We start from the raw sequence: 48,420 nt of genomic DNA, 5'->3' as shown, positions 1-48,420 counted from the left end.
TAGAAGCCGACTCACTTACTGAGGTACTTTCTGATTCTGAGGTACTTTCACTTGCTGAGGCGCTCTTAGAAGCCGACTCACTTACTGAGGTACTTTCTGATTCTGAGGTACTTTCACTTGCTGAGGCTTCCTCCTCTGGAGTTGAGCGGAATCCTACTCCCGTCGGCATTAGTTTACCACGAAATGGACTTTGTGCACCATTGTTAGCACGGTTTATAACAATCCGAATTGAGTTTCGTGCAGCTTCCGCCTGTTTGATAACATCTGTCAAATCAGCATCTGGATTTTTAAGAGCTTCTTCGATAGCTAATACAGCCGCATTCACCTTAGCAACTGCTACATCAGTACCAGATAGACCCGCAGACTGAGCTAGGAGTTTCTCCATTTCAGCCGAGATTTCGGATAAACGTTTGCGATCTTCAGCAACTTTTGTGTTAGTTACATTTCCCTGACGAACAGCTGTCTCTTTATTTGATGCTGTTGCCGATGTTAGTGACTGCAAAAGCTCAGAAGTCGATCCAACTTGAGATTGAGAATCACTTGTTAGGACTGACTCTGATGCACTAGCAGTTCCAGAAGCTGATATTGATTCACTTGTGGAAAGATTTACTGATTGACTTTCACTTTCTGAAAGATGTTTACTTGCATTCTTGGAAGCCTCCTCAGACATGGATTGGCTTTGGTTAACAGAAACTGATAAGCTGTCGGCTTGAGCCCTCTCCTGATCTTTCACTGTTCCCAAAGTTACTGTGTCTGTATTTGCAAGTGTTTCCTTGGCCTCTACTGTCTTTTCGAGGGCATCATTGGCATAAACAGTTGTTTGTGTCGCAACTGCTCCTCCAAACACCGTCCCAACTGCAGCTATCCCCTTCAAAATATCCAGTCCAGTCAGTGTAGTGGATGCTTGCTCTTCAATAACTTCAGTTGTTACCTGGGCAGTATCTACACCACCACGCAAGACTTTAAAAAGGCCAAATTGAGAAATCGCAGCTCGCAACCAATGCTTACCCGACTTAATCAATTTGAAACGAGTCACACGATCTGTTTCTCTATATTTACCTTCTTGTCGTCTAAAAAACATTGTAAAGCTTCCTTTCAAGTATTGTTTTCATTTATAAATATAAATAAGATACCATACTATATTATAGAACAAGAAACCCAAAATAGCAAGAAACTTGAACGTATTTTTACCTAAAAAAAAAAAGCATTTTACTATTTTATATATATTATAAGATAAGTTTTTTACACAGACACGTAAATGAGTGTAAATCAGCTCATTCTTGGTTTATATTCCTGTTTTTATGCATGATTATTCTATGGTTTTTCTCAAGACAAACCAAAAATTTTTTCAAGTGCTTAGATTAAAAAACAAAACCCTTATACAAAGGAATTTTGCTTATCAGGATATTCTTTTTAATTTATAAATACAGCTTATATATTAATTTATTTCTTCATGATATAAAAGCGTAACAGTGTGCTCATCACCCATGATGCAGCTTGAATTGAGCAATCAAAATCCAACTGGTGCATTCATATGTATAATTAGAAATCTAAAATTGAGTGTTCACCCTACCTCATTCGTGAGCTCAAGGTTTTATGAATCGCGTTGTACTATTGTAGATTCAATTCACTATAATAGCTAAAAGTAGCCCGAATGGTCTAATCACCTTGTTCTCTTCCTATGAGGTCGAAATAGAATATGAATAAATTGATTAGGGAATTCAAATCAAATTTCTAACAAGAATTTAGAAGTTGTGTTGTACTATTCCAGTTTCAAGTTACTGCAATCTAACTTTGACCTGCTCTTTAATTTTCATCGAACATAAAAACAAAGGATAGCCCCCTCTTGTTTCAAGTGATTTGCTATCCTTTTTAGTTCTTTTCCGATTGTGTAAAGTTTACAAACTTCTCACTTATGTTCTTCCAGCAGTGCCTCAAACTCAGCGACAGTCATGCCTAATTGCTGACTGGCAACCTCAGATGTCAGAAAACCTTGGTGGACTAAATCTAAGAAAGCAAAGACTTTTCCTTCTTCCCTTCCTTCAACTTTCCCACGTTCAAGACCACGTTCTAAACCTTTCTCCTCAGCTTGTTCCAAGGCATAGTCGTGTGCTAATAATGCTTGTTCTTCGCGTCTGCGTTGTTCACTAAACATTTTCCTGTCCTCCTCGGACCAGCTCTTATAGTCTAGCAGTTGGTCCGCCTGACTGATAGCTCGCTCAGGTTGTTGGGTAAAGGGCTTGTTGCTGAAAAACTCCAACCACGGCTTGCGAACCTCGTCTTTGCTGGTTTCTCTGTATTTTTTTAATTCCAAGAACGCCATCTTAACCAGATGGTTTTCTTGTCCATTATTGGTTATGGTTAAAACCTCACCTGTCGTATCTTCGCGCATGCTAAAGCTATGAAAAGCCAAATCATCTGAGAAGTAATTGCTATCCACAATTGCGATAGCATAAACTGGTGCGATGTGTTTGTAACTCTGGTGGGTATCACCTTCTCGTTGGCGAATTTTTTCTAGGTTTTGATTGACCTGACTGCACAGGTAAGCCCACAGGCGATTGATGAAAAAATTCTGATGATGGACTTGGATTTCGATGATAACCTGTGTGCCATTGTCCAACTCCGCCAAGACGTCTATACTGGTATAGAAATCCTGCGCTAAATAAGGCAGGGAAGGCAAGACGTGAATATTGCTTCCCTCCAAAATCGTCACATTTTTAGCTGGTAAATCCAACATATCGCGAATAAATTGACAAGTGATTTCTGGATTGCTAAAGATTTTCTTAGCAACCAAATCATTGGTTGGGCTGATGCCCGGATGACGTACAGTCATACTTCCTCCTTTCATTATAGCACATTTTTAAATCTAGGTTTACTAGATTTGATGCTTCTATCTATTTATTCGGAAAAGAAATTAAAAAGCCAAACTAAAAATCAATTTATTTTAACATCTCTGAACTTGCTCTCAAAAAATGTCATCTACAAGGATGACGACTCCCAAAACTCTAACAAGTTACATCCTGCAAAAATCAACACAACGAACAAATCGTATCCGGTCTTACATAAGCCTTGGAGCATACGTTTCAACATGGAACTTTTTACTACAACTTGTCCTAAAATAACGGTTTACACAAGTATTTTTCCTAATGGATTGTCTAGGTAAAGAACCATAGTAACTATTAACCTCCATCCAGGACAAAACAAGCACTTTTCTACAGCAACTCAGGAAATCACCTAGCTAGGCTTACTTTCTAACCGTTACAACAAAAACTCCACGAATCGATAATATTCGTGGATTTTTCCTAGTGAAGCGATTAGGTAAACTGATTGTTACACTACGACACGGAGTTTTGCAAATCAATTCTATTTGCCAAACGTAGTTAGTAAGGCAGTTAGCTAGACCACTCACTACCAGTTACGACGGAAAGTTTTATGAATCGATATTATTCGTAAAACTTTACTAGTGGAGCGCCTAGCCAAGTTCCATAGAAACTTGGCGTTAGTTACTTAGATTGTTACACAATCAAGTAACTTTGGCGATCTACATCTTCTCCTCCAACTCTACGTCTGGATACTTATCCGCAAACCAACGGAGGGCAAAGTCATTTTCGAAAAGGAAGACTGGTTGGTCAAAACGGTCTTTAGCCAAGATATTTCGGCTTGATGACATGCGTTCATCCAAGTCCTCAGGCTTGATCCAACGAACGGTCTTTTTACCCATTGGGCTCATAACCACTTCAGCATTGTACTCTCCTTCCATACGGTGTTTGAAGACTTCAAACTGAAGTTGACCAACAGCTCCCAGCATATACTCGCCTGTTTGGTAATTCTTATAAAGCTGAATGGCACCTTCTTGCACCAATTGCTCGATTCCCTTGTGGAAGGATTTTTGCTTCATGACATTCTTAGCAGAAACTTTCATGAAAATCTCAGGAGTAAAGGTTGGCAGTGGTTCAAATTCAAACTTATTTTTCCCAACTGTCAAGGTATCCCCAACCTGATAAGTCCCTGTATCGTAAACACCGATAATATCACCTGCTACAGCGTTGGTCACATTCTCACGACTTTCCGCCATAAACTGAGTGACATTCGACAGTTTAGCACCCTTACCAGTACGAGGCAGGTTAACACTCATACCACGCTCAAATTCGCCTGACACGATACGAACAAAGGCGATACGGTCACGGTGACGAGGATCCATGTTGGCTTGGATTTTAAAGACAAATCCTGAGAAATCCTTGTCGTAAGGATCTACAATTTCACCGTCTGTTTTCTTGTGTCCATGTGGTTCTGGAGCAAACTTAAGGAAGGTTTCAAGGAAGGTCTGCACACCAAAGTTTGTCAAAGCTGAACCGAAGAAGACAGGTGTCAATTCTCCAGCCAGAATAGCTTCCTCTGAAAACTCATTCCCAGCTTCATTTAAAAGCTCAATGTCATCCTTGACTTGCTCGTAGAAAGGATTGCTACCAAAAAGCTTGTCCCCATCTTCTAAACTGGCAAAACGCTCATCCCCCTTGTAGAGCTCCAAGCGTTGATTATAAAGGTCATATAAGCCTTCAAAGGCTTTCCCCATCCCGATTGGCCAGTTCATCGGGTAGCTAGCAATGCCCAAGACTTCTTCCAACTCTTGCAAGAGGTCCAGTGGCTCACGTCCGTCACGGTCTAGCTTGTTCATAAAGGTAAAGACTGGAATGCCACGGTGTTTGACAACCTCAAATAATTTCTTAGTTTGGGCCTCGATCCCCTTGGCAGAGTCCACGACCATGACCGCAGCATCCACCGCCATCAAGGTACGATAGGTATCTTCTGAAAAGTCCTCGTGCCCTGGGGTGTCGAGGATGTTGACGCGCTTGCCATCGTAGTCAAATTGCATCACAGATGAAGTCACCGAAATCCCACGTTGTTTCTCGATATCCATCCAGTCAGACTTGGCAAAAGTCCCTGTTTTCTTCCCTTTTACCGTACCAGCCTCACGAATCTCGCCCCCAAAGTAGAGCAATTGCTCAGTGATGGTTGTTTTCCCCGCGTCAGGGTGGGAGATGATGGCAAAGGTACGACGTTTCTTAATTTCTTCTTGAATATTCATAAGTTCTCTTTCTTTGATTCTCTATTTTTCTTGTTTCAATAGCTAAGAATGATTTCTACATTGGATTTTACCATTCCTTTCAACACTTCATTATATCGGATTTTAGCATTTTTTTCAATTTCTATTTCTTTTCACTTATCCCTCCCTTATTTATAGGAAAATATGGTAAAATAGAACAGACTAAAAATCATCATTTCACGAAAGGATGTAAGATGAAAATTACGCAAGAAGAGGTAACACACGTTGCCAATCTTTCAAAATTAAGGTTCTCTGAAGAAGAAACTGCTGCCTTTGCGACTACCTTGTCTAAGATTGTTGACATGGTTGAATTGCTGGGCGAAGTTGACACAACTGGTGTCGCACCTACTACGACCATGGCTGACCGCAAGACTGTACTCCGCCCTGATGTGGCCGAAGAAGGAACAGACCGTGATCGCTTGTTTAAAAACGTACCTGAAAAAGATAACTACTATATCAAGGTACCAGCTATCCTAGACGATGGAGGAGATGCCTAATGACTTTCAACAATAAAACAATTGAAGACTTGCACAATCTCCTTGTGTCTAAGGAAATTTCTGCAACTGAATTGACCCAAGCAACGCTTGAAGATATCAAATCTCGCGAGACAGCTATCAATGCTTTTGTTACTATCGCTGAGGAGCAAGCCCTTGCTCAAGCTAAGGCTATTGATGAAGCTGGAATTGACGCTGATAATGTCCTTTCAGGAATTCCGCTTGCTGTTAAGGATAACATCTCTACAGACGGTATTCTGACAACTGCAGCCTCAAAAATGCTCTACAACTACGAGCCTATCTTTGATGCGACAGCCGTTGCCAATGCAAAAGCTAAGGGAATGATTGTAGTTGGAAAGACCAACATGGACGAGTTTGCTATGGGTGGTTCTGGCGAGACTTCTCACTATGGTGCCACTAAAAACGCTTGGGATCAAGGAAAAGTTCCTGGTGGATCATCAAGTGGTTCTGCCGCAGCCGTAGCTTCTGGGCAAGTCCGCTTGTCACTTGGTTCTGACACTGGTGGTTCTATCCGCCAACCTGCTGCCTTCAACGGAATCGTTGGTCTCAAACCAACCTACGGAACAGTTTCTCGTTTCGGTCTCATTGCCTTCGGTAGCTCATTAGACCAGATTGGACCTTTCGCACCAACTGTTAAGGAAAACGCCCTCTTGCTCAACGCTATTGCCAGCAAAGATGCTAAAGACTCTACTTCTGCTCCTGTCCGTATTGCCGACTTTACTTCAAAAATCGGTCAAGACATCAAGGGCATGAAAATCGCTTTACCTAAAGAATACCTTGGTGAAGGGATTGACCCAGAGGTTAAGGAAAGAATCCTAAACGTCGCCAAACACTTTGAAAAACTGGGTGCTATCGTTGAAGAAGTCAGCCTTCCTCACTCTAAATACGGTGTTGCAGTTTACTACATCATCGCTTCATCTGAAGCTTCATCAAACTTGCAACGTTTTGACGGTATCCGTTACGGCTACCGCGCAGAAGATGCGACTAATCTTGATGAAATCTATGTGAACAGCCGTAGCCAAGGTTTCGGTGAAGAAGTGAAACGCCGTATCATGCTAGGTACTTTCAGTCTTTCATCAGGTTACTACGATGCCTACTACAAGAAGGCTGGTCAAGTCCGTACCCTCATCATCCAAGATTTCGAAAAAGTCTTCGCGGATTACGACTTGATTTTGGGTCCAACTGCTCCTAGTGTTGCCTATGACTTGGACTCACTCAACCACAACCCAGTTGCCATGTACTTGGCTGACCTTTTGACAATACCAGTCAACTTGGCAGGTCTTCCAGGGATTTCGATTCCTGCTGGATTTTCTCAAGGACTACCTGTTGGTCTACAACTGATTGGTCCTAAGTACTCTGAGGAAACCATTTACCAAGCTGCTGCTGCCTTTGAAGCAACAACAGACTACCACAAACAACAACCCGTGATTTTTGGAGGTGACAACTAATGAACTTTGAAACAGTCATCGGACTTGAAGTCCACGTAGAGCTCAACACCAATTCAAAAATCTTCTCACCTACTTCTGCCCACTTTGGAAATGACCAAAACGCCAACACTAACGTGATTGACTGGTCTTTCCCAGGAGTTCTGCCGGTTCTCAACAAAGGTGTTGTCGATGCCGGTATCAAGGCTGCTCTTGCCCTCAACATGGACATCCATAAAAAGATGCACTTTGACCGCAAAAACTACTTCTACCCTGATAATCCAAAGGCCTACCAAATTTCTCAGTTTGATGAGCCAATCGGTTATAACGGTTGGATTGAAGTGGAGCTTGAAGACGGTACGACTAAGAAAATCGGTATCGAACGTGCCCACCTAGAAGAAGACGCTGGTAAAAACACCCACGGTACAGATGGCTACTCTTATGTTGACCTCAACCGCCAAGGGGTGCCTTTAATTGAGATTGTATCTGAAGCCGATATGCGTTCGCCAGAAGAAGCCTACGCTTATCTGACAGCCCTCAAGGAAGTCATCCAGTACTCTGGCATTTCTGACGTTAAGATGGAAGAAGGTTCTATGCGTGTGGATGCCAATATCTCTCTTCGTCCGTATGGTCAAGAGAAATTCGGTACCAAGACAGAGTTGAAAAACCTCAACTCCTTCTCAAATGTTCGCAAGGGTCTTGAATACGAAGTCCAACGTCAAGCTGAAATTCTTCGCTCAGGTGGTCAAATCCGCCAAGAAACACGCCGTTATGACGAAGCTAACAAGGCAACCATCCTCATGCGTGTCAAAGAAGGTGCTGCAGACTACCGCTACTTCCCAGAACCAGACCTACCACTCTTTGAAATCTCTGACGAGTGGATTGAGGACATGCGAACAGAGTTGCCAGAGTTTCCAAAAGAACGCCGTACTCGCTACGTCTCTGACCTTGGCTTGTCAGACTACGATGCTAGCCAGTTGACTGCAAACAAAGTCACTTCTGACTTCTTTGAAAAAGCTGTTGCCCTTGGCGGTGATGCTAAACAAGTCTCTAACTGGCTCCAAGGGGAAGTTGCTCAATTCTTGAATGCTGAAGGCAAGACACTGGAACAAATCGAACTAACGCCAGAAAACTTGGTTGAAATGATTGCCATCATCGAAGACGGCACTATCTCTTCTAAGATTGCCAAGAAAGTCTTTGTCCACCTAGCTAAAAATGGTGGTGGTGCGCGTGAATACGTTGAGAAAGCAGGTATGGTTCAAATCTCAGATCCAGCTGTCTTGATTCCAATTATCCACCAAGTCTTTGCGGATAACGAAGCTGCTGTTGCCGACTTCAAGTCAGGCAAACGCAACGCAGATAAGGCCTTTACAGGATTCCTTATGAAAGCAACCAAAGGCCAAGCCAACCCACAAGTTGCCCTTAAACTCCTTGCCCAAGAATTGGCGAAGTTGAAAGAAGATTAAAATTTGAAAGAAACCAGCCCTGGGGTTGGTTTTTTCTTGACAAACAGAAGGAAAGCGTTTACAATATTACGTGTAAAGTTTCCTAAAAGGAAAACTAAAAATCGCAACAAAAAGGAGTTATTTATATGGCTACAATGAAGGCAGCTCGCTGGCATGCAGCGAAAGATGTTCGTATTCAAGAAGTAGAAGTTCCTGAAGTACTTCCGCACCAAGTAAAAGTTGCAGTTAAGTTCACAGGAATTTGTGGTACTGACCTCCATGAATTTTTAGATGGCCCTATCTTTATCCCAACAGATGAGCACGTCTATTCTGGTCAAAAAGCACCGGTAACACTGGGACATGAATTTTCTGGTGAAATCATAGAAGTCGGAAGCGATGTTACCCGTGTTAAAGTTGGTGATCGTGTTGCTGTAGAACCAATTCTAGCTAAGAATAACTTAGTTGGTGATTATAATTTGGATCCAAATCTTAATTTTGTTGGTCTGGCTGCAGACGGTGGATTTGCCAAATATTGTGTTTTAGACGGTGACTTAGTACATGTCATTCCAGATAGCTTAAGCTATGAGCAAGCTGCTCTCACTGAGCCAGCTGCTGTTGCAGTTTATGCAGTTCGTCAATCAGCACTAAAAGCTGGTGATACTGCTGCTGTCTTTGGCTTAGGTCCGATTGGTCTCTTAATTGTAGAAGCCCTTCGTGCAGCGGGTGCTTCTAAGATTTATGCTGTTGAACTATCACCTGAACGTCAAGCAAAAGCTGAAGAGTTAGGAGCTATCGTTGTCCGTCCGGAAGAAGGTGAAACAGCTGTTGAAGCTATTCATCGTTTAACAAACGGTGGAGTAGATGTTTCTTATGAAGTAACAGGTGTGCCAGTAGTTTTAGGACAAGCCTTAGCTGCCGTACATAAGGCAGGTGAGTGTATGGTTGTCTCTATCTGGGAACGAGAAGCAAATATCAATCCGAATGAATTTGCAATCCAAGAAAAGACACTAAAAGGAATCATTGCTTATCGTCATATCTTCCCTAAAGTATTAGAATTGATGGAACAAGGCTACTTCTCTGCTGAAAAATTAGTTACTAAGAAAATTAAATTGGAAAATATCGTCGAAGAAGGCTTTATCGAATTAACTCAAGATAAGTCACAAATTAAAATTTTGGTAGAACCAGAATAAAAATCAATCTTTTTAAGACAATACTAACAGGTCGGAGTAAACTTACTTCGGCCTTTTGAAATATAATACTCTTCGAAAATCTCTTCAAACCACGTCAGCGTCACATTACCGTATATATGGTTACTGACTTCGTCAGTTCTATCCACAACCTCAAAACAGTGTTTTGAGCAGCCTGCGGCTAGCTTCCTAGTTTGCTCTTTGATTTCCATTGAGTATGAGAAGAAATATAGTGGATACTCTTTAACATTAACCACTCCACCTGACGAGGCAATATTCTTTTTCTCCCCTACCATCTCCCAATAACTATTTTGGCTTTATTTCCAGAAGATTTTATGGTAAAATGAAGAGTAATAATATTTATTAAAGAGGTAAAAACATGATTGAAGCAAGCAAATTGAAAGCTGGTATGACATTTGAAACTGCAGACGGAAAATTGATCCGCGTTTTGGAAGCTAGCCACCACAAACCAGGTAAAGGGAACACAATCATGCGTATGAAATTGCGTGATGTCCGTACTGGTTCTACATTTGATACAAGCTACCGTCCAGAAGAAAAATTCGAACAAGCTATTATCGAGACTGTTCCAGCTCAATACTTGTACAAAATGGATGAAACTGCCTACTTCATGAATACTGAAACTTACGACCAATACGAAATCCCAGTCGTAAACGTTGAAAATGAATTGCTTTACATCCTTGAAAACTCTGATGTAAAAATCCAATTCTACGGAACTGAAGTGATCGGTGTAACTGTACCAACTACTGTTGAATTGACAGTCGCTGAAACACAACCATCTATCAAAGGTGCTACAGTTACAGGTTCTGGTAAACCAGCGACTATGGAAACTGGACTTGTTGTCAACGTTCCTGACTTCATCGAAGCTGGACAAAAATTGATCATCAACACTGCAGAAGGAACTTACGTTTCTCGTGCCTAATCTCTAGAAAGAGGTCATTCTATGGGAATTGAAGAACAACAATTTGGCGAAATCGTTATCGCTCCACGTGTACTTGAAAAAATCATTGCCATCGCAACTGCTAAAGTTGATGGTGTCCACTCATTTTCAAATAAATCCGTATCTGACACCCTATCAAAACTCTCTCTTGGTCGTGGCGTCTACTTAAAAGAAAGCAACGAAGAGCTAACTGCTGACATCTATCTCTACCTTGAGTACGGTGTGAAAGTACCTAAAGTTGCTATGGCTATCCAAAAAGCTGTTAAGGACGCTGTTCGTAATATGGCTGATGTGGAACTTGCTGTTGTCAATATTCACGTTGCGGGAATCGTTCCAGACAAAACACCAAAACCTGAGTTGAAAGATCTGTTTGACGAGGACTTCCTCAATGACTAGTCCACTATTAGAATCCAGACGTGAACTTCGTAAATGCGCTTTTCAAGCTCTTATGAGCCTTGAATTCGGAACAGATATGGAAACAGCTTGTCGCTTTGCCTACACACATGACCGTGAAGATGAAGATGTGCAAATCCCAGCCTTTCTTCTAAACTTGGTTTCTGGTATCCAAGCTCAAAAAGAAGAGTTGGATAAACAAATCAACCAGCACCTCAAATCAGGCTGGACAGTTGAACGCTTGACCTTGGTCGAAAAAAACTTACTACGCTTGGGTATCTTTGAAATCACATCATTTGATACACCTCAGCTGGTAGCAGTCAATGAAGCCATTGAACTCGCTAAGAATTTTTCAGATCAAAAATCAGCCCGCTTTATCAACGGACTGCTTAGTCAATTTGTAACTGAAGAAAATTAAATATAGAAAAAGAGGCTGGGCAAAAAGTCTTTGAAATCAGAAAAACGCATAGTATCAGGTATTGAGAAACCTTGTACTATGCGTTTTATTGTGGGAAGATTTACTTCATTTTCTCCTGAAGTCGAGTTTTTGCCCAACCTCCTTTTCTTTGCCTCCCACTATCTTAAAAACTGGTAATAGACATAATTATAAACAAAAATCCAGATGGGTTTTGCATAAATGAGAAAGTTGAAAAAACTATGGCACAGGATGGTGATTTTTAAGTTCTTTGTCCACCGATATACTAGGGCATAGAAGAGACCGCCTAAACTATAAATAATTAAACTGATAGGATCTCGGTGAGTTAGGATCAAATGACTAAGTCCAAAGATAAGAGCAGATAGAATAACATCCAGATAGTACTTGGACTGGTGGAAAAAGGTATTCATAAAATACCCTCTATGAATCAGTTCCTCCAATATAGGTCCGACGACTACTGTTAAACTAAAACTGAGAACAGTTGATAGAAAAGTTGGTTGCCCATTGGAGTATAGGACCGAAAGTAGGTCTTGAAAGATATACTTGTTATCAATTAGGTGATGAAACTGCAACTGAAAAGCATTCACCAATTGACGATCAAAATAAGTAGCCACTAGACCAACTACAAGGTAAAAGAATCTTGACTTCTTTGAACCCTTTTTCTCAAAAATATAGAGCATCTCTTTCTTTTGGAGCCAGTAGATAAATAATAGCAAAAGAGCTGTTACTTCAACTGTTAAAAAGGTAAAATATCCATCTATCCCCCATCCTAAAAACTTAGTGATTTGCACAACCCCTAACTCTGGTAGATAAACCGATAGAAATACCAGTGATGTAAAGACTCCCAAATGCCCTAGTTTTTTCATACTTACTCCTTTAATTTATCAGTAGCCAATGCCATTAGCACGTCTAGTCGCATGATTCAGTATTGCACTCGAGTCAGTTGCAATGCTATAAGCATAAGGCCAACTCCAATAATAATCATCAACCAACCAAATCATGCCACCACCTGAAACTTGGTCTAAGTCTTCAATTGAAATAACTGTAAATGTTTCTGTACCTGTCATCGCAAGTACATCCTTAAAATAAATTTTTGTAAGCTTACACCTACAGTATACATCTTTTTTGTCTATTTTATTAGTCTTCTCCTCAACTGTCATTTTTTCAGACTGAACTGCATTTTTCTATAAAAAATGAGACCTTTCTAGTCTCATTTAGTCATTTTTAGTATTTTCTAAATCGTTTATAGCGTTCTTCCAACAACTCTGATAGCGGTTTTTGCGAAAGTCTAGCTAGCTCAGCTTGGAGTTCTTTTTTGACACTCTTAATCAGTTCTTTACTAGAAAGTCCTGCTTCAGAAATCACCTTATCCACCACGTCCATTTCTAACAGTTCATGCGAAGTGATTTTCATCAGCTCTGCCGCTTCCATGGCACGAGTGCCGTCCTTCCATAAAATGGAAGCAAAGCCTTCTGGACTGAGAATAGCATAGATAGAATTTTCCAGCATCCAAACACGATCCGCAACGGCTAGAGCCAAAGCACCACCTGAACCACCTTCACCGATAATAATAGCAATAATAGGAACTTTCAGATCACTCATTTCCATGAGATTACGAGCAATGGCTTCCCCTTGACCGCGTTCTTCCGCGCCGACACCAGGATAGGCACCTGCTGTATTGATAAAGGTCACAACTGGACGGCCAAATTTTTCAGCCTGTTTCATCAACCGTAGAGCCTTGCGGTAGCCTTCTGGATGTGGTTGGCCAAAATTCCGTTTGAGGTTATCTTGTAAACTCTTGCCTTTTTGGATACCAACCATTGTTACAGCTTGGTCTCCAAGCCAGCCAATACCACCAACAACTGCACCATCATCGCGAAAAGAACGATCACCATGTAATTGGATAAAGTCATCAAAAATGCCTGTCGCAAAGTCCAAGCTTGTCAAGCGACTCTGCTCACGCGCTTCTCTGACTATTTTTGCAATATTCATCTTGGACTCCTTCCATGCAATCTGACTAGGCTAGCAATCGTATCTGGCAAGTCTCTTCTTTTGACAATAGCATCCACAAAGCCATGTTCCAATAGGAATTCTGCCTTTTGGAAATCCTCAGGCAAGCTTTCACGAACCGTATTTTCAATGACACGACGCCCAGCAAAACCGACCAAGCTCTGTGGTTCAGCCAGAATAATATCGCCTTCCATAGCGAAAGAAGCTGTCACACCACCTGTCGTTGGATCTGTTAAAATGGTCAGGTAAAAGAGACCAGCATTTGAATGGCGTTTAACCGCTGCAGAAATCTTGGCCATCTGCATGAGACTCATGATTCCTTCCTGCATACGGGCGCCACCAGAGGCTGTGAAGAGGACAACTGGCAATTTTTCGACAGTCGCATACTCAAACAAACGAGTGATTTTCTCACCTACAACTGTACCCATAGAAGCCATGATAAAGTTAGAATCCATAATCCCAAGAGCCACAGTCTGACCTTTAATAAGAGCAGTTCCTGTCACAACAGCTTCATCCAGCCCTGTTTTTTCTCGCATAGATGCCAGTTTCTTTTGATAACCAGGGAAATGCAAGGGATCCTTGCTTTCAATCCCTGTAAACAATTCCTTGAAGGTTCCCATATCAATCGTTAAAGCCAAGCGTTCTTGGGCAGAAATACGAAAGGTATAGCTACAATGTGGACAGATACGCTCACTTCCCAGATCCTTCTGATAAATGGTATGCTTACAGCCTGGACACTGGGAGAATAATTCATCTGGAACCTCTGGCTTGGCTTGAGGTTTTTCCCTAACCGAACGATTGGGATTGATTCGAATATACTTATCTTTTTTACTAAATAGAGCCATTGATTCCCCTTTTCGGTTTAAACTCTTGAAGTCATTTTATTCTTTTTCTTGATATTTGGGTAAGAAGGTTTCCATCAAGAAGGAAGTATCGTAATCTCCAGCAATGACATTGCGATCTGAAATGAGGTCAAGCTGGAAATCTGCATTGGTCTGCACCCCTTCAATCTCTAATTCATAGAGGGCACGTTGCATTTTCATAAGTGCATCAAAACGATTTTCACCGTGAACGATGATTTTAGCAATCATACTATCATAATAAGGTGGAATGGTATAGCCTGGATAAACTGCTGAATCCACGCGCAAGCCAACTCCACCACTTGGCAGATAGAGATTGGTAATTTTACCTGGACTTGGGGCAAAGTTAAAGGCTGGATTTTCTGCATTGATACGACACTCGATGGCATGACCGCGTAGGACAATATCTTCTTGCTTAACAGACAAAGGCTGACCTGCTGCAATGCGAATCTGTTCCTTAACGATATCCACACCTGAAACAAATTCTGTTACTGGATGTTCTACTTGTACACGAGTATTCATTTCCATGAAGTAGAAATTGCTACTTGCTTCATCAAGAAGAAACTCAATGGTCCCTGCATTCTCATAACCCACAGACTCTGCCGCTCGAACAGCAGCAGCACCGATTTCATGGCGCAACGTTTTTCCGATTGCAATTGAAGGACTTTCTTCTAAAACCTTTTGATTATTTCGTTGAAGAGAACAATCTCGTTCACCCAAGTGAATCACATTTCCGTGTTCATCTCCTAGGATTTGAACCTCGATGTGGCGAGCTGGATAGATAACCCGTTCAATGTACATGGCACCATTGCCATAGTTGGCCTTGGCTTCGCTAGAAGCAGTTTCAAAGGCTGAAACGAGATCTTCTGGTTTTTCAACCTTACGAATCCCTTTACCACCTCCACCTGCTGAAGCCTTGAGCATAACAGGATAGCCAATTTTTTCAGCAACAATCAAAGCTTCTTCAGAGTTATGCACTTCTCCATCTGAACCTGGAATGACAGGCACGCCTGCTTTAATCATCTGAGCGCGCGCATTGATTTTGTCTCCCATCATATCCATGACATGACCAGATGGACCGATAAACTTAATCCCCACTTCTTCACACATAGTTGCAAATTTGGAATTTTCACTGAGAAATCCAAAACCTGGGTGGATGGCTTCTGCTTCTGTCAAGACTGCAGCTGATAGAACCGCATTGATATTGAGATAAGACTCTGTTGCCTTGCCAGGACCAATACAAACTGCTTCATCTGCCAAAAGCGTATGAAGGGCTTCCTTATCAGCAGTTGAATAAACCGCCACCGTTGCGATCCCCAATTCACGCGCCGCACGGATAATACGAACCGCAATTTCACCACGATTGGCAATTAAAATTTTTCGAAACATGGAGAACCTCCTTAGTTCCCTATTGCAAAGGTAAGAGTACCACTAGCTGCAAGCTTGCCATCCACTTCAGCCTTTGCTTCAACCACGGCAATGGTACCGCGACGTTTTACAAACGTTGCCGTCATAACTAATTGGTCACCTGGTACAACTTGCTTCTTAAATTTGACCTTATCCATACCAGCGTAAAAGACCAGTTTCCCTTTATTTTCAGGTTTTGATAACTCCAAGACACCAGCTGTTTGCGCCAAGGCTTCCATAATCAGAACACCTGGCATAACTGGATATTGAGGGAAATGACCATTAAAGAAGGGCTCGTTGATGGTCACATTTTTGATAGCAACAATAGTATCCTCGCTCACTTCCAACACACGGTCCACTAGGAGCATAGGATAACGGTGGGGAAGGGCTTCTTTGATTCCTTGAATATCGATCATTTGATACGTACCAATCCTTTACCAAACTCAACCATTTCTTCGTTAGAAACGAGAATTTCCGTTACCACACCATCCTTAGGTGCTGGAATTTCATTCATGACTTTCATGGCTTCGATAATGACCAGTGTTTGGCCTTTTTTGACACTATCGCCAACTGAAACGAAGGCAGGTTTATCTGGTCCAGCAGCCAAGTAAGCCACCCCAACAAGTGGGCTCTCTACAAGATCTCCCTCAGCAGCCACGCTTGTTTCAGCTACAGCTTGAACTTCTTCTGTTACAGTCTCTGCTGGAGCAGATGTAGGAGCCGCTGGACTTGGTGTTGCTAGAATGGGCGCTGGAGCGACTTGAGCTGCAACTTCGGATACGAGTCTAGCTTCATTCTTGCTAAACTGCAACTCATCCGTCCCATTTTTATAAGAAAATTCTCTCAAACTTGATTGGTCAAATTGAGCCATCAAATCTTTAATATCGTTTAAATTCATACTTATTTATTCTCCCAACGTTTGAAAGCAAGAACTGCATTGTGGCCACCAAAACCAAAGGTATTTGAAATAGCGTATGGAATTTCTTGCTCCAAGCCTTGTCCATAAACGACATTGGCTTCGATATAATCTGATACTTCACTTGTTCCAGCTGTCATTGGTACAAAGTTATGACGCATAGCTTCGATGGTGACGATAGCTTCTACTGCACCTGCAGCCCCCAGCAAATGTCCTGTGAATGATTTGGTTGATGATACAGGTACTTCCTTACCAAGAACAGCTACGATCGCACCACTTTCTCCTTTTTCATTAGCAGGAGTTGACGTTCCGTGAGCATTGACATAGGCTACTTGCTCTGGGGAAATCTCAGCTTCTTCCAAGGCTAATTTGATGGCCTTGATAGCTCCCTGACCTTCTGGATGTGGTGAAGTCATGTGGTAGGCATCACAAGTATTTCCATAACCAACCACTTCAGCAAGGATAGTAGCCCCACGTTTTTCAGCGTGTTCCAGACTTTCAAGAACCAACATCCCAGAACCTTCACCCATGACAAAACCATTACGGTCCTTATCAAATGGAATGGAAGCACGAGTTGGGTCCTCTGTAGTTGAGAGAGCAGTTAGGGCTTGGAAACCAGCAATAGCAAAAGGTGTGATAGAGGCTTCTGAACCACCTACCAACATAACATCTTGAAAGCCAAACTTAATTGAGCGGAAGGCATCTCCAATCGCATCATTTGATGAAGCGCAGGCAGTATTGATGGATTTACAAACACCGTTTGCTCCAAAACGCATGGCAACATTTCCTGAAGCCATATTTGGCAAGGCTTTTGGAAGGGTCAATGGTTTCACACGTTTTGGCCCTTTTTCGTTGAGACGAAGCACTTGATCTTCAATTTCCTTAATTCCACCAATACCAGAGGCAACAATAACACCAAAACGATCTTTATCAAGAGCCTCTACATCCAAATTAGCATGGTTGACAGCTTCTTGGGCTGCATACAAGGCATATAAAGAATAGTTATCGAAACGATTGGTATCTTTCTTTACAAAGTATTTATCAAAAGGAAAATCTTGGATTTCTGCCGCATTATGCACATCAAAGTCACTATGATCAAATTTCGTAATTTGACCAATTCCGATTTTTCCAGTTGTCAAACTATTCCAAAATTCTTCTGGTGTATTTCCGATTGGAGATGTCACTCCATAACCTGTTACTACTACGCGATTTAGTTTCATCTTTTTTACCTCTAGCTTCTGCTACATACTGAGGCCGCCATCAATGGCAACCACTTGACCAGTTAGATAATCTTGGCCTGCTAAAAATACTGTTAAATCTGCAACCTGCTCTGCCTGCCCAAATGCTTTCATAGGAATTTGTGCCAGCATGGCATCTTTTACCTTGTCTGATAGAACCGCTGTCATATCGGACTCAATCATTCCAGGCGCGATAGCGTTAACCCTGATATTGCGATTGGCCACTTCACGCGCCACAGACTTGGTAAAACCAATCAAACCGGCCTTAGAAGCAGCATAGTTAGCTTGGCCAATATTTCCCATCAAACCAACAACACTAGACATATTGATGATAGCACCTTCTCTGGCTTTCATCATCGGTTTCAAGACTGATTGTGTCATGTTAAAGGCACCAGTCAGATTAACCTTGAGCACTTTTTCAAAATCTGCTTCTGTCATCTTGAGCATAAGGGTATCTTGGGTAATCCCTGCATTGTTAACCAAAACATCTACTGAACCCAGCTCTGCAATAGCTTGCTCAACCATACGTTTAGCGTCTGCAAAATCGGATACATCTCCTGAAATGGAAATCACCTTGACACCATAGTCTGCAAACTCAGCGAGTAATTCCTCTGAGATTGCCCCACGGCTGTTTAAGACGATGTTGGCTCCTGCTTGAGCAAACTTATGGGCAACGGCAAGACCAATTCCACGACTCGAACCTGTAATAAAGATATTTTTATTTTTTAGTTGCATTCTTTTCTCCTGTTTCCTCTTGTATTTATGGGAGAAGGGATTACTTGTTTTCTAGCAAAGTTTCCAAACTAGCCTGATCTTCAACATTGGCTAGTTTAGCTGTCTTATCAATTTTTTTGACAAAGCCTGACAAGACTTTCCCCGGTCCAATCTCTATAAAGTTGGTTACGCCTGCTTCTTGCATGGCCGCAATACTTTCATAGAAACGAACTGGTTCCTTGACCTGACGCGTCAAGAGTTTAGCAATGTCTTCTTTTTGCATAACTGCAGCTTCTGTATTGCCGACTAGGGGACAAGTAAAATCTGAAAAACTTACCTGAGCTAGAGTTTCAGCTAGTTTCTGGCTAGCAAGCTCAAGGAGAGCGGTATGAAAAGGTCCTGAAACCTTGAGAGGAATCAAGCGTTTAGCTCCTGCTTCCTGCAAGAGTTCAACAGCTCGGTCAACTGCAGTCACTTCTCCACCAATCACGATTTGTGCAGGTGTATTATAGTTGGCTGGGGTAACTACTCCAAGTTCAGAAGCTTTTTGACAGGCTTCCTCAATAACCTCTACTGGTGTATTAAGAACTGCCACCATCTTGCCAGAGCCAGCAGGAGCCGCTTCTTCCATATAGGCTCCACGCTTAGCAACCAAGGCAACCGCATCTTCAAAATCCAAGGCACCGCTGGCCACCAAGGCAGAATACTCTCCAAGGGACAAACCAGCAACCATATCCGGCTGATAGCCCTTTTCTTGCAATAAACGGTAGATAGCAACCGAAGTCGCTAGAATGGCAGGTTGCGTATAGCGAGTCTGATTGAGTTTTTCTTCTTCCGTATCGATGAGATGACGCAAATCATAACCAAGTACCTGACTCGCTTGATCAATCGTTTCTTTGACAATAGGGTAGTGATCATAGAGATCCCGTCCCATACCTAGATACTGGGCACCTTGACCAGCAAATAAAAAGGCTGTTTTAGTCATTTCTTACAACTCCTGCCCAACGAGAGGCTTCTTCTTGTATTTTCTTAGCTGCTCCATAGTACAAATCTTTTAGGATTTCTTCAACGCTTTCTTCTTTGGAAACAAGTCCTGCAATTTGACCTGCCATGACAGAGCCACCATCCACATCACCGTGAACAACCGCTTTGGCTAGAGCACCTGCTCCCATTTGTTCAAAAATTTCCAAATCAGGATTTTCTTGTTTAAAGGCATCTTTTTCAGCTTTTTCAAAATCACGAGTCAATTGGTTTTTAATAGCTCGAACAGCATGTCCAAAGTGTTGAGCTGAAATCGTAGTATCAATATCTCTAGCTTTTAAAATTTTCGCCTTATAATTTGGATGGGCATTAGACTCTTTGGCAACGACAAACCGAGTTCCAACTTGAACAGCTTCTGCACCTAGCATAAAGCCAGCAGCAGCACCTTCACCATCCGCAATCCCTCCTGCCGCAATAACAGGAATAGATACAGCTGTAGCTACCTGGCGCACCAAGGTCATGGTTGTTAATTTACCGATATGCCCCCCAGCTTCCATTCCTTCTGCAATGACAGCATCCGCACCGATTTTTTCCATGCGTTTAGCTAGGGCAACACTTGGTACAACTGGAATAACTGTAATACCAGCTTCGTGAAAGCGTTCCATGTATTTACCAGGATTTCCTGCCCCTGTTGTAACCACTTTGACGCCTTCCTCGATAACGAGGTCTACAATATCTTCCACAAAGGGAGACAAGAGCATGATGTTGACACCAAAAGGTTTATCAGTCAATGATTTGATTTTATCAATATTTGCCTTGACAACTTCTTTAGGGGCATTTCCCCCACCAATAATCCCTAGTCCTCCAGCCTTGGAAACAGCTCCTGCCAAATCACCATCAGCGACCCAGGCCATTCCTCCTTGGAAAATAGGATAATCAATGTTCAATAATTCTGTAATACGTGTTTTCATAGTGCCTCCATCGTTTCTTGCTTACGTAATAGTTCGATACTGTCATAATTTGACAATCAAACTATTGCCTAAACAAGAGGGAGCGGGTTTCCCTACTCCTTCTATCTATATTCTGTTTATTTTGTTTGCTCTTCAACGTAGGCAACCAAGTCACCAACTGTTTTCAAGTCATCTTCTGCTTCGATTTGGATATCAAAAGCATCTTCGATTTCTGAGATTACTTGGAACAAGTCCAATGAATCTGCATCCAAGTCATCAAAAGTTGATTCAAGTGTTACTTCTGATGCGTCTTTCCCAAGTTCTTCAACGATAATTTCTTGTACTTTTTCAAATACTGCCATGATAGGACTCCTTTAAAATAAATAGTTTTTTATAACAATGTGTTCACCACATGATTACCTAAATTGTAAGAATGAGCGTGCCCCAGGTCAAGCCTCCACCGAAGCCTGATAGAAGAACAGTCTGGCTACCATCTAAAGGGATGAGACCTTGTTCTACACACTCTGAAAGTAAAATCGGGATACTGGCTGCACTGGTATTGCCATATTCCATCATATTGGCTGGAAGTTTATCTCGGTCGACACCAATTTTTCTAGCCATTTTATCCAAAATACGGTCATTAGCCTGATGAAGTAGCAGATAATCCAAGTCTGTCGCCTCTATAGGAGATTCATCAATAGTCTGCTTGATAGACTTGGCTACATCCCGAATGGCAAAATCAAAGACTGCGCGTCCATCCATCTTCAAAAATGAATCTGCACTTTCTTGATCTGAAAATGGAGAATGCAGACCTGAATGTCCATAGGTTAGACACTCGCTGCGACTCCCATCACTATTGAGACTCTCTGCCAAGAAATGCTCTTGCTCGCTAGCTTCTAACAAGACACCACCAGCACCATCTCCAAACAAAACAGCTGTTGATCGGTCTGACCAATCGACTGCTTTAGAGAGAGTTTCACTACCAATCACCAATCCTTTTTGAAAGCGACCAGAAGCGATAAACTTTTCAGCAGTTGACAAGGCAAATACAAATCCACTGCAAGCCGCTGTTAGGTCAAAAGCAAAGGCCTTATTAGCACCAATATTAGCTTGGACACGAGCAGCTGTAGAGGGCATCATCGAATCTGGAGTAATGGTGGCTAGGATGATAAAATCCAGCTCTTCCCCTGTGATTCCAGCTTTTGTCATCAGTTTCTTAGCAACCTCTGTAGCCAAATCACTGGTAGATTCTGTTCTTGAAATATGCCTTTGTCGTATTCCCGTCCGACTTGAAATCCACTCATCATTGGTATCCATAATCTGAGCCAAGTCGTGATTTGTAACCACTTGCTCTGGCACATAATGAGCAACCTGGCTTATTTTTGCAAAAGCCATTATTTCAAATCCTCCAAAAATTGATAAAGATTGGTCAAACCTTTGCTCATAACATCAATTTCTTCCTTACTCATACCATCAATGATTTTTTCAACCATGGCCTTGTGGAAGCGTTTATGTAGCCTATGAACCAAGCGACCCTTCTTTGTCAAATGTAGATGCACCACACGACGATCCTGCTCTGAGCGAATGCGTTCAATGTAACCCTTGCGTTCGAGATTATTCAAACTAGTCGTAACTGTCCCAAGAGTCACCATCAACTCTTTTGACACTTGACTTGGTGTCACGTCTGGGAATTTCCCAATCACATCAATCGTATGCATTTCTTTGATGGAGATATCCTTGAAACGACTACCTCTCAAGCTCACTTCCTCAATGACAAGGACATTGTTAAATATAGATGTTAAATATTCATTAATTCGTTGGTAGTCCAATCTTTCTTTCCCTCCTTCTCAAAAAAACTTTTACAATCAAAACATTTGACAAGAGAATTATATCAAAGTTCAAAGAATGATGCAAGTATTTTTTTATTTTCCTGTAAATTTAGGCCGTCTTCTCTCCGAATGAGCTCGCACTCCTTCTTTGAAATCCTCTGTTTGAGCTAAGGATTCCTGTAGGTTCAGTTCTAAAGTAGCGTAATCCTGCCAGTCTTTAAATTGGCTCTCCCAAACCAACTTCTTAATGGCAGCATAGGAATTAGCTGAGCCACGTCTTAATTTTTTAAGAAGCTGTTCTCTGGTTTTTTCTAACTTATCAGCTTCAGAAACGCGGTAAACTAGCCCCCATTCTAGGGCTTTTTCTGCGGTTAAAGCCTCACCTGTCATGGCTAATTGAGCAGCACGCGTCACACCGATACTGCGGCTCAAGAGGTGAATCCCCCCTGCATCTGGAGCCAAACCAACGCCAACAAAGGCTTGAATAAACTTCGCCTTATTCGTCGCCAGACAGAAATCTGCCGCAACAGCCATATTCGCTGCGGCACCTGCAACAGCACCGTCAACTTCCATTAAAACAGGTTTGGCTATTTGTTTGATTTTATAGGAAATCGTATTGACCAACTCTGCGATTTTTGTCAATGATGGAATATCATCCTCATCCACTGCCCGCTTCATCTCTACCAAATCTCCCCCAACTGAAAAGACTTTGCCATTGGCATTGATTAAGATAAAATGCACAGCCGGATCCTCTTCTGCTAAAGTCAGAGCTTCTAAAATCTCCTCACACATGGGAATATGAAAACCATTTGCGACCTCAGGACGGTTCAAGGTAAGGATTGCCAAGTCCTCTTCAAGCTGATAAATAATGTGTTCCATTAGGACTCCTTTTTATTTTTATAAGCAGTTTATACTCTTCGAAAATCTCTTCAAACCACGTCAGCTTCGCCTTGCCGTAGGTATGCTTACTGACTTCGTCAGTTCTATCCACAACCTCAAAACAGTGTTTTGAGCTGACTTCATCAGTCTTATTTACAACCTCAAAGCAGTGCTTTGAGCAGTCTGCGGCTAGCTTCCTAGTTTGCCCTTTGATTTTCATTGAAAATTAAATTATTTTATTTTCAAAATATATCTTTTTTAGGAACAGAAAGCAAGAAAAAATTGACTGAAAGTGTCTCAGCCGATTAGAAAGCATCGTTTTAGGCTAGAAAGCATCTTATTTTCTTCATTGAAAAAAGGCTTTCTTTCTGCTATAATCGTATAAAATACTTACTTTAGGAGTTCTTATGAAAGTTGTTAAATTTGGAGGTAGCTCTCTTGCCTCTGCTAGTCAATTAGAAAAAGTTTTAAACATCGTCAAAAGCGATTCAGAGCGTCGTTTTGTAGTCGTTTCTGCCCCTGGTAAACGCAATGCTGAAGATACTAAGGTTACGGATGCCTTGATTAAATACTACCGCGACTATGTTGCTGGTAACGATATTAGCAAGAGCCAAAACTGGATTATCGACCGCTATGCTGCGATGGTTAGTGAACTAGGTCTTAAACCAGCTGTGCTAGAAAAAATTTCCAAAAGCATTCGTGCCTTAGCCACTCTTCCTATCGAAGAAAATGAATTTCTCTACGATACTTTCCTAGCAGCTGGTGAAAATAACAATGCTAAATTGATTGCTGCCTACTTTAATCAAAACGGGATTGATGCACGCTATGTGCACCCTAGAGAAGCTGGTATTGTGGTCACAAGTGAGCCTGGTCACGCTCGCATCATTCCATCAAGTTATGACAAGATTGAAGAATTGACAAATACAAATGAAGTCCTTGTCATTCCTGGTTTCTTTGGAGTTACCAAGGAAAATCAAATCTGTACCTTCTCACGTGGAGGATCAGACATTACAGGTTCTATCATTGCTGCCGGTGTTAAGGCAGACCTCTATGAAAACTTTACAGACGTTGATGGTATCTTTGCAGCCCACCCTGGTATTATTCACCAACCACACTCAATCCCTGAGTTAACCTACCGTGAAATGCGTGAGTTGGCCTATGCAGGATTCTCAGTCCTTCATGACGAAGCGCTTCTTCCTGCCTACCGTGGAAAAATTCCTCTCGTTATCAAGAATACCAACAACCCTGACCATCCAGGTACTCGTATCGTTCTAAAACACAGTAGTGATGAATTTCCAGTTGTGGGAATTGCTGGTGACTCAGGCTTTGTCAGCATTAATATGTCGAAATACCTCATGAACCGTGAGGTTGGATTTGGCCGCAAGGTTCTGCAAATCCTTGAAGACCTTAACATCGGCTGGGAACATATGCCAACAGGTATCGACGATCTTTCAATCATTCTCCGTTCTCGCGAACTAACTCCTATCAAGGAAGAAGAAATCCTTCGTCAGTTGGTTCAAAAGGCTGAGGTGGACCATGCAGAAATCGAACACGACCTTTCTATCATTATGATTGTTGGAGAAAAGATGAAGAGTCATATCGGAGTAACTGCTACTGCAACTCGCGCTCTATCTGAAAATAAGATCAATATCCAGATGATGTCTCAAGGTTCTAGTGAAGTTTCTATCATGTTCGTTGTCAATAAAGACCAAGAAAAAGCAGCAATTAAAGCCCTCTACAATGCCTTTTTCGGCGAAAGTAAGGAAGACTAATCATGGCCCAATCTCTTAACAAAACAGTGCTTCTCAGCACGACAGGCACTTCCTACCTCTCTATCGCTGGGAAAGTTGGGAAATTCCTGGTCGGAGATCAGGCCTTAGAATTTTACCCCGATGTCAATGTCGAACAATTTATCCAGATTCCTTGGAGCCATATCAACCAGATTGGAGCCAATGTCACTGGGAGGAAAATCAGTCGCCACTTCGAAGTCTTTACAGACAAAGGAAAATTCCTCTTTGCTTCAAAAGATTCAGGTGCCATTCTTAAAATTGCTCGCGAAAAACTGGGCAATGACAAGGTCGTCAAACTTCCGACCCTGATTCAGACAATTAGCCAAAAATTTAAAAATCTATTTGCAAAAAAGTAGAAACTTTAGTATAATCATAGCAACGGATAAGTAGGTTATCTTCTTCTTTCAGAAAGTCTGCGGGTGCTGCGAGCAGATAGGAGGGATAGGTGAAATTCTACCGTTAGTAACAATTACATACACAATCAAGTGCACACCTGTGAAGTTGGATGGAACCGTGGCCCTGCCACTCCAACGCTTTGTCAGGTGTGCTTTTTTCATAAAGGAGTTCTTATGTTAGATATCAAACGTATTCGTACAGACTTTGATGCTGTCGCAGAAAAACTGGCTACACGTGGTGTAGATGCTGCTGTCTTGAATGAGATGAAAGAAATCGATGCTAAACGTCGTGATATTTTAGTCAAGGTTGAAACTCTCAAGGCTGAACGTAACACAGTTTCAGCTGAGATTGCCCAAGCTAAGCGCAACAAGGAAAATGCAGATGACAAGATTGCTGCCATGCAAACTCTATCTGCTGAGGTCAAAGCTTTGGATGCTGAATTGGCAGAAATCGATGCTAAATTGACAGAATTTACAACGACTCTTCCAAATATCCCAGCTGACAGCGTTCCTGTTGGGGCTGACGAAGACGACAATGTGGAAGTTCGCCGTTGGGGTACTCCACGCGAGTTCGATTTCGAGCCAAAAGCTCACTGGGATCTGGGTGAAGACCTTGGCATCCTTGACTGGGAACGTGGTGGTAAGGTAACAGGAGCTCGCTTCCTCTTCTATAAAGGTCTCGGTGCTCGTTTGGAACGTGCTATCTACAACTTTATGTTGGATGAACATGGCAAAGAAGGCTATACTGAAGTCATCACGCCTTACATGGTTAACCACGATTCTATGTTCGGGACTGGTCAATATCCAAAATTCAAGGAAGATACTTTTGAACTCAGCGATAGCAATTACGTCCTTATTCCTACAGCTGAAGTTCCTCTGACAAACTACTACCGTGATGAAATCCTTGACGGTAAAGACCTGCCAATCTACTTTACTGCTATGAGTCCTTCATTCCGTTCTGAGGCTGGTTCAGCTGGTCGTGATACTCGTGGCTTGATTCGTTTGCACCAATTCCACAAGGTTGAAATGGTTAAATTTGCCAAGCCAGAAGAATCTTACGAAGAATTGGAAAAAATGACAGCCAACGCTGAAAACATTCTTCAAAAACTTAACCTTCCATACCGTGTCGTTGCTCTCTCTACAGGAGATATGGGCTTCTCAGCTGCGAAGACTTACGACTTGGAAGTTTGGATTCCAGCACAAAATACCTACCGTGAAATCTCAAGCTGTTCAAACACAGAAGATTTCCAAGCCCGTCGTGCCCAAATCCGTTACCGTGATGAAGCAGATGGCAAGGTGAAATTGCTCCATACCTTGAATGGTTCTGGACTTGCAGTTGGACGTACAGTGGCTGCTATTCTTGAAAACTACCAAAATGCAGATGGTTCTGTGACCATCCCAGAAGTTCTTCGTCCATACATGGGTGGAGCTGAAGTCATCAAACCATAAAAAATAAGGTTTAGCTATTTCTAGCTAGACCTTTTTTCGTAACCAAATCAGATAAGCGCCTAATACAAAGAGTAAAATAATTAAGCAAATAGCGGTTTCAGCCACTACCAAATAATCCAAAAATGGAAGTTTCAAGATTCCCTGAGCCATCTTAAGCGAAGTAGCTGTGATAATGGTCGGGAAGGTGAGGGCTGAGAAGGCTGGTTGAAAACCTTGTTTTAAAATATTGGGTAGGCGAGTCAAAACAAAGAAAAAGAAGGATTGGGAAGCCAAGATCATGGCAATCAAGACCCAAATTGGTAGGCTGGCTCCTCCAACTCGAACTAGAGAAGCCAAGAGTAGAGAGAAAGGAGCGCAATAGATTCCTTCTTGGCCAAGCAAGGCTAGTGGGAGTGGATGTTTCTTTAAATCGCTATAAATAAGGGGATAGAGATAGAAGGTCAAGAGAAAACCAAAACTCAAGGTCGCATAGGCAATTTCGATGATGCCTACCAGAGGATAGGTCAAGGCAGCCACCGCTATCCCCACATAGAGAACCGTCCAGCTAGGAGTCGCATGAACCCTACGACCTGGACAGGCAAACTTGATGGTGAAATCAGCAATCAAGGCCAAGTCCAAGAGAAATGAAAACCACCAGAGCCCTTGCGCTACCAAAGGAAGATGAGGGAATACGCGAAAGACATAAGTTGATAAAATCATCCCAGCCATGGGAAAGGTTGCCATCCCTGATAAAAGAGGGGGCTTGGTCAATTCTTGCTTGGTTTCCTTCCAATTAAAGAGATGAAGAATCAGAAAGTAAATCCACAAAATCAAACCTGTCAGACTCAACAGATGGGACAGAACCGGCAACGTATCTAAAATAAGATTTCCAGCTCCTGCCAAACCTAGCAAACAACCTGAAAATACTAAGGGGAGTTTTTTCATCCTAACCTCCAATAATCATGTTAGTTTCAGTATATCATAAAAGCTCTTAAATGAGGACTTAATACTCATCGAAAATCTCTTCAAACCACGTCAGCTTCTATCTGCAACCTCAAAACACTGTTTTGAGCAACCTGCGGTTAGCCTCCTAGTTTGCTCTTTGACTTTCATTGAGTATTAAAAAAAAAAACGAAGTCCGATTATTTCAGACTTCATTTTACTCAGATATGAATTAAGCATAAGGTTGCAATTCTGGGTTAATTGGGGTATTAGCTAGATTGTTGGCATAGTTACAGAGGCTTGCTAGACTGACACCAAGAACCACATCCAAGGCATTTTGTTGGCTATAACCAGCTTCTAAAAACTCAGCTAAGGCTTCATCTCCTACACGACCCTTGGTATTGATAACTGCCAAGGTAAACTTAGCTAGGGTGTCCAATTTAGGATCTGTTTCAATTGGAGTACGATTGCGAAGGGCTTGCAGAAGGTCATCGTTCATCTGGATTTGTTTGATTGAAAAGGCTGTGTGACCTGCAACACAGAAGGCACAACCATTGGTCACGGCTGCCGTGATTTGCACGACTTCGCGCTCAACGGGTGTCAGGCTATTGCGACGGTTGATAGCTCCGACAGTACGATAAGCCTCTAAAGCAGTCGGTGCATTAGCCAAGAGACCGATTAGGTTGGGAATATAGCCATTGTTATCTTTTTCTACTGTTTCAAGAACCTCTTTCACTTCTGCTGGCGCTGATTCTACTGTATGAATTGTAAATGTTGTCATCATAAAACCTCTTTTCATGTTGTTGAAACCTAGTCTATCACAGATTCTATACCGTGTATAATATATATTTTAAATTGCACTGATAGAAATTTTTTATGAAAGCAAAAAATCACACGCGATGTGTGATTTCATTATTTGTCAAAATACTTTTTAGTCTCAACAATAACAACTGGTGATAAAACTAAGAGGGCAATCAAGTTTGGCAGAGCCATCAAAGCGTTGACAATATCTGCGATAATCCAGACCATATCCAACTCGATAAATCCTCCCAACAAGACCATGAGCACAAAGACCACACGGTAGAGCCAGATAAAGCGAACCCCAAAGAGAAACTCAAAACAACGTTCCCCGTAATAGTTCCAACCTAGAATTGTCGTGAAGGCAAAGAGTACAAGGAAGATGGTCAAAAGGGCAGGTCCAAAGTGTGAAAAGACTGTTGAGAAGGCTGACTGAGTCAAGGCAACCCCATTTAAGTCGCCACTCCAAACACCAGTCACCAAGATGGTCAAACCAGTCAGAGTACAGATAATGAGGGTGTCAATAAAGGTTCCTGTCATGGAAATCAAGCCTTGCTCTACTGGTTCATTTGTCTTAGCCGCAGCAGCTGCAATGGGAGCAGAACCCAGACCAGATTCATTTGAGAACACACCACGCGCCACACCATTTTGAATAGCCATCCGAACGCTAGCACCAGCAAATCCACCTACCGCAGCAAGGGGATTAAAAGCTGAGGTAAAGACTAAAGCAATTGTAGAAGGAATTTTCCCGATATTAAAGAAAATAACTGTAAGAGTTCCTAAGATATAAATGATAGCCATAAAAGGCACAACAGTAGTTGAAACCTTTGAAATGGACTTGAGTCCGCCAAAGACTGCAATCGCTACAAAGACAGACAAGACGAGAGCAGTGATAGCTGGCGAAATAGTCGTTGTATTCTGGATAGATTCTGTAATCGAGTTAACTTGAGTGAAGGTTCCGATTCCCAAGAGAGCAACCAGTACTCCTGCTACTGCAAACAAAACAGCAAGTGGACGCCACTTTTTTCCCATCCCTAGAAGGATATAATGCATGGGACCTCCCGCTACTGCACCATGGTCGTCCTTGGTGCGGTATTTGATGGCCAAGAGTCCTTCCGCATACTTGGTAGCCATTCCAAAGAAAGCCGCCATCCACATCCAAAAGAGGGCTCCAGGCCCCCCCACCTTGATAGCCGTCGCAACCCCTATGATATTCCCTGTTCCAACGGTTGATGCCAAGGCTGTACACAGAGCTGCAAAACTGGATACATCCCCATGTCCCTTATCCTGGATAAAAATAAGCTGAAAGGCCTTGGGCAGACGCAAAACCTGCAAGAGTCCTAGCCGAATAGTTAGGTAAAGCCCTGTTCCGACCAATAAAATCAAGAGGGGCGGTCCCCAAGCAAAAGCATCGATTGATTTAAGCAATTCTAACATTTCCTTCTCCTATCTTTTCAACCCCAAAAGAAAGAGCACATGCAAGATACATGTACTCTGGAATGCTTAGATAAATGCTAAAAAGCGGTCTATCCTAGCTCTGTCCTTTTACCTGAGAGTTTGAGCAGTTGCCTGCCTTGCCCCTTCGGTGCCTTTACGGTCTCTCCAGAGTTCCGTCCATTTACAGTCATGGAAAATCAAACGATTCCCCACTTCTATTAAACTTCATTCGGTGTTGGTATTTAATTGATTCTTATTTTACAAAAAATGTTGGCTTTTGTCAATGTGTTTATTAGTAAAAATTAGTTCAACAGTTTTTACTTTATAAAGTCCAGAATACTGCTATCCTTTAAAAGTGACAATAGTTGCGCCACTCCCTCCAGCATTTTGTGGGGCATAGCCGAAACTCTTGACATGTTTGTTTCTTTGTAGGTATTTGGTGACACCTTCACGGATGACACCTGTTCCAATACCATGAATGATATCAACTTGAGCCATATTATTAAGCAAGGCTTGGTCGATAAAGGCATCTAGCTCATTCATGGCCTCTTCATAACGTTTGCCTCGAAGGTCCAGTCTGGCTTGTGGGCCACGACCAGAAGTTCGTTTCACGACATTGACCTGTTTCTTCTTGACTTGCTTTTCTTGCTGGGCTTGAACAAGGTCAAACTCTTTCTCTTCCAAGGTCATCTTAATCAAGCCAACTTGGGCTTCCCAACGGCCATCCTTAAGTTGACTGGTCAGGGTACCACGCTGTCCATAACTGAGAACAACGATATCATCTCCCACCTTTGGAGCACGTTTTTTCTTGGCCTTTTGAAGGACCTTGTTTTTAGACAAGTCCACTTTTTCAGGAGCCAATTTTTTCAGCTTGGCCTTGGCTTCAATGATTTCATGAGGTTTGAGCTGGGACTTACTGTGGAGATTTTTGAGAATCTGGTCACTCTCACTGAGGGCCATGGCCACAATCTCAGCAGCCTGTTCACGCGCCTTATTAAGCTCGGTTTCCTTTTCACGATTGAGTTCATTGTAGAGTTTTTTTAGCGCACGATTCATCTTGAGATTTTCTTGCTCCACCTCACGGATATTGTCCAAGCGTTTGCGACTCTCTAACGTCTGCTCTTCCAGTTGCTCAATAATCCGATTGACATCATTGTCCTGATCGACCTGCTGGCTTGCCTCCCCTACAATAACTTCAGATAAGCCTAAACGTTTAGCAATTTCAAAGGCATTGCTTCGGCCAGGAACTCCCTGCATAAAGCGATAGGTCGGGCGTAGAGTTGCAGTATTAAACTCCATGCTGGCATTTTGCACAAAGGCTGTCTCAATACCGTAGGCCTTGAGTTCCGGATAGTGGGTAGTCGCCATAGTCTTGACTTGACGCAGGCGAAGGTCCTCCAGAATAGCCATGGCAAGGGCGGCTCCCTCTTGGGGATCTGTACCAGCCCCCAACTCATCCAAGAGCAAGAGCGAATGCTGGTTGACCTTACCAAGAATATCCACAATATTGGTCATATGGCTAGAGAAGGTAGACAAGCTCTGTTCAATAGACTGCTCATCGCCAATATCGGCAAAGATTTCTTCAAAAATACCAACACGACTTCCCTTATCTGCTAAAATCGGCAAACCCGACTGAGCCATAACCTGCGTCAATCCCAGAGTTTTAAGCATGATGGTCTTCCCGCCCGTATTGGGACCTGTAATGACAATGGCTGTTAAATCTTGGCCAAAATGGACATCATTTGCGACGGCATTTTTGACCAAAGGATGACAGACATGGAGCAGTTGAATCTCTTGATTTTCTGACAGCTGAGGAACGACTGCTTGCCTTTCTTGGATAAAGCGTACCTTGGCACGAATCAAGTCCAGATGGCCGATAATCCAAGCGTCATTAGCAATCTCAGCCGCATGAGGTCGGACACGCTCAGAAATTTCTTGAAGAATTCGAAGCATTTCATAGCGCTCATCTGCTCGCAGACTAGCAATTTCCTCGCTCAGTTTGACCACCTCACGGGGTTCGATATAGACGGTGTTTCCGCTGGCAGAAATATCATGAACAACACCTGCAATCTTATTGCGGTAGGTATTTTTAACTGGTAAAACCTGACGGCCATTTCTGCTGGCAACGATTCCTTCCGTCAACATCTGCGACTTTTGCTTGAGCAAATCTTGCAAGACATCGCGTACCTGACTCTCACTATCATGGATTTTTCGACGGATGCGCGCCAATTCTTCACTGGCAAAATTTTCAATAAAACCTGCATCATTAAAGGCTTGGAGATTTCCTTGTAATTGCGGAAAATCGTGTAATTTCTCAAACCAAAGGGCTAACTCTTCCAAGCTGACATTTTCCAGATTGGCATAAAAACTTTGCAGTTCTCGGCTAGCAAGAAGCACGCGCTTCAAGAGGAGGAACTCCTCGATATTGAGATCTGCCCCCATCTCCAACCGCTTGCAGACTCCTGCGATTTCCTTAATTGCGAGAATGGTAAAATGCGGTTGCTCGATAAAGAGAGCCTGCATTTCCTTCATCTCAGCAAAAGCCTGTTTAATTTTATCTGCCTTAGCAGTCGGAGCCAGCTGTCTCAATTGCTCCAAGCCCTGCTCGGTCAACAAATGGGGTTCAAACAAAGCCTTGACCTTATTGAACTCTAATGTTTCTAATATTTTCTTATTCATCTTTATTTCCTTGTCTTTGAATGTCTAGGTGTGGTAGCTTTTTATATTCTGATAGATTCGAGTCAAATCTGTAAACAAAGGGCTAGGAAAACTCCTGCCCTTTTTATCCGATTAAATTTGTCACCCAGATTTGTTTGAGCCAACTAGTTGTTACTGGTATGCTCTGGATGATGTGTTTTGCGACGATACTCTTTTCAAGAGGATTTTGTATAGCTGCCATGGGAATGGTTGCTAGTATGGTCAAGGCCATTTGCAAGACAAATAAGGTCACCAACATGGACAAGATCCCTGCTGAAACTTGGAACAACTTGCCACCCAGTTTTTTACTAGGAATTAAGTGTAACAAGAGACCAAGTAAACGACCGATGCTATAGACAATCCCAAATACAAGCAAGTAGCCGATACCTGCGTAAAAGACCTTATCCAACTGGAAAAGTTGATCCGATGGGAAAAAGAAAGTTCCCTGACCTTCCTGCGGATTTGCATAAGGGAGCAGCAAATGAAATTGCTCTCCAATTCCCTTGTAAAACTGGCCGGCCACAAAAGCCGATGCCATGGCTGAAATCAGGTAATAAACCTGTAAGAGCAGGCCTCTCCGATAGCCGATATAAAATCCCCAAGCCAAGACCAATAGAAGAAGGAGTGAAATCATAAGGAATCCTCAATCTTGCTCTGTTCTTGCTTGCAAGTCACAAGCTTGTGACGGAGTTCTTCTAATTCTTGCTCCTTATCATCAAATTCAATCTCACGGCTGAGCTGAGTTGATAAACAGTTGACTGCCAACAAAAGAGCGATTGTTTCATCGTCTGCACTAGGCATTTGTTCTTTAATTGCTTGGTATTTTTCTGTCGCAACCTTGGCGATTTCCTCCATAAAAAGGTTATCATGCTCGCTTGTCAAAGTTAATGATTTTTTCCCGAATGTAAATTTGAATCGATTTAGATTTGCCATAAAATTCACCTCATGATATTATACCAAAATTCGCTAATTTTGTCAGTTTTTACAAATTTGCCTGCTTTTATGGTACAATAGAAACTATGGCAAGTATAACACTCACACCAAGTGAAAAGGAGATTCAGGCTTTTCTTGAACACTATCAAACCAGTCTGGCTCCCAGCAAGAATCCCTATATCCGCTACTTTTTGAGGCTACCCCAAGCAACGGTTTCTATCTATACTTCTGGAAAGGTCTTACTTCAAGGTGAAGGGGCTGAGAAATACGCTCGTTTCTTTGGCTATCAAGCTGTAGAGCAAACCAGCGGACAAAATTTCCCTTTGATTGGGACAGATGAGGTTGGAAATGGTTCCTACTTTGGTGGACTTGCAGTTGTGGCTTCCTTTGTCACACCTGACCAGCATGACTTCTTGCGAAATCTCGGTGTGGGAGATTCTAAGACTCTGACCGACCAAAAGATTCGTCAGATTGCCCCTATCCTCAAGGAAAAAATCCAGCACCAAGCACTCCTTCTCTCACCAAGCAAGTACAACGAGGTCATCGGAGACCGCTACAATGCTGTTTCAGTTAAGGTAGCTCTCCATAATCAGGCCATCTATCTCCTCCTTCAAAAAGGTTTTCAGCCTGAGAAAATTGTGATTGACGCCTTTACCAGTGCTAAAAATTATGACAAGTACTTGGCACAAGAGGCCAATCGTTTCAGCAATCCTATCAGCTTAGAAGAAAAGGCTGAGGGCAAATACTTGGCTGTCGCAGTCTCTTCTATCATTGCGCGTGATCTCTTTCTGGAAAATCTTGAAAATCTAGGACGAGAGCTGGGCTATCAACTTCCAAGTGGAGCTGGAACGACTTCTGATAAGGTAGCTAGCCAGATTTTGCAAGCCTATGGTATGCAGGGACTCAATTTCTGCGCTAAACTGCACTTTAAAAATACTGAAAAAGCGAAAAAACGCTTAGAAAGGTAAGTTATGAATTCATTTAAAAATTTCTTAAAAGAGTGGGGATTGTTCCTCCTGATTCTGTCATTATTAGCTTTGAGCCGTATCTTTTTTTGGAGTAATGTCCGCGTAGAAGGACATTCCATGGATCCGACCCTAGCGGATGGTGAAATCCTCTTTGTCGTTAAGCACCTTCCTATTGACCGTTTTGATATCGTGGTTGCCCATGAGGAAGATGGCAATAAGGACATCGTCAAGCGCGTGATTGGAATGCCTGGCGATACCATCCGTTATGAAAACGATAAACTTTACATCAATGACAAAGAGACAGATGAGCCTTACCTAGCAGACTATATCAAACGCTTCAAGGATGACAAACTCCAAAGCACCTACTCAGGCAAGGGTTTTGAAGGAAATAAAGGCACTTTCTTTAGAAGTATCGCTGAAAAAGCGCAAGCCTTCACAGTTGATGTCAATTACAACACCAACTTTAGCTTTACTGTCCCAGAAGGAGAATACCTTCTCCTCGGAGACGACCGCTTGGTTTCGAGCGACAGCCGACATGTAGGTACCTTTAAAGCAAAAGATATCACAGGGGAAGCTAAATTCCGCTTCTGGCCAATCACCCGTATCGGAACATTTTAAGAGACCTAAGAGGCCGAGAAACAGTAATCTCAGCCTCTTCTTCTATCGTGAGAATATGATTATTCACTATCCAGTTTGATTAAGATAGAAACAAAGTTATACTCAATGAAAATCAAAGAGCAAACTAGGAAGCTAGCCGCAGGTTGCTCAAAGCACTGCTTTGAGGTTGTAGATAGAACTGACGAAGTCAGTAACATATATACGGCAAGGCGAAGCTGACGTGGTTTGAAGAGATTTTCGAAGAGTATTAACTCTCACCTATTTATGCAAAGGAATCTTATGGAAGTTTATTTTTCAGGAACCATTGAACGGATTATTTTTGAAAATCCCAGCAATTTTTATCGTATCCTCCTCCTAGAAATCGAAGATACGGACGCAGAAAACTTTGATGATTTTGAAATCATTGTTACTGGCACCATGGCTGATGTGATTGAGGGAGAAGACTATACTTTTTGGGGACAAATTGTCCAGCACTCCAAGTATGGGGAACAACTGCAAATCAGCCGTTATGAACATGCAAAACCAACTAGCAAGGGACTAGTTAAGTACTTTTCAAGTAGCCATTTCAAGGGAATTGGTCTCAAGACAGCTCAGAAAATTGTGGATACCTATGGCGACAATACCATTGACGAAATTTTGCAACATCCAGAAAGGTTAGCAGGCATTACAGGACTATCTGCCAAAAATCGCGAGGCTTTCGTCTCCACTCTCCGTCTCAACTACGGAACGGAAATGGTTTTAGCCAAACTGGCCAACTACGGCATTCCCAATAAACTAGCCTTCCAGATTCAAGACTTTTACAAGGAGGAAACCCTTGATGTGGTTGAAAATTATCCCTACCAGTTGGTTGAGGATATCAAGGGTTTGGGATTTACCATTGCTGACCAATTAGCGGAGGAACTAGGCATCGAAAGTCAGGCTCCTGAGCGCTTCCGTGCCGGTCTAGTTCATAGTCTTTTTCAGGCCTGTATGGAAACAGGGGACACCTATGTTGAAGCACGGGATTTGCTGGAACAAACACTTACTCTCCTTGAGTCTTCCCGCCCCGTAGAACTGGATCCCAGTCAAGTTGCCCAAGAACTCTCCTACCTGATTGAAGAAGACAAGGTTCAGCAAATTGATACCAAAATCTTTGATAATAGTCTCTTTTTCGCGGAGGAAGGCATCCGCAGTCACTTGGTTCGTATCCTTGAAAAAGGAAAACAGAAGAGCCAAGATTTAGAAACCATTCAAAAACATATCGCTACTGTCGAAGAAGATCTGGGGATTGAGTATGATAACATTCAAAAACAGGCGATCTGCGACGCTATCCAAAACAAGGTCTTTATCCTGACAGGTGGGCCTGGTACTGGTAAGACCACTGTTATCAATGGGATCATCGCTGTTTATGCCCTTTTAGAAGGACTTAACCTCAGGAAAAAAAGCAACTTGCCGATTCTTCTTGCCGCTCCAACTGGTCGAGCCGCTCGGCGCATGAATGAATTGACAGGCTTGCCAAGCGCGACCATACACCGCCACTTGGGAATGACAGGTGACGATGATACCAGTCATCTGGAAGATTATCTGGATGCTGACTTTATCATCGTAGATGAATTTTCCATGGTGGATACTTGGCTGGCCAATCAACTCTTCTCTAACATCTCTTCTAACAGCAAGATCCTCATCGTGGGTGACAGCGACCAGTTGCCGTCTGTCAGTCCTGGACAGGTTCTAGCGGATCTGCTTCATATTCCCTTGATTCCTCAGACTCGCTTGGAAAAAATTTATCGACAAAGCGAAGAATCAACCATCGTTACCCTAGCTAGTCAGATTCGACAGGGCATCTTGCCAGCTGATTTCACTCAGAAAAAAGCAGACCGTTCCTACTTTGAAATTGCTAGTGGCCATATTCCTGCTACCATTGAGAAAATCTTAGGCGCTGCCCTCAGAAGTGGCATCCCTGCCCGTGATATCCAAGTTCTGGCTCCCATGTACCGAGGGACGGCAGGGATTGATGCCATCAACCAGCTCTTGCAAGACCTGCTCAATCCACCACAAAAAGATCAACTCAGTTTTGAAGCTACCCAGTGCCACTATCGTAAGGGAGATAAGGTCATTCATTTGGTTAACGATGCTGAAATCAATGTCTTTAATGGGGATCTAGGAGCTATCACAGACCTGATTCCTGGTAAATATACCGAATCGAAACAAGACGAGATTGTCATTGATTTTGATGGCAATGAGGTCTCTTACCCACGTAACGAATGGTACAAGATTCGCCTGGCCTATGCCATGAGTATTCATAAGTCTCAGGGAAGTGAGTTCCCTGTTGTCATCCTACCTATCACTAGTGCTAGCAGGCGTATGCTGGAGCGCAATCTCATCTATACAGCCATTACACGCGCCAAAAGCAAGCTTATCTTACTAGGCGAATTACAGGCCTTCGATTATGCTACCCAACATATCGGAACTGCCCGAAAAACCTATCTGATTGAACGCTTCAGTGATCTACTGGAGAATGTTGAAGAAAAGCAACAAGCTGTCTCTGAAACTGCCACATCAAGTGACTCTGAACAATCCTACATCCTGACAGAAGAAAACTGGGACAGCATCCCCGCCATGATTGGGATTACAGACGCAGACCTCAAAGAGATTTTTGGAAAATAGTGCATCAGAAAACCCACCAATTCAGGTGGGATTTTTGTTTATTAATACTCAATGAAAATCAAAGAGCAAACTAGGAAGCTAGCCGCAAGCTGTACTTGAGTACGGTAAGGCGACGCTGACGTGGTTTGAATTTGATTTTCGAAGAGTATAAGATTATTTAACTGTTGCTGTGCTTGTAATCAACTCAACAGCTTTTTTGATAGTGATATCGTGTTTCAACATATCAGCTGAAAGCAAGCTTTGTACTTGTGCAACTTCCATGTTGTAGTCTGCTGCCAATTGCTCAACTTCTTTTTTGATTTCTTCTTCTGAAGCATCAAATCCTTCAGCTTTGGCAACTGCTTCGATAACAAGGTTAGTCTTAGTACGTGACTCAGCTTCTGCTTGGTATTGATTATGAAGGTCTTCTTGAGTAGTTCCAGTGATTTGGAAGTACATGTCAGGGTTGATACCTTGACGTTGCAAGTTCCCAAGGAATTCGTTTACTGAGCGGTGAACTTCTTCGTGGATCATTTCTTCTGGAAGTTCTACGATTTCAGCGTTTTCTACAGCTTTATCAATTGCTGCACCTTCTACTGCATCTTTGTAAGCTTCTTCTTTAGCAGCAGCCAATTCCTTGCGGTATTTTTCTTTCAATTCAGCAAGTGTTTCAACTTCTTCGTCGATGTCTTTTGCAAGTTCATCGTCAAGAGCTGGAACTTCTTTAGCTTTTACTTCGTGGATAGTTGTTACGAATTTAGCTTCTTTACCTGCAAGGTCTTCTGCTTGGTAGTCTTCTGGGAATGTTACAACTACATCAACAGTTTCGCCAGCTGAGTGACCTACCAATTGGTCTTCGAAACCAGGGATGAATTGACCTGAACCAAGTCCAAGTGAGAAGTTTTCACCTTTTCCACCGTCAAATTCAACACCGTCGATAGAACCAACGAAGTCGATAACAACAGTGTCGCCGTTTTCAGCAGCAGCTTCTTTGATAACCAATTCAGCCAAGTTGTTGCGTTCACGTTCGATACGCTCTTCAACGTCAGCGTCAGTTACTTCTTTTTCTACATCAACTGATACTTCAAGGTTTTTGTAGTCACCCAATTTTACTTCAGGTTTTGTAACAACTTCAGCAGTGATAACCCAGTCTTGACCTTTTTCCATTGAAGTTACACCAATTTTTGGTTGAGCAACCACTTCAAGACCAGCTTCTTTTACAGCTGCTTCATAAGCGTTTGGCAAAAGAGCGTTCATAACGTCTTGATAAAGTGACTCTTCACCAAATTTTTTGTCGAAGATAGGACGTGGAAGGTGACCTTTACGGAAACCTGGAACATTAAGAGATTTCTTCACTGAGTTGAAGACACGGTCCAATTCTGGTTTGATTTGGTCTTGAGAGATAGTGAAAGTCAAGACACCACGGTTTGTTTCTTTGTTTTCAAATGATACAGACATTCTGTCATTTCTCCTTAAAATTTTTTAAATACAGTCTATTATAACATAAATGGACGACTTTTTTCAAGTAATGACTGCGCTTTTCAATGATGGGAGAGGTACTTGCTCACTTCTCCAATATTATTTTTATATAACTATTAGAACTCCTCATGCCCCACCAAGTGGTGCTGAAAGGCATAGACAGCCGCCTGGGTACGATCGCTGACTTCAAGTTTGGCAAGAATGTTGGACACGTGGGTCTTAACCGTCTTGAGAGAGATAAAAAGTTCGTCTGCGATACGCTGATTTTCATAGCCCTTGGCGATGAGTTGGAGTACATCTCGCTCACGCGCAGTCAGGTCCTCATGTAGTTCTATGTGATTGCGGTGGTATTCGACTTTTTTGCTGACCTCTTGCTCAATGGCCAACTCCCCAGCAGCCACCTTACGGACAGCATGGAGAAGTTCGTCGGCACTAGAAGTCTTGAGCATATAGCCCCTAGCACCAGCATCTAAGACAGGCATGATTTTTTCATTGTCCAAGTACGAAGTCACAATCAAAATCTTGGCTTCAGACCATTCTTTGAGGATAGCCAAGGTCGCGTCAATTCCATTTATCTCAGGCATGACAATATCCATGACAATGACATCTGGACGCAATTCCAAGGCCAAGTCAATTCCTTGAGATCCGTTTGCCGCCTCACCCACAACTTCTACATCGTCTTGGAGGTCAAAGTAGCTTTTCAAGCCCAATCGGACCATTTCATGGTCATCTACTAGTAAAATTTTCATCTTTACTCCTTTATCATTCCTTATCGAGCAGGGGAATACGAATATCAACTGCCAATCCTTGCTTGAGAGCTGTTAATAACTGAACCGTCCCTGCCATATCTTCAACCCGCTCTTTGATATTGCGTAATCCATAACTCAAGTCGTCTAAACTCCCTAACTGAAAACCAATCCCATTGTCCACCACCTTCAGTTGCATTTCAAAATCCGTCTGATAGAGATAGACATCCAAACAAGATGCCTGGGCATGGCGGAGAGTGTTGCTGATCAACTCTTGCAGGATACGGAAGATATGCTCCTCGATTTTCTTAGGCAATTTCGTCACATTTTGCTTGAAACTAACCTTGAGGTCACTCTTGTCCTCAAGCTCTTTTAAGAGGATTTGGATTCCCTCAACCAGACTCTTCTGCTCCAGCTCAACTGGTCGCAAATGCAAGAGCAAGACTCTCAAGTCCTTCTGGGCAGTTTCTAAAATAGCTGTGACACTCTGCAACTGGGTCTGCATCTTTTCTCTATCCAATTTCAAAGACTGCTGACTGACACCTGACAAAATCATGTGGGCCGCAAACAACTCCTGACTGACGGTATCGTGCAAATCCCGAGCAATCCGCTTCCGTTCTTTCTCGATGATTTCCTCTTCCCGAGAAAGGCTGTGATTTTCAGCCTTTTGAAGAGCTTCTGTTAAAAGGTTAAGTTTACCTGACAATGACTTGAAACTGGCATCCAAATCTGGATCTGCAACCTGAACCACTTCTTGCCCTGCTAATAAACGCTTGAGATTAGCCTGCATTTTTCTTAGAGAAAGCTCTTCAACACCTCTCCAAAACAGGGCTAAGAGACAGGTCATGGACATGCTGAATACCAACAACAAAAAAACAAATTTTTCTGTTTTTTCGACATCATGCAAGAAAATAGACCAGTCAAAATCAAGAATTTCCAGCAAGCTGTGGGAGAAAAATAAGACAAACAGAAAAGAGGTGAGAGCAATGATTACATAGGCTTGTTTTTTCATCCTCTGACCACCTCCACATCCCCAATCATAGTAGTCAAGAAAATCTTGACACTCTTGTTACTCTTGAGATAATCTCTCGTTTCCTGATGATAGTGTTCATTGCGGAGAGCTCGCTTGGGCTGGTTGAAAAAAGTCAAATCCCCATAGAGACAGTTAACACTGAGACTGACTTCTACATCTACAGGTACAATGATTTTAGTCGTTCCTACCATCTTTCTGAGGATAATAACATTGTCATGATTTGTTAGAATGACCCTCTCCAGATGAATAGTGTCCTTCCCCATGAGACGAAAGAGATTGATATCATCAAACTGGCAAGTCTGGTAGCTTGAAAAATGATGAAGATTTCCAAACCAACGGTTTTTCTCCTTCTTAACCGTCACCACCTCTTCAAAAACCAAATTGGTTTGTTCTTTTTCTTGGTTCATCATCGGATAAAGAAGAAAGAGGCTATAGATGACCGCAACAAAAATAGCTAAAATCACAAAAGGATTGAGCATGACGATGAAAAAGAAAAGAATGGTTGCCACCACTAAAAGAAGGTTATTTCCCTCTTTACCAGTGTAATAGCGAATCAAAAGCAAAAAGAGGAATAAAATCAGCAGAAAACGCGAAAAATGCTCTGATACCATCAAAATCAGAGCTCCTGTCAACAGACAGGCTTCGATAAATAAAAAGATTTTAAATTTTCTCATAGGTTGATCCTCTCTCTTCTATTTTATCACACTTCAAAAAAGCCACCTCGGTCTGAAGATGGAAAAAAGGCGGTGATTACGCCTTTTTCATCTGATCTTTTGCTTCTTTTAATTTTCCATAAAGAAGATAGTCTACTTTTTGCAGATCTGCTATGGTAGCACAATTAAGAGCACACATAAGCAAACGCAGATCGTCTTTCCAGCCTTGAACAATGTCAATCACTTCTTCGACGGTGTAGCTTTCAATCAATTCCAGAACTGTTCGAGACAGTCCTACAGCCTTGGCACCAAAGACCAAACACTTAATCATATCCAGCGGATTCCGAACGCCACCACTGACCAAGAGTTCGACCTTGTCTTTCCAGTCTTGGGCATTGAGAAGGGCTTGCATGGTAGACTGGCCCCATTGATTGAGATAATCACGTTGGCCACTGCGACGATTTTCAATATAGGCAAAGCTGGTACCACCACGACCTGACAGGTCAAAGGTTCGAACGCCCAATTCATAGGCTCTCTCGATGGTTTTGGCATCCATTCCAAAACCCACTTCCTTGAGGACAATCGGAACAGGGATTTGCTGGCTATAGTCTGCCAGATGCGATTGCCAGCTTCTGAACTTCCTTTCTCCCTCGGGCATGAGTAATTCCTGCATGACATTGACATGCACTTGCAATAGAACAGGATGCATCTCTTCTACAGTCTGAAGACCTAACTCGACAGACTTGTCCAATCCAATATTGGTTCCAAGGAGGAGATTTGGATGGCTGGTTTTAACAGAAAAAGAGTCGTCTGTTGGATCTTTTAGGGCTGCGCTATAAGACCCCGTTACAAACAAAATCCCACAGGCCTCCGCCACCTGAGCCAGCTTTTGATTGATTTCTCGACCTTTATCACTCCCACCTGTCATGGCATTGATATAAAAAGGAAAATCCCACTTTTGACCAGCAAATTCTGTCGACAGATCGATTTCATCCAGATCGTAAAGAGGCAAGGAAGAATGAATCAGCTCCACCTCATCAAAGCTATTATAGGAACTTTTCTGCTCAAGAGCATAGCGGATATGCTCGTCCTTACGATTTGTCGTCATGTCCTATCCTTTCTTGATATAAGAGCTCAATCCCCAGATCGGCCCAGCGATTTTTTAATGTTTCGGTTGATTGCACATCAAAACTCAAGGCAATACCACAGTCACCACCACCAGCACCGCTACTCTTGGCAACGGCTTGCAAATCTTGACTGGCTTCTTTCAGTTGTCTAAGCGAAGGTGTGTAAATATCTGCGCTCAAGCCTTCTAAGAGCTTGCTGGCTCTTTCTACCTGCTCGATAATTTTTTCTGATTTCCCATGCTCCAAGGCTTCTACCAAACAAGCCACCGTTTCTTTTGAGGAACTTAAAAAATTCTGATTGATATTTTGCTTGATTTGCTGGACCATATCACTAGACACAGCCACTTCCTTGGTCCACCCCACTAGGAAATCACATTCTAAAGTTGGTTTCACTTGTGAAATTGAAAAGCCCCAATCACGCTCTAAAACTGTCGACAAATTTTCTTCTTCCAACCAAGCAACCACCTTCTGGCGATCAAAAGACTGGTAAAGAACCAATTCCTCTGCCACAATACAGGCAATGTCCCCCATAGAACCATTGTCTCCTCGCTTGAGCAAGACAGCACTGGTCAGCTTGAACAAGAGATCCTGATCAACCGAAAGATTATACAGAGCCAGCAAAGCCTTGACAACCAAGACAATGACGCTGCCACTAGAGCCTAAACCAAACTTTTTCCCTTCTCGTTCCATTTTTCCTCGAATCTCTAAAGAAAAAGGTCGCAAGGTCTGCCCACGATAAACGAGGAAATCTTCCACTAAAGCAATCGTTTCTTGAATCAAGCTATAGTCAGGATTTGGCGTCAAATCAACTGTGAAATCAAACAGATCTGAATAGATACGGTAACTATCAGAAAAAGCAATCTCGCCCTTCATATAGATAGGAATGGCCTTTATCAAGGCCAACTGCCCTGGCTCTAAAATAGCATATTCGCCTGCCCAATAGAGTTTTCCGCAAGTTTTAACAGCAATCATCTTGGCTCAAATCCTTTGTTTTTGACACAATCAAGCGATAACGTTGACCGAAGATTTCTGATAAATGCTCCAAGTCTTTCTCCTGACAGAGGACCTTGACATTGGGACCAGCATCCATAGTAAAGTAGCAGGCCTCTCCTTGCTCACGGAGCTGGCGAACAAAGTCCATGGCCTCATAGCTTGCATCGGTTAGATAGGAAAAGGCTGGTGATGCTGTTTTCGTCGTAGCGTGCATAGCAAGGGCATTTTCCTCCGTTAACTCCCCAACCTTGGCAAAGTCATTTTCCTTGAGATAAACCAGCATATCCTGATAATCCTTCTCAGACTGACGCACCCAGTCATCAAAGGTCGTCGAAGTTTCCACACAAAGTTTCATCCCATCACGACTAGAGATTGGTTTTTTCTTGTCTTCTAGCACCAACATAATCATAGCTAGTTTCAGGTCTGTCTCTACCGGGTAAATCTCTCCGCTATCCTTGTCCCAGGCACCTAATGGTCCATAAAAACTCCGAGAGGAAGATCCTGAGGCAAACTTAGCCTCCTGTGCCAACTGACTTCTATCCAATCCAAGCTTGAAATAAGCATTACAAGCCTTGACCAAGGCGGACAAACCGCTAGAACTTGAGGACAAGCCCGCTGCGGTAGGCATATTGTTTTGAGTATCTATACGGACAAAGTCCTCACCTTCTGGACGGTAACGGTCAATAATCTTACTCATCTTGGCATGTTCAGCCTCATTTTGTAACTGACCATTGATATAAAATGCATCAGCTGTCGCATGGGCTGGTAAAGGCGACAAGGTCGTCTCCGTATACATATTCTCCAAAGTCAGAGAGATGCTGCTAGTAGCAGGTATCATCTCTTTTTCTTTTTTCTTTCCCCAATATTTGATAATAGCAATATTTGCGTAAGAACGTACTGTTACAGGCTCTCTATCCATGTCTGAACAGCTCCTTTCTCTTCTAATCTTTCTGCTAGTTCTTGTGCGTGTGTCAAATTGGCTGCCAAGGCTATGATACAACCTCCAAGCCCACCACCGCTCATCTTAGCACCCAGAGCACCATGGCTAAGAGCCGTTTCAACTAGGGAATCTGCCTCAGGGCTACTAACTCCAATTTCTTTTAAATATAAATGCGCTTGACTGAGGATTTGTCCCAGTTTTTCAGCATCTTTTCTTGTAATTGCTTCTTCTGCCTGCTGGGTCAATTCTCCCAAGGCATGCAAAAACGGCAGGGCATCCTTGCCCTTGTTTTGAACCACTTGGATGGCTTCACGAGTATGACCATAAACTCCCGTATCGGCAATCACCAAATAGACGGATAGATCCATCTCAAGCTCTGTAAATCCTACATTCTTAATAAAGCGAATAGGCTGGTCACTGAGACAGGTCTTGGCATCCAAACCACTTGGATTCATATGGGCAATCATCTCAGCACGATTGACCAAGATTTCTAGTACATCACGAGGCAAATCAGCTTGATAGTAGTCAAAAACCGCACGAATGGCCGCTATGCTGATAGCCGCTGACGAACCCATTCCCCGTTTTTCAGGGATAGCCGAGTCAATATCACAGCGAATGCAGGCTTCTTTGATATCCAAATACTCCAGCGAAGCATACACCGCCATAGACAAGGTATCTTCCTCATAGAGACACCAAGGTCTCTCTGCAGGGACTACCTTACAAGTCACCTCCACCTCCAAAAGAGGCAGAGAAATGGCAGGATAACCGTAAACGACCGCATGCTCCCCTATTAAAATAATCTTACTATGTGCCTGACCGACACCAACTTTTTTTGTCATATTTTCCTTTTACTAGACGAAAAAGCCGTCTTATACTCAATGAAAATCAAAAAGCAAACTAAGAAGCTAGCCGCAGGCTGCTCAAAACACCGTTTTGAGGTTGCAGATAGAACTGACGAAGTCAGCTCAAAACACTGTTTTGAGGTTGCAGATAGAACTGACGAAGTCAGCTCAAAGCACTGCTTTGAGGTTGTAGATAAGACTGACGAAGTCAGTTACATATATGTACGGTAAGGCGACGCTGACGTGGTTTGAAGAGATTTTCGAAGAGTATTATTTTTTCATACAAATATTTATTCTCTCCTATCTATTTTATTATATTTTCACAAAAAAAGCGATTGTTTCCTTCACAATCGCTTTTTCCATTATAGGGATATATCTCCATCATTTTATTATTTAAACGATTTTTAGCATATCCTATTCTTCTCGTTTTTTAGAAAATACCGTCAAAGCACCTAGGATAGATAAGCCACCTAGAGCTACCAACGATTCATCTTGTTGACTACCTGTCTGAGGTAATTCATCCTGCTTGTGCACTTCAGTACTTCCTTGATTCCAATTCTCTGAAGGAGTCGGACTTGGACTTGGTGCTGAGCTTGGACTTGGTGTCGGCTGGGGGGTTGGCTGGGGTTGCGGTTCTGGTGTCGGCTGTGGATTTGGTTCCGGACTTGGTGCTGGGCTTGGATTTGGTGCTGGGCTTGGATTTGGTCCTGGGCTTGGATTTGGTCCTGGGTTAGGTGTTATGTTTTCTCTTGGCTGATAAACATAACCTAGCTCTAAAACATTAGCTTCTACTTTGTTGATAGGTAAATTTCTAGCTAAAGTAAAGAAAAACACGCTGCCTGCACTAGGGCGAACATTACCCTCAACAGTACCTGTCACCTTTAAAACTGTTCTCCCATTCGTATCTGCTAACTCTTTGGCTTTATCTTGTTTAATACGAATAACCATCTTATTGATTTCTTCAGGCCTCTTATTAGGGAATAACTTTTTAAGCTCTTTTGATGAAAGAGTTTTAAGTGTCATATTACGCATAATAGTTTCAGCGATAGACTTACCTTCATCTGGTTTTATTGCACTTTCAGCGATACGTTCATTATATTTACCATCTGATCTACTACTATCCTTGTCGTTTAAAGATCTAAGAATCATCCTAAATGTAATATTATTGTAACCTTTAGTTTCAACACCAAATGTAATTTTAGGTTCTGTATTACTAACTAATGAATTAAAGCTATTTTTGTCATTTCCTAAATTTTTTTCGGATGTTGAATATACATTTAAGATTTCCTTCGTTTTATCTTCCTTAATTCCTATAGCATATAAAGGTCTCCATGAGTAACCATTAAACTCTGCATATAATTTTTCTGGAACAACTAAATCTTTGTCTAAATTCACATTTAAGTCTACATATGTGTAAGTCTTTGTAGTTTCATCTATTTTAAATTTATTATTTTTGTATGTGTTTGATAAAACAGGACCCGCTCCTCTTGCATCAGGATTTCTATATACAGTCATAGCTGTAGTATTATCCATTTCAAACTCAGCTTTTAGAACCACTTCGTTCACTTTATCAGTATCATTATTTTTCGGGTCATACTCATCAATGATAGTACGTGTATTTTTTCCATCTTTTACAACTTCTGTTGCATTGCTCAACTTAGTATTTGGTAATACAGCATCCGATTCTACCATAGTATCAATTTTAACTTTGTTAGCATTAATTTTGAATCTATCTAACCCGTTATAAAGAATCATAGTTCTTCTATGATCCGTTGGGACAGGCGCTTCGTCCTTGGTAAAGCTTGTGTAAACCCCATATAGCTTTGAATCAGGTTTTAAACCATTTGGAAAGGCTGTTGCTAATGTATCTTCTGGTGAAAATAATCTAGCTCCGTGCTCTTCATCAATTTTCCCATCTACTGAAGGTTTGTCAGACCAACCAAGAAAAGTGTTGGCAGTACTAGAGTTAACTGTTGGTTTTCCTAACTTATCTTCCCCCGTCTTATATGTCCTATCTGCATTTTCTCTAATAGTAGGATCATCTGCATCAACATTCCACTGTTTCATAAGTGTTACTTTACCAGCATAATTAGGCTTAGTAGTTGTTTCACCTGTCCCCGATTCAGGAGAAGTAGCACTTCTATCTGTACCTGATGTAATAGTACCATTTCCACCTGTACTTCCTGTACCACTTGTTGTGCTTTCTCCTGATGGTAAAGCACCTGTTGCGCCTGCTACTGGTCCATCCGCTTGAACAGCCGCCACACCAGTTGCAAAAAATAATACCGAAGCTACTGCCACACTAGCTACTCCCAAATGATGCTTTCTAATAGAATAGCGTAAAACTTTTTTCCCGTTTCCTTCATATTTTCTTGACTTAAAGTTCATTTTCATCCTCATTTCTTTTTTACAAATGGGTACTTATAAAAATACCCCCCCCCCCCTTAAATATTTTAGTATTTTAAGAGAGGGTTCGCTTTTTAAGTCTAAAATTGTAATTTTCATGATGCTTTCAAAAAAACACTCGACATCACACTAACATTATATACCTTTTTCTGAAAAATGTCATGTGAAACTGGGCAAAAACTCAATTTCGTTAAAAATCGTAACTTCTCAAAGTAATTTCCACTTGCCTAATCAAAGTGGAAATTAGTCTAAAACGGATTTTTATGGTGGAATTAAGTGTGAGACGTTTGAGTTAGAAATGAGGTCTACTATGACAAAACATAA

49 protein-coding genes and 1 riboswitch are annotated in these 48,420 nt (G+C 42.2%); of the genes, 14 read left to right on the top strand and 35 right to left on the bottom strand.

Annotation, left to right across the window (positions count from 1 at the left end; translation table 11 throughout):
• The 3 genes from PCY12_RS09185 to PCY12_RS09175 all read right to left on the bottom strand — a co-directional run.
• Positions 1-1,081, bottom strand: a 1,081-nt coding sequence (locus PCY12_RS09185; protein WP_301352623.1) for an accessory Sec-dependent serine-rich glycoprotein adhesin, incomplete at its 3' end; no start/stop codon positions are given.
• Between the two features lie 828 nt (positions 1,082-1,909).
• Positions 1,910-2,833: an Rpn family recombination-promoting nuclease/putative transposase gene (locus PCY12_RS09180; RefSeq protein ID WP_301352621.1), complete on the bottom strand. Its 924-nt coding sequence runs from the start codon at positions 2,831-2,833 to the stop codon at positions 1,910-1,912.
• A gap of 708 nt (positions 2,834-3,541) precedes the next feature.
• Positions 3,542-5,086 carry a peptide chain release factor 3 gene (locus PCY12_RS09175; protein ID WP_001025437.1) on the bottom strand — a complete coding sequence of 515 codons (1,545 nt, stop codon included), beginning with the start codon at positions 5,084-5,086 and terminating at the stop codon, positions 3,542-3,544.
• Between the two features lie 212 nt (positions 5,087-5,298).
• Between PCY12_RS09175 and gatC the strand changes: the two genes are divergently transcribed.
• The 4 genes from gatC (at position 5,299) to PCY12_RS09155 (ending at position 9,678) form a co-directional block, all read left to right on the top strand.
• The gene (gatC, locus tag PCY12_RS09170; RefSeq protein ID WP_000705419.1) at positions 5,299-5,601 is read left to right on the top strand and encodes an Asp-tRNA(Asn)/Glu-tRNA(Gln) amidotransferase subunit GatC; all 303 of its coding nucleotides are present in this window, start codon (positions 5,299-5,301) and stop codon (positions 5,599-5,601) included.
• The gene (gatA, locus tag PCY12_RS09165) at positions 5,601-7,067 is read left to right on the top strand and encodes an Asp-tRNA(Asn)/Glu-tRNA(Gln) amidotransferase subunit GatA (protein ID WP_301352619.1); all 1,467 of its coding nucleotides are present in this window, start codon (positions 5,601-5,603) and stop codon (positions 7,065-7,067) included. Before gatC ends, gatA begins: the two co-directional genes overlap by 1 nt.
• Positions 7,067-8,509, top strand: a complete 1,443-nt coding sequence (gene gatB / locus PCY12_RS09160) for an Asp-tRNA(Asn)/Glu-tRNA(Gln) amidotransferase subunit GatB (protein ID WP_301352617.1) — start codon at positions 7,067-7,069, stop codon at positions 8,507-8,509. Before gatA ends, gatB begins: the two co-directional genes overlap by 1 nt.
• Positions 8,510-8,634: 125 nt before the next feature.
• The gene (locus PCY12_RS09155; protein ID WP_301352616.1) at positions 8,635-9,678 is read left to right on the top strand and encodes a 2,3-butanediol dehydrogenase; all 1,044 of its coding nucleotides are present in this window, start codon (positions 8,635-8,637) and stop codon (positions 9,676-9,678) included.
• A gap of 23 nt (positions 9,679-9,701) precedes the next feature.
• Here PCY12_RS09155 and PCY12_RS09150 read toward each other — a convergent pair whose 3' ends face one another.
• A complete protein-coding gene (locus PCY12_RS09150) occupies positions 9,702-9,932 on the bottom strand; it encodes a hypothetical protein (RefSeq protein WP_171803746.1) in 231 nt (76 codons plus the stop codon).
• 122 nt (positions 9,933-10,054) lie between these two features.
• Between PCY12_RS09150 and efp the strand changes: the two genes are divergently transcribed.
• From efp to nusB, 3 genes are read left to right on the top strand one after another with little or no spacing between them, the layout of a single operon-like run.
• Positions 10,055-10,615: an elongation factor P gene (efp, locus tag PCY12_RS09145; RefSeq protein ID WP_000568643.1), complete on the top strand. Its 561-nt coding sequence runs from the start codon at positions 10,055-10,057 to the stop codon at positions 10,613-10,615.
• A gap of 21 nt (positions 10,616-10,636) precedes the next feature.
• Positions 10,637-11,029: an Asp23/Gls24 family envelope stress response protein gene (locus PCY12_RS09140; RefSeq protein WP_301352615.1), complete on the top strand. Its 393-nt coding sequence runs from the start codon at positions 10,637-10,639 to the stop codon at positions 11,027-11,029.
• Positions 11,022-11,444: a transcription antitermination factor NusB gene (gene nusB / locus PCY12_RS09135; RefSeq protein ID WP_301352613.1), complete on the top strand. Its 423-nt coding sequence runs from the start codon at positions 11,022-11,024 to the stop codon at positions 11,442-11,444. The genes PCY12_RS09140 and nusB overlap by 8 nt, the downstream gene beginning before the upstream one ends.
• A 158-nt stretch (positions 11,445-11,602) precedes the next feature.
• Here nusB and PCY12_RS09130 read toward each other — a convergent pair whose 3' ends face one another.
• From PCY12_RS09130 to PCY12_RS09055, 16 genes are all read right to left on the bottom strand, one after another.
• Positions 11,603-12,328 (bottom strand): type II CAAX endopeptidase family protein, encoded by a 726-nt coding sequence (locus PCY12_RS09130; RefSeq protein WP_301352612.1) that lies wholly within the window; start codon positions 12,326-12,328, stop codon positions 11,603-11,605.
• 18 nt (positions 12,329-12,346) lie between these two features.
• The gene (locus PCY12_RS09125) at positions 12,347-12,529 is read right to left on the bottom strand and encodes a hypothetical protein (RefSeq protein WP_301352611.1); all 183 of its coding nucleotides are present in this window, start codon (positions 12,527-12,529) and stop codon (positions 12,347-12,349) included.
• A gap of 157 nt (positions 12,530-12,686) precedes the next feature.
• A complete protein-coding gene (locus tag PCY12_RS09120; RefSeq protein ID WP_301352609.1) occupies positions 12,687-13,454 on the bottom strand; it encodes an acetyl-CoA carboxylase carboxyl transferase subunit alpha in 768 nt (255 codons plus the stop codon).
• Positions 13,451-14,317, bottom strand: coding sequence for an acetyl-CoA carboxylase, carboxyltransferase subunit beta (accD, locus tag PCY12_RS09115; RefSeq protein WP_301352607.1), 867 nt, complete (start codon positions 14,315-14,317; stop codon positions 13,451-13,453). The genes PCY12_RS09120 and accD overlap by 4 nt, the downstream gene beginning before the upstream one ends.
• A gap of 36 nt (positions 14,318-14,353) precedes the next feature.
• Positions 14,354-15,721, bottom strand: a complete 1,368-nt coding sequence (gene accC / locus PCY12_RS09110) for an acetyl-CoA carboxylase biotin carboxylase subunit (RefSeq protein WP_061759874.1) — start codon at positions 15,719-15,721, stop codon at positions 14,354-14,356.
• Between the two features lie 11 nt (positions 15,722-15,732).
• A complete protein-coding gene (gene fabZ / locus PCY12_RS09105) occupies positions 15,733-16,155 on the bottom strand; it encodes a 3-hydroxyacyl-ACP dehydratase FabZ (RefSeq protein ID WP_000565515.1) in 423 nt (140 codons plus the stop codon).
• A complete protein-coding gene (gene accB / locus PCY12_RS09100) occupies positions 16,152-16,637 on the bottom strand; it encodes an acetyl-CoA carboxylase biotin carboxyl carrier protein (protein ID WP_301352605.1) in 486 nt (161 codons plus the stop codon). The genes fabZ and accB overlap by 4 nt, the downstream gene beginning before the upstream one ends.
• A gap of 2 nt (positions 16,638-16,639) precedes the next feature.
• The gene (fabF, locus tag PCY12_RS09095) at positions 16,640-17,875 is read right to left on the bottom strand and encodes a beta-ketoacyl-ACP synthase II (protein ID WP_175880258.1); all 1,236 of its coding nucleotides are present in this window, start codon (positions 17,873-17,875) and stop codon (positions 16,640-16,642) included.
• 21 nt (positions 17,876-17,896) lie between these two features.
• Positions 17,897-18,628 carry a 3-oxoacyl-[acyl-carrier-protein] reductase gene (gene fabG, locus PCY12_RS09090; RefSeq protein ID WP_173214269.1) on the bottom strand — a complete coding sequence of 244 codons (732 nt, stop codon included), beginning with the start codon at positions 18,626-18,628 and terminating at the stop codon, positions 17,897-17,899.
• A gap of 40 nt (positions 18,629-18,668) precedes the next feature.
• Positions 18,669-19,592, bottom strand: coding sequence for an ACP S-malonyltransferase (fabD, locus tag PCY12_RS09085; RefSeq protein WP_301352603.1), 924 nt, complete (start codon positions 19,590-19,592; stop codon positions 18,669-18,671).
• Entirely contained in the window at positions 19,585-20,559 is a 975-nt protein-coding gene (gene fabK, locus PCY12_RS09080) for an enoyl-[acyl-carrier-protein] reductase FabK (RefSeq protein WP_301352602.1), read from the bottom strand. Before fabK ends, fabD begins: the two co-directional genes overlap by 8 nt.
• Positions 20,560-20,675: 116 nt before the next feature.
• On the bottom strand, positions 20,676-20,900 hold the full coding sequence (locus tag PCY12_RS09075; protein WP_000257838.1) for an acyl carrier protein: 225 nt from the start codon (positions 20,898-20,900) through the stop codon (positions 20,676-20,678).
• Between the two features lie 58 nt (positions 20,901-20,958).
• Entirely contained in the window at positions 20,959-21,933 is a 975-nt protein-coding gene (locus PCY12_RS09070) for a beta-ketoacyl-ACP synthase III (RefSeq protein WP_301352600.1), read from the bottom strand.
• The gene (locus tag PCY12_RS09065) at positions 21,933-22,367 is read right to left on the bottom strand and encodes a MarR family winged helix-turn-helix transcriptional regulator (RefSeq protein ID WP_000386353.1); all 435 of its coding nucleotides are present in this window, start codon (positions 22,365-22,367) and stop codon (positions 21,933-21,935) included. Before PCY12_RS09065 ends, PCY12_RS09070 begins: the two co-directional genes overlap by 1 nt.
• Positions 22,368-22,460: 93 nt before the next feature.
• Complete coding sequence (locus PCY12_RS09060) at positions 22,461-23,246, bottom strand: enoyl-CoA hydratase (protein WP_301352598.1); 786 nt, start codon at positions 23,244-23,246, stop codon at positions 22,461-22,463.
• Positions 23,221-23,466 carry a hypothetical protein gene (locus PCY12_RS09055; RefSeq protein WP_301352596.1) on the bottom strand — a complete coding sequence of 82 codons (246 nt, stop codon included), beginning with the start codon at positions 23,464-23,466 and terminating at the stop codon, positions 23,221-23,223. Before PCY12_RS09055 ends, PCY12_RS09060 begins: the two co-directional genes overlap by 26 nt.
• Positions 23,467-23,653: 187 nt before the next feature.
• Between PCY12_RS09055 and PCY12_RS09050 the strand changes: the two genes are divergently transcribed.
• From PCY12_RS09050 to serS, 3 genes are all read left to right on the top strand, one after another.
• Complete coding sequence (locus tag PCY12_RS09050) at positions 23,654-25,018, top strand: aspartate kinase (RefSeq protein WP_000869666.1); 1,365 nt, start codon at positions 23,654-23,656, stop codon at positions 25,016-25,018.
• A 2-nt stretch (positions 25,019-25,020) separates the two neighbouring features.
• Positions 25,021-25,392 carry a DUF956 family protein gene (locus tag PCY12_RS09045; RefSeq protein ID WP_000079358.1) on the top strand — a complete coding sequence of 124 codons (372 nt, stop codon included), beginning with the start codon at positions 25,021-25,023 and terminating at the stop codon, positions 25,390-25,392.
• 213 nt (positions 25,393-25,605) lie between these two features.
• Entirely contained in the window at positions 25,606-26,880 is a 1,275-nt protein-coding gene (gene serS / locus PCY12_RS09040) for a serine--tRNA ligase (RefSeq protein WP_000884231.1), read from the top strand.
• A gap of 24 nt (positions 26,881-26,904) precedes the next feature.
• Here serS and PCY12_RS09035 read toward each other — a convergent pair whose 3' ends face one another.
• The 6 genes from PCY12_RS09035 to zapA all read right to left on the bottom strand — a co-directional run bounded on the left by PCY12_RS09035 (position 26,905) and on the right by zapA (position 33,666).
• Positions 26,905-27,804, bottom strand: a complete 900-nt coding sequence (locus PCY12_RS09035) for a TDT family transporter (RefSeq protein ID WP_301352594.1) — start codon at positions 27,802-27,804, stop codon at positions 26,905-26,907.
• A 229-nt stretch (positions 27,805-28,033) separates the two neighbouring features.
• Positions 28,034-28,582: a carboxymuconolactone decarboxylase family protein gene (locus PCY12_RS09030; RefSeq protein ID WP_000206767.1), complete on the bottom strand. Its 549-nt coding sequence runs from the start codon at positions 28,580-28,582 to the stop codon at positions 28,034-28,036.
• 131 nt (positions 28,583-28,713) lie between these two features.
• Complete coding sequence (locus tag PCY12_RS09025) at positions 28,714-30,036, bottom strand: sodium:alanine symporter family protein (protein WP_301352592.1); 1,323 nt, start codon at positions 30,034-30,036, stop codon at positions 28,714-28,716.
• Positions 30,037-30,126: 90 nt separating this feature from the next.
• Positions 30,127-30,215: riboswitch (glycine riboswitch) on the bottom strand.
• A gap of 163 nt (positions 30,216-30,378) precedes the next feature.
• The gene (locus PCY12_RS09020; protein ID WP_173217959.1) at positions 30,379-32,715 is read right to left on the bottom strand and encodes an endonuclease MutS2; all 2,337 of its coding nucleotides are present in this window, start codon (positions 32,713-32,715) and stop codon (positions 30,379-30,381) included.
• Between the two features lie 103 nt (positions 32,716-32,818).
• Positions 32,819-33,367: a CvpA family protein gene (locus PCY12_RS09015; protein ID WP_000624512.1), complete on the bottom strand. Its 549-nt coding sequence runs from the start codon at positions 33,365-33,367 to the stop codon at positions 32,819-32,821.
• Positions 33,364-33,666: a cell division protein ZapA gene (gene zapA, locus PCY12_RS09010; RefSeq protein ID WP_000002019.1), complete on the bottom strand. Its 303-nt coding sequence runs from the start codon at positions 33,664-33,666 to the stop codon at positions 33,364-33,366. Before zapA ends, PCY12_RS09015 begins: the two co-directional genes overlap by 4 nt.
• Before the next feature lie 86 nt (positions 33,667-33,752).
• Here zapA and rnhC point away from each other — a divergent pair, with 86 nt between their 5' ends.
• The 3 genes from rnhC to PCY12_RS08995 all read left to right on the top strand — a co-directional run bounded on the left by rnhC (position 33,753) and on the right by PCY12_RS08995 (position 37,898).
• Positions 33,753-34,634 (top strand): ribonuclease HIII, encoded by an 882-nt coding sequence (gene rnhC, locus PCY12_RS09005; protein WP_301352590.1) that lies wholly within the window; start codon positions 33,753-33,755, stop codon positions 34,632-34,634.
• Positions 34,635-34,637: 3 nt separating this feature from the next.
• Positions 34,638-35,252, top strand: a complete 615-nt coding sequence (gene lepB, locus PCY12_RS09000; RefSeq protein ID WP_004245100.1) for a signal peptidase I — start codon at positions 34,638-34,640, stop codon at positions 35,250-35,252.
• A 279-nt stretch (positions 35,253-35,531) separates the two neighbouring features.
• Positions 35,532-37,898 (top strand): ATP-dependent RecD-like DNA helicase, encoded by a 2,367-nt coding sequence (locus PCY12_RS08995; RefSeq protein WP_301352589.1) that lies wholly within the window; start codon positions 35,532-35,534, stop codon positions 37,896-37,898.
• A 153-nt stretch (positions 37,899-38,051) separates the two neighbouring features.
• Here PCY12_RS08995 and tig read toward each other — a convergent pair whose 3' ends face one another.
• From tig to mvk, 8 genes are all read right to left on the bottom strand, one after another.
• Positions 38,052-39,335: a trigger factor gene (tig, locus tag PCY12_RS08990; RefSeq protein WP_301352587.1), complete on the bottom strand. Its 1,284-nt coding sequence runs from the start codon at positions 39,333-39,335 to the stop codon at positions 38,052-38,054.
• A 137-nt stretch (positions 39,336-39,472) separates the two neighbouring features.
• Positions 39,473-40,105: a response regulator transcription factor gene (locus PCY12_RS08985; protein ID WP_301352585.1), complete on the bottom strand. Its 633-nt coding sequence runs from the start codon at positions 40,103-40,105 to the stop codon at positions 39,473-39,475.
• A gap of 13 nt (positions 40,106-40,118) precedes the next feature.
• Positions 40,119-41,114 carry a sensor histidine kinase gene (locus PCY12_RS08980; protein WP_301352584.1) on the bottom strand — a complete coding sequence of 332 codons (996 nt, stop codon included), beginning with the start codon at positions 41,112-41,114 and terminating at the stop codon, positions 40,119-40,121.
• On the bottom strand, positions 41,111-41,809 hold the full coding sequence (gene liaF, locus PCY12_RS08975) for a cell wall-active antibiotics response protein LiaF (RefSeq protein ID WP_001224652.1): 699 nt from the start codon (positions 41,807-41,809) through the stop codon (positions 41,111-41,113). Before liaF ends, PCY12_RS08980 begins: the two co-directional genes overlap by 4 nt.
• Before the next feature lie 76 nt (positions 41,810-41,885).
• Positions 41,886-42,896 (bottom strand): type 2 isopentenyl-diphosphate Delta-isomerase, encoded by a 1,011-nt coding sequence (gene fni, locus PCY12_RS08970; protein WP_061424417.1) that lies wholly within the window; start codon positions 42,894-42,896, stop codon positions 41,886-41,888.
• Entirely contained in the window at positions 42,880-43,887 is a 1,008-nt protein-coding gene (locus tag PCY12_RS08965; RefSeq protein WP_000562399.1) for a phosphomevalonate kinase, read from the bottom strand. Before PCY12_RS08965 ends, fni begins: the two co-directional genes overlap by 17 nt.
• Positions 43,874-44,827 (bottom strand): diphosphomevalonate decarboxylase, encoded by a 954-nt coding sequence (mvaD, locus tag PCY12_RS08960; protein WP_301352582.1) that lies wholly within the window; start codon positions 44,825-44,827, stop codon positions 43,874-43,876. Before mvaD ends, PCY12_RS08965 begins: the two co-directional genes overlap by 14 nt.
• On the bottom strand, positions 44,809-45,687 hold the full coding sequence (gene mvk / locus PCY12_RS08955) for a mevalonate kinase (RefSeq protein WP_301352580.1): 879 nt from the start codon (positions 45,685-45,687) through the stop codon (positions 44,809-44,811). Before mvk ends, mvaD begins: the two co-directional genes overlap by 19 nt.
• A gap of 39 nt (positions 45,688-45,726) precedes the next feature.
• On the opposite strand from mvk, the gene PCY12_RS08950 reads away from it, so the two are divergent.
• A complete protein-coding gene (locus PCY12_RS08950; protein ID WP_301352578.1) occupies positions 45,727-45,921 on the top strand; it encodes a hypothetical protein in 195 nt (64 codons plus the stop codon).
• Between the two features lie 183 nt (positions 45,922-46,104).
• Here the strand turns inward: PCY12_RS08950 and PCY12_RS08945 are convergent, their stop codons facing one another.
• Positions 46,105-48,084, bottom strand: coding sequence for a YSIRK-type signal peptide-containing protein (locus PCY12_RS08945; RefSeq protein WP_301352576.1), 1,980 nt, complete (start codon positions 48,082-48,084; stop codon positions 46,105-46,107).
• Between the last annotated feature and the right edge of the window lie 336 nt (positions 48,085-48,420).

Source organism: Streptococcus sp. SPS1 (assembly GCF_030439915.1).
Lineage (GTDB): Bacteria > Bacillota > Bacilli > Lactobacillales > Streptococcaceae > Streptococcus.
This window is presented reverse-complemented; position numbering and strand designations above follow the sequence as displayed.

Bases quoted from the DNA above. Each gene is read 5' to 3' on its own strand.
- PCY12_RS09180 (WP_301352621.1), bottom strand. From the start codon at position 2,833: ATGACTGTACGTCATCCGGGCATCAGCCCAACCAATGATTTGGTTGCT.
- PCY12_RS09175 (WP_001025437.1), bottom strand. From the start codon at position 5,086: ATGAATATTCAAGAAGAAATTAAGAAACGTCGTACCTTTGCCATCATC.
- gatC (WP_000705419.1), top strand. From the start codon at position 5,299: ATGAAAATTACGCAAGAAGAGGTAACACACGTTGCCAATCTTTCAAAA.
- gatA (WP_301352619.1), top strand. From the start codon at position 5,601: ATGACTTTCAACAATAAAACAATTGAAGACTTGCACAATCTCCTTGTG.
- gatB (WP_301352617.1), top strand. From the start codon at position 7,067: ATGAACTTTGAAACAGTCATCGGACTTGAAGTCCACGTAGAGCTCAAC.
- PCY12_RS09155 (WP_301352616.1), top strand. From the start codon at position 8,635: ATGGCTACAATGAAGGCAGCTCGCTGGCATGCAGCGAAAGATGTTCGT.
- efp (WP_000568643.1), top strand. From the start codon at position 10,055: ATGATTGAAGCAAGCAAATTGAAAGCTGGTATGACATTTGAAACTGCA.
- PCY12_RS09140 (WP_301352615.1), top strand. From the start codon at position 10,637: ATGGGAATTGAAGAACAACAATTTGGCGAAATCGTTATCGCTCCACGT.
- nusB (WP_301352613.1), top strand. From the start codon at position 11,022: ATGACTAGTCCACTATTAGAATCCAGACGTGAACTTCGTAAATGCGCT.
- PCY12_RS09130 (WP_301352612.1), bottom strand. From the start codon at position 12,328: ATGAAAAAACTAGGGCATTTGGGAGTCTTTACATCACTGGTATTTCTA.
- PCY12_RS09125 (WP_301352611.1), bottom strand. From the start codon at position 12,529: ATGACAGGTACAGAAACATTTACAGTTATTTCAATTGAAGACTTAGAC.
- PCY12_RS09120 (WP_301352609.1), bottom strand. From the start codon at position 13,454: ATGAATATTGCAAAAATAGTCAGAGAAGCGCGTGAGCAGAGTCGCTTG.
- accD (WP_301352607.1), bottom strand. From the start codon at position 14,317: ATGGCTCTATTTAGTAAAAAAGATAAGTATATTCGAATCAATCCCAAT.
- accC (WP_061759874.1), bottom strand. From the start codon at position 15,721: ATGTTTCGAAAAATTTTAATTGCCAATCGTGGTGAAATTGCGGTTCGT.
- fabZ (WP_000565515.1), bottom strand. From the start codon at position 16,155: ATGATCGATATTCAAGGAATCAAAGAAGCCCTTCCCCACCGTTATCCT.
- accB (WP_301352605.1), bottom strand. From the start codon at position 16,637: ATGAATTTAAACGATATTAAAGATTTGATGGCTCAATTTGACCAATCA.
- fabF (WP_175880258.1), bottom strand. From the start codon at position 17,875: ATGAAACTAAATCGCGTAGTAGTAACAGGTTATGGAGTGACATCTCCA.
- fabG (WP_173214269.1), bottom strand. From the start codon at position 18,628: ATGCAACTAAAAAATAAAAATATCTTTATTACAGGTTCGAGTCGTGGA.
- fabD (WP_301352603.1), bottom strand. From the start codon at position 19,592: ATGACTAAAACAGCCTTTTTATTTGCTGGTCAAGGTGCCCAGTATCTA.
- fabK (WP_301352602.1), bottom strand. From the start codon at position 20,559: ATGAAAACACGTATTACAGAATTATTGAACATTGATTATCCTATTTTC.
- PCY12_RS09075 (WP_000257838.1), bottom strand. From the start codon at position 20,900: ATGGCAGTATTTGAAAAAGTACAAGAAATTATCGTTGAAGAACTTGGG.
- PCY12_RS09070 (WP_301352600.1), bottom strand. From the start codon at position 21,933: ATGGCTTTTGCAAAAATAAGCCAGGTTGCTCATTATGTGCCAGAGCAA.
- PCY12_RS09060 (WP_301352598.1), bottom strand. From the start codon at position 23,246: ATGGAACACATTATTTATCAGCTTGAAGAGGACTTGGCAATCCTTACC.
- PCY12_RS09055 (WP_301352596.1), bottom strand. From the start codon at position 23,466: ATGAAAATCAAAGGGCAAACTAGGAAGCTAGCCGCAGACTGCTCAAAG.
- PCY12_RS09050 (WP_000869666.1), top strand. From the start codon at position 23,654: ATGAAAGTTGTTAAATTTGGAGGTAGCTCTCTTGCCTCTGCTAGTCAA.
- PCY12_RS09045 (WP_000079358.1), top strand. From the start codon at position 25,021: ATGGCCCAATCTCTTAACAAAACAGTGCTTCTCAGCACGACAGGCACT.
- serS (WP_000884231.1), top strand. From the start codon at position 25,606: ATGTTAGATATCAAACGTATTCGTACAGACTTTGATGCTGTCGCAGAA.
- PCY12_RS09035 (WP_301352594.1), bottom strand. From the start codon at position 27,804: ATGAAAAAACTCCCCTTAGTATTTTCAGGTTGTTTGCTAGGTTTGGCA.
- PCY12_RS09030 (WP_000206767.1), bottom strand. From the start codon at position 28,582: ATGACAACATTTACAATTCATACAGTAGAATCAGCGCCAGCAGAAGTG.
- PCY12_RS09025 (WP_301352592.1), bottom strand. From the start codon at position 30,036: ATGTTAGAATTGCTTAAATCAATCGATGCTTTTGCTTGGGGACCGCCC.
- PCY12_RS09020 (WP_173217959.1), bottom strand. From the start codon at position 32,715: ATGAATAAGAAAATATTAGAAACATTAGAGTTCAATAAGGTCAAGGCT.
- PCY12_RS09015 (WP_000624512.1), bottom strand. From the start codon at position 33,367: ATGATTTCACTCCTTCTTCTATTGGTCTTGGCTTGGGGATTTTATATC.
- zapA (WP_000002019.1), bottom strand. From the start codon at position 33,666: ATGGCAAATCTAAATCGATTCAAATTTACATTCGGGAAAAAATCATTA.
- rnhC (WP_301352590.1), top strand. From the start codon at position 33,753: ATGGCAAGTATAACACTCACACCAAGTGAAAAGGAGATTCAGGCTTTT.
- lepB (WP_004245100.1), top strand. From the start codon at position 34,638: ATGAATTCATTTAAAAATTTCTTAAAAGAGTGGGGATTGTTCCTCCTG.
- PCY12_RS08995 (WP_301352589.1), top strand. From the start codon at position 35,532: ATGGAAGTTTATTTTTCAGGAACCATTGAACGGATTATTTTTGAAAAT.
- tig (WP_301352587.1), bottom strand. From the start codon at position 39,335: ATGTCTGTATCATTTGAAAACAAAGAAACAAACCGTGGTGTCTTGACT.
- PCY12_RS08985 (WP_301352585.1), bottom strand. From the start codon at position 40,105: ATGAAAATTTTACTAGTAGATGACCATGAAATGGTCCGATTGGGCTTG.
- PCY12_RS08980 (WP_301352584.1), bottom strand. From the start codon at position 41,114: ATGAAAAAACAAGCCTATGTAATCATTGCTCTCACCTCTTTTCTGTTT.
- liaF (WP_001224652.1), bottom strand. From the start codon at position 41,809: ATGAGAAAATTTAAAATCTTTTTATTTATCGAAGCCTGTCTGTTGACA.
- fni (WP_061424417.1), bottom strand. From the start codon at position 42,896: ATGACGACAAATCGTAAGGACGAGCATATCCGCTATGCTCTTGAGCAG.
- PCY12_RS08965 (WP_000562399.1), bottom strand. From the start codon at position 43,887: ATGATTGCTGTTAAAACTTGCGGAAAACTCTATTGGGCAGGCGAATAT.
- mvaD (WP_301352582.1), bottom strand. From the start codon at position 44,827: ATGGATAGAGAGCCTGTAACAGTACGTTCTTACGCAAATATTGCTATT.
- mvk (WP_301352580.1), bottom strand. From the start codon at position 45,687: ATGACAAAAAAAGTTGGTGTCGGTCAGGCACATAGTAAGATTATTTTA.
- PCY12_RS08950 (WP_301352578.1), top strand. From the start codon at position 45,727: ATGAAAATCAAAAAGCAAACTAAGAAGCTAGCCGCAGGCTGCTCAAAA.
- PCY12_RS08945 (WP_301352576.1), bottom strand. From the start codon at position 48,084: ATGAAAATGAACTTTAAGTCAAGAAAATATGAAGGAAACGGGAAAAAA.